The organism is Salipiger sp. PrR002, assembly GCF_010500775.1.
Classification (GTDB): domain Bacteria; phylum Pseudomonadota; class Alphaproteobacteria; order Rhodobacterales; family Rhodobacteraceae; genus Salipiger.
The window spans coordinates 1-56,135 of the sequence record NZ_JAAGOU010000003.1 but is presented as its reverse complement, the minus strand read 5'-3'; the positions used below and the strand labels follow the sequence as shown (position 1 = coordinate 56,135).

The window sequence follows — 56,135 nt, the reverse complement described above, 5'->3', positions numbered from 1 at the left end:
CTGGCTCTGGTCGAAGCCGATGACAGCCGCACGCCGTGGACCGGCGGCGGGATCGGCGAAGATATGGCGATCCGCGGCTTCCATTCGGTGCAGATGCGCCTGCGCGACGCGGGCCCCACGGCGGAACTGCTGCGCTTCATGGGCTATCAGGAAGAATGCCGGCAAGAGAAGGTCATGCGGTTCTCGCTGCCCGAGCACAATGGCGCCGGCACGATCGACATCGAGACCGTGGATGTGCCCCGGGCCGGTCAGGGCGCGGGCAGCGTGCACCACATCGCCTTTGCCGTCGAGGACCGGGCGGCACAGCTTGAGGTGCGCAACGCGCTGACCGAGAACGGCTTTCAGATCACTCCGCAGATCGACCGCGATTATTTCTACGCGATCTACTTCCGCAGCCCCGGCGGCGTGCTGTTTGAGGTGGCCACCAACGAGCCCGGCTTTGACCGCGACGAAGATCGCGCCCATCTCGGCGAGGCGCTCAAGCTGCCGACCCAGCACGCGCATTTGCGCGAGCAGCTGGAGCAGCGGCTCGAACCGATCGACTGACACGCGGCGCGCAAAATCCCGCGTGAAATCCCGCGCGGAACCCCGAAACGGATGCGCCCCCGGAGCCTCGCTCTCCGGGGGCGCTGTTTTCGCGCAGGGCACAACGACACGCACGGCCTTGAACACGCGCGGACGGAGGCCCGCGTCTCTTCGTGCAAGGGTGTGAAAAGGGTGCGTGAAAAACCGTGCTTTGAAATTGCCGCGTCGCCTCGCGCCGTCCGGCGCCTGCCCTGCCGCCCGGGCCCGGAGATTCGGGCCCGGAACCTCTGCGGTCCGGCGGCGCGGCTGCCGTGCGGACCTGATCGCTCTCAAGGTGGGTGGGTGCTTCGCTCTAGGGCGATACCTGCCCGGGCGCCGTTCAGGTCGCCTCCACCGAGAGCCGGTTAATCTCTTCCTTGATACGGAGTTTTTGCTTCTTCAGGGCTGCGACATGCAGGTCGTCCGTGCCCGGACTCCGCTGCATCTCTTCCACGGTGGTGGCGAGGTTTTGGTGCTTCTTCTTCAGTTCCTGCAGGTGAGAAGTTAAGCTCATTATGTCCTCCTTTTGCTTTGGGCAGAGACAGTGCAGCATAACTTTTACATTCTGTCACGCCGCACCCGCAGCATTGCTTTACGCAGGATCAGAACCCTGCTCGGAAGCCCGCTCATCCGGAAAAGCTGATCGGTTTTCCATCGCGCAAGACTGCTTTGATGACATTTGTATAATCGTCGCCATCTTCAAGGTGACACGCGCCAGCGTGAAGCACGAGCGAGGGGCAAAGGCGGAAAGCCGCGCGCCCGCCTTTGCGCCCACGCGCGAGAATCAGCCGGGGCGCTCGCCCCTCGCGCGGGGCCAGAGGCAGCACCTCGACCGAGCCCAGATTCGCCGCCAGCGCCGCCAGAAGCTCTGGCAGGCGCTCGACCCGCTGCACGAAGGTGGCGGTGCCGCGCGGTTTCAGCCGCCGCGCTGCCAGCGTCACCCAATCCGCCAGCGGCAAGGCCCCCGCCAAGGCAAGCTCGCGCCCGGCGTCCGGCGCCGCACTGCGCTTGCCCTCTTCGAAATAGGGCGGGTTGGCGAGAACGTGATCGAAGCTGCGCGCCTTCAGCGCCGCCGGAGGCGCGGCCAGATCGGTCTCGTAGATCTCCCCGTTTAGCCCGTTCTCGGCAATGTTACGGCGCGCGAGCGCGGCATAGGCTGGCTGGATCTCGGCCCCGGCCAGCGAAAGCCCGCCCACCCGCGCCCCAAGACAGACCAATGCCGGGGCGCCGCCGCAGCCAAGCTCGAGCACCTCCTGCCCCGGCTGCGCCTCGACCGCCGCCGCCAGCAGCACGGGATCAACCCCCGCGCGATAGCCAAGCCCATGTTTTGGCTGCCATATCTGCGCCATCCCGCCGAGGAATGCGTCGCGACGCACCTCTTCCTCGGCGAAGGGCTCGCGCCTCATGCACCGGCCTCGAAGGAGAGCCCGAATTCGCGCAGCACACGCCGCGCGGCCTCCAGATCGCCGGTCCGCACCATCAGGCGGCGCGGTAGAATGCCCAGGGATCCCTCGAGGACGCTCATATTTACGTCCAACTCAAAGCTGTCTATACCCTGCCCATCAAGGAGGGTCTTCGCCAGCGGGATCAGCGTTATGTCGGTGGTACGCAGAAGTTCTTCCATAAAGGGGATGTAAGGACAGGGCCCCGGCCTTGTCGAGCCTGTGACGGGGGTCTGATGGGCTTGGATACGGCAAAAGCGAAACCGCATGATCGGCTGGCCTCGATGCTGGCGGACGAGATGGGCGCGGTGAACGTGCTGATCCGCGAGCGGATGGCATCGAAACACGCGCCGCGCATTCCCGAGGTGACCGCACATCTGGTCGAAGCGGGCGGCAAGCGCCTGCGCCCGATGCTGACGCTCGCCGCGGCGAATATCTGCAATTACGACGGCCCCTATCACGTGCATCTGGCCGCGACGGTGGAGTTCATCCATACCGCGACGCTGCTGCATGACGACGTAGTGGACGAAAGCGCGCAGCGCCGGGGCCGCCCGACGGCAAACCTGCTGTGGGACAACAAATCCTCGGTGCTGGTCGGCGACTATCTGTTCGCCCGCAGCTTCCAGCTGATGACCGAGCCGGGCAACCTGCGGGTGCTCGAGATCCTGTCGAACGCGGCGGCCACCATCGCCGAGGGCGAGGTGCTGCAACTCACCGCAGCGCAGGACCTGCGCACCAGCGAGGACATCTACCTGCAGGTGGTGCGCGGCAAGACCGCCGCGCTCTTCTCGGCGGCGACCGAGGTGGGCGGCGTCATCGCCGGGGCCGATGAGGCTGAGGTGAAGGCGCTCTTCGATTACGGGGACGCGCTCGGCATCGCCTTCCAGATCGCCGACGACCTGCTCGACTACATGGGCGACAGCTCGGCCACCGGCAAAAACGTCGGCGACGACTTCCGCGAGCGCAAGCTGACGCTGCCGGTGATCAAGGCCGTCGCGGCAGCCGACGAAGAGGAGCGCGCCTTCTGGCAGCGCACCATCGAGAAGGGCAAGCAGGAAGAGGGCGACCTCGAGCACGCGCTGGAGCTGCTGAACAAGCATGGCGCGCTGGAGGCCACCCGCGAGGATGCGCTCGGCTGGTCGGAAAAGGCCAAAGCGTCGATGGCGCAGCTGCCGCAGTCCGAACTGCGCGACGTGATGATCGAACTGGCGGATTTCGTGGTGGCGCGGCTCTATTGAGCCCGCGCCTCCCAGCCTTCGATCCTCAGCCCCGGCGCGGCATCGCCCGCGCCTGCTGATCTCCCAAAAGACCTTCGGCGATCCACCAATCCGGACGCGCCGCGCGCAGCGCCTCTGCGGCGGCACCCGCCTCGGCCATGCTGGCGAAGAGGCCAAAGCACGTCGCGCCCGAGCCCGACATGCGCGCCAGCCGGCAGCCCGGCAGAGCCTCCAGTTCCGACAGCACCGTGCCGATCACCGGCTCCAGAGCGCGGGCCGCGGGCTCCATATCGTTGCGCATATCCCTGAGCCAGTCGATCAGCCCCTCTGCCCCGGCAAACTCCGGCAGGCGTTCGGGCATCGGCGGATTGTCGCGAGAGGTCAGGCTGCGGAAGATCTGCGGTGTCGAGACAGGCACGCGCGGGTTCACCAGAACGGCGGGCAGTGGCGGCAGCGTGACTGGCTCCAGCCCCTCGCCGATGCCGCGGACGCGGACGGGGCGGGAGGCGAGGCACATGGGCACATCCGCCCCCAGCGCCAGCAGCGCCCCCTCGGCCCGGGTCATTGTGGTCTCATCCAGCGGGCCCAATTCAGCCAGAACGGCGCGGGCGGCAGCGGCGGCATCCGCCGAGCCGCCACCGATGCCCGAGGCCACCGGCAGCACCTTCTCCAGCACGATCTCTGCCCCCTGCCCTTCGCCGACCATGGCGGTGGCACGCAGCGCAAGGTTGTCGCCGTTGGCTGGGATGCCCGCGGCCTCCGGCCCCTCGACGCGCAGGCTCAGATCCTCGGCAGGCGCAACGCGCAGCGCATCGCCCACGGGCGCGAAAACGACCAGCGAGTCGAGCAGGTGATACCCGTCGTCGCGCTGGCCGGTGATGTGCAGGGTCAGATTGATCTTCGCCGGAGCGAAGACGTCAGTCCACGTCATGCGCCACCTTCAGCGGCGGCTTGCCCTCATCCGCAAGAACCGCGTCGAGACCGACATCCAGCTTGCGGCGGATGCGTTCGGGATCGACATCGTCCGAGGCGTCTTCCCAGCCCACGAAGGACAGCGCGCGCTGCCACTGGAACCGCGCCTCGACCTTGCGACCGACGGCCCAGTAGACATCGCCCAAGTGATCATTGACCACCGGGTCCACCGCCATCAGTTCGGCGGCGCGCTCCATATGGCCGACCGCCTCGTCGTAGCGTCCCAGCCGGTAAAGCGCCCAGCCGAGGCTGTCGACGATGTAGCCGCTCTGCGGTTCGGCATCGACCGCGCGCTCGATCATCTCCAGCGCCTCGTCGAGGTTCACGTGATGCTCGACCATGGAATAGCCAAGGTAGTTCAGCACCTGCGGCTGGTTCGGCACGAACTCGAGCGCGGCGCGGAAGTCTTTCTCCGCCGCAGTCCAGTCGCCGTCGCGCTCTTTGCAGATGCCGCGCGCGTAATAGAGGAACCACTGCGCCGGGTCGGGCTCGTCGAACGTGTCGAGGGCGCGGTCATAGGCGGCAATCGCCTCATCGTAGCGCTCCAGCTGGCGCATCAAGTCGCCGAGCGCCGATTGCACCGCAGGCATATTGCCATGGGTGTCGGCCAGTTGTTCCAGCACTTCGACCGCCGCATCAAGCTTGCCCTCGGCGCGCAGCGCGTCGGAGCGGCCAAGCTCGGCGACATGGAAAGAAGCGTCATCCCGCGGCACGCGGCGGTAGGTTGCGGCAGCCAGTTCGTACTGGCCCATCTGCTCCAGCAAATCGCCCGCCATCAGCAGTGCGCCCACGTGGTCGGGGCGCAGGAATTCAGCGACGCGCACATGCAGCAGCGTGTAATCCTCGGCGCTTTCGTTCGCGAGGGCGCTGGCGATGGTGAAGAAGACCTCGGCGATCCCGTCGCGCGCCGAGGTGATCACGTCAAACGGCAGCGTCTCACCCGCTTCGAGCTTGGCGCGCAGGTCGGCCATGCCGGGATCAAGCTGCTTGCCCAGCGCGTCGTCGATCAGCGAAACCGCATCTTCCTGCCGGTCGATCTGCGACAGGATCTCGAGCCGCGCCATCAGCCCGCGCCGGGTCATCTGCATGCCGCCCGAACCGGGTTCGGCAAAGATCGCCTCCGCGCCTTCGAAATCCCCGACCGACGCCAACGCCATCGCCTTGTGATAGGCGGCAAAGCCCGCAAGGCCCCGCTCTTTCGCGACCTCATCAAAGCCAGACAGCGCGGCGGTCACATCGCCGCGGCCCAGTTCGGCCCAAGCCTTGATCAGCCCGTCGACCAGCGGCCCCGCCGAACGGCCTTCTTCCACGCGCGACAGCAGTTCGGCGTAGTTTTCCTCATGCGCCAGCACCGCGACTTCGGCCAGATGGCCGACCTGACTGTCATGGCCCTGCGCGGTCAGGCGCTCGGCCAGCGCCTCGGCACTGTTGAAGTCGCCCAGCCCGATATTGGCCAGAGCCGCGCGTTCGAGCAGATCGGCATTTTCGGGGTCATGCTTGACCGCCTCGCCGTAGTAGCGCGCCGCCGCCTTGAAATCTCCGGCAAAGCTGGCCTGCCGCGCTGCAAGGTAATCGCCCGACAGGCTTTCGGCCGAAGCCGCGCCCGCCGCCATCAGCGCCAGTGCCATGACCGTGCCGCGAAGTGTCCCGATTGCCTTGCCCGACATGCCGCCTCCTGTTGATTGGTTGCCGCAAAGATTAGCCCGCAGGGCAAAGCGGCGCAATCCGTGCACCGTTCACGCAAAGGGGAGCGCGGCAGCTTGCTGATGACCCTGCGGCAATCTGCGCCACTCTGCGGCGCGGCATTTAGTTTGCGATGCAAATCATTTTTATCTACATCAATTCTCATGACACAATATTCCGCCCCCCGCGACCGTTTCGGATTCGCCTTTGTCTCGCTGGCACGGCACTGGCATCGCGTCGTCGACATGCGGCTTGCCGAAGCCGGGTTGACCGACGCCACATGGCGCCCGCTGATTCATCTTGCCGAAGGCGGCGACGGCATCAGCCAGCGCGAGCTTGCGGCGCGGATCAGCCTCGATACCTCCACCCTCGTGCGTCTGCTCGACCTGCTGGTCGAGCGTGGCTTTATCGAACGCCGCGTCGACCCGAACGACCGCCGCGCGCGGCGCATTCACCTCACCGAAGATGGCCGCAGCGAGCTGAGCAGGATCCGCGCCATGCTGCTGCAGGCCGAGCACGACCTGCTGTCCGGCATCGGCGAAGACGAACTCGCCAGCATGCTGGGCAGCTTTGCCCGCATCACCGCCCGCGCCGAGACGATGCTGACCGACAAGACCGACCGCGAGGAAACCGCATGACCGCCGCCCTGCAGACCCTTGGCTTCAACAAGGACCGGCTCACTTTCGCCCTGCGTACCGCCTTTGCCGCCTGCCTCGCGCTGATCATCGCGTGGCTGCTGGGGCTGGAACATCCGCAATGGGCCGGGATGACAGTCTGGGCCGCCTCTCAGCCCGTCCGCGGGCAGTTGCTCGAGAAGGGCCTGTTTCGCTTTGCGGGCACCGTGGTGGGCACGATTGCCGGTATCGGGCTGATCTTTGCCATGCTGGTGCATCCGGCATTGCTGGTGATCGGCCTCGCGCTCTGGGTCGGTCTTTGCACCGGGCTTGCCAATCTTGCGCGCGGCTTCGTGGCCTATGGCACCGTGCTGGCCGGATACACGGCGGCGATGGTCTCGCTGCTCGACGTGGGGCACCCCGAGAACGTGCTGGCGCTCGGAGCCGACCGCATGGCGACGGTGCTTGTGGGCGTGGTGGCCGCATTGCTGGTGGGCTGGCTGTTCGCCCCCGCCGCCGACGGCAAAGCCCTGCGCGGACGCATCCGGGCGCTGCTGGCCGATCTCTGCGAGCAGATCGCCGCGCCGGAACAGGATGCCGAAGCGGCTCGCGGGCTGATCTCGGCCATGGCAGGCGCAGAAGAGGCGCTCGACCCGCACGCCGCAGGGTCCTTGCGCTCGCACCGCGAGACGCGGGCCACGCGCAACCTGCTGTTCGTCGCGCTGTCGGTTCTGCTCTGGCGCCGTGGCCGAGGTGCAGATGCGGTGCCCGAAGCCGCCCGCCTTGCACTGACCGAGGCTGCTGCTGCCTTGCGCGCAGACGATGGCGCGACCGCACTTAAGGCGCTTGAGCGCGCTGCTGCCCTGCCCGGTCTGGGCGAGACCCTGCGCCCCCTTGCCACCGCGCTGACCCAATGGCGCGCGCCCGAGAACCGCAGCGAGCCTGCGCCGGAAACCGTCCTTCCCGTGGTGCTGCACCGCGACTGGATCGGGGCCCGCGAGGCGGCGATCCGCGCCACCGGCGCGCTGCTGCTCTTTGGCGCGCTGTGGCAGATCACCGGCTTTGCCGCCGGGGCCTTTCTGCTGCTGGGCATGTCGATCATGATCTCGATCTTCACCACCTTCGAGAACCCCATCGCCATGCTGCCCTTCGTGTTTCTGGGGCAGTTCATGGGCGCCGCCATGGCGATCGCGATCCGCTGGTTGATTTGGCCGCATGCGAGCACCGAATGGCAGATGGTGGCGATGATGCTGCCCTTCATTCTTCTCGGCGCTTTCCTGAGCGGGCATGACCGCGGCATGAAGGTCAGTTTCGACTACAATATGGTGATGCTGCTTTTGCTGCATCCTGCCCTGCCGCTGACCGGCAGCTTCGGCACCTCGGTGATGATGGGACTGGCGGTGGTCGCCGCGCCGCTCGCCGCGCTCGCCGCCTATCGCACGATCTATCCGCCAACGCTGCGCCGCAAGCAGGCGACGCTGGCGCGGATGATGCTGCATGATGTGGCCGCGCTGGCCGCAGACCCGACAGCGCCCCAGCACCGGGACGTGTGGCGCGCGCGGCTCTATCACCGGATGCTGCGCCTCTTCCGGCTTACGGAACGCTCGGCGCGGGCGCAGCGCGATGCGCTGGACACCGGGCTGGCGCTGCTCGATCTCGGCCATGCGGCAATGCGCGCGCAGGAAATCCTTGCCGCGCCCGACACACCGGCAACCGAGCGCCGCGCGCTCTGCGCCGCGCTGGCCCGGCTGAAACGTCTCGAGCAGACCCCGGCGCGCGCCAAAGGAGCGCTCAGCCGCCTTGCGCGCCGTGCAGCGGGACAGGACGCCGAGATCTTCCGCCACGCCGCGCGCAGCGCCGGGCTTCTGGGCAGCTAAGCCTCTGCTTTAGAGGCGCCGCAGCCAGCGGTGCGCGAGGGCCATTTTCTCGCGCACCGGCTGGGTCAGCACGAAGGGGTAGAGGTCGGGCAGATCGAGCGCCCGGTTCACATGGTTCACCGCGATCGACAGGTTCACCGCTTGGGTGATCAGCGCATCGGTGTCCGCCTCGAGATAGGGATCATAGCCTTCGCCCGGCATTCCGGGCAGCCGCAGCCCGCTGGCCACGCCACTGTCGAGCATCGAGACCAGATGCTGCAGATGCGCCAGCGTCTCGGCCCAGTCCTCATGCGGGTGCGCCGTGGCGTAATGGGTGATGTGAGTCTCGCCGGGGTCGGCGGGCGCATCGTAATGGCGCTGCAGCGCGGCGCCGTAATCCTCGCGCTCGTCGCCAAAGAGCGGGCGGAAACTGTCGAGGAATCCCGGCTCACCGGCCAGCCGCAGGAACAGAAAATGCGCCATCTCGTGCCGCATATGGCCCAGCATGGTGCGGTAAAGCTCGTCAAACTGCTCCTGCCGCTCGGCCAGAACCGGATCGCTCGCCTCGGTGACGTTGATCGTGATCAACCCGTCGGCATGGCCCATGATCACATCTTCCTCGCCATGAAGTGTCTCTTCCGAGAGCATGCGGAACACCGGGCGCGCGCCCGCGTCATTCGAGGTGAACCAGCCCCAGCGGCCAAGCTCGGCGAGCATCCGGCGCTTGGCATATTCGCTGCTTTCCCACAGCGGCAGGTTCTGTTCGGCGCGCAGGTCGGGCACGGTTTCGGTCATCGCGCAGGAGCGGCAGAGCCCCCCCTCCTCGGCCACCCAGTTGCAGGCGATGTCATCGCGATTGGTGCAATGCGGCGCCCCCGCGACCATGGTCTGGGCGTCGGGATCGAAACTGACCTCCTGCCCGCAGCCGCAGGCGAGATTATGGAAATAGACCGGGCTGGAGCAGGCGGGGCAGCGGAAGACTTGCATGAAAGGTCCTCATGGGCGGAATACGCAGCGGAAACGGCGCGGAGCCCCGGCGGGTTCCGCCGCGCCATCGCGCTTGCCAGTGAAGCGGCAAAGAGCAGCGCATGGGAAGGGCTTTGCGTAACGGCGTGATGACGCCGGGGTTTGGATGGTGGCGCGGGCCATGCGCCGGGCAGGGATCAAACCGCCGCGCCCCCTTCGCAAAGGAATCACCCTTGCGAAATCCGCTGCAGACACGTATATGGCGCTTCAACAGCGGCGCGTCGGTCCTGGCACCGAAGCTCCACCGGGAAACACCGACGGGCCGCGCGCCCGTATTTTTGTTTCCGAAGGAGTCGGAAGAATGACCGACCTCATCGCCAAATCATCGCTCGATAAGCGCCTCGCCGAGATCGTCGGCCCCGTCATCGAAGACATGGGGTTCGAGCTTGTGCGAATCCGCCTTATGGGCGGCAAGACCTCGACGCTGCAGATCATGGCCGAACGGCCCGAGGGCGGCATCGAGGTAGATGAATGTGCCGACATCTCCACTGCGGTCTCGGCCGTGCTGGACGTCGAGGATCCGATCATCGATGCCTACACGCTCGAGGTCTCCTCGCCCGGCATCGACCGCCCGCTCACCCGCCTCAAGGACTTCGAGACCTTCGAGGGCTATGAGGTGAAACTCGAAACCTCGGAACTGATCGACGGCCGCAAGCGCTGGCGCGGGGTTCTGACCGGGGTGGAGGGCAGCGAAGTGCTGCTCAACATCGAGGAGGGCGGCGAAGAGCAGACCATCGGCCTGCAATTCGACTGGCTGTCGGACGCCAAGCTGGTGCTCACCGACGAGCTGATCCGAGACATGCTCCGCGCCCGCAAGGCGCAGGAAGTGGACGAAACCAAATTCGACGACATCGAGGCCGACGACGCGGCCGCTCAGGAGGACTAAGACCATGGCAATCACCTCTGCCAACCAGCTCGAGCTTCTGCAGACCGCCGAGGCCGTCGCCCGCGAGAAGATGATCGACCCCTCGCTGGTGATCGAAGCGATGGAAGAGAGCCTCGCCCGCGCCGCCAAGAGCCGCTACGGCTCGGAGATGGACATCCGCGTGAAGATCGACCGCAAGACCGGTCGCGCCAGCTTCACCCGCGTGCGCACCGTGGTCGAGGATGACCTCCTCGAAAACTATCAAGCCGAGATGACCGTCCAGCAGGCCAAGCAGTATATGGCCGACCCCAAGGTGGGCGATCAGTACGTCGAAGAAGTGCCGCCGGTCGACCTTGGCCGGATCGCTGCGCAGAGCGCCAAGCAGGTGATCCTGCAGAAGGTGCGCGAAGCCGAGCGTGACCGCCAGTACGAAGAGTTCAAGGACCGTCAGGGCACGATCATCAACGGTCAGGTCAAGCGCGAGGAATACGGCAACGTCATCGTCGACATCGGCCGTGGCGAAGCGATCCTGCGCCGCAACGAGAAGATCGGCCGCGAAAGCTATCGCCCTGGCGACCGCATCCGCTGCTACGTCAAGGACGTGCGCCGCGAGGCCCGCGGCCCGCAGATCTTCCTGTCGCGCACCGCGCCGGAATTCATGGCCGAGCTGTTCAAGATGGAAGTGCCGGAAATCTACGACGGCATCATCGAGATCAAGGCCGTGGCCCGTGACCCCGGCTCGCGCGCCAAGATCGGCGTGATCTCCTACGATGGCTCGATCGACCCCGTCGGTGCCTGCGTCGGTATGCGCGGCAGCCGTGTGCAGGCCGTCGTGAACGAACTGCAGGGCGAAAAGATCGACATCATCCCGTGGAACGAGGACATGCCGACCTTCCTCGTCAACGCGCTGCAGCCGGCCGAAGTGTCGAAAGTGGTTCTGGATGAAGATGCCGAGCGCATCGAGGTTGTCGTGCCCGACGAGCAGCTGTCGCTGGCCATCGGCCGCCGCGGTCAGAACGTGCGTCTGGCCTCGCAGCTCACCGGTCTCGACATCGACATCATGACCGAGGAAGAAGAAAGCAAGCGCCGTCAGGCCGAGTTCGAAGAGCGCACCAAGCTGTTCATGGACACGCTGGACGTCGACGAATTCTTTGCTCAGTTGCTGGTGGCCGAAGGCTTCACCAACCTCGAAGAAGTGGCCTACGTCGAGCTTGACGAACTGCTGGTCATCGACGGCGTCGACGAAGGCACCGCCGAAGAGCTGCAGACCCGTGCCCGCGAATTCCTCGAGGAACAGGCCCGCAAGGCGCTCGAGAAAGCGCGTGAGCTGGGTGTCGAGGACAGCCTTATTGAATTCGAGGGCCTCACTCCCCAAATGGTAGAGGCACTGGCGGAAGACGGCATCAAGTCGCTCGAAGATTTCGCCACCTGCGCCGACTGGGAACTTGCCGGTGGCTGGACCACGGTCGACGGCGAGCGCCAGAAGGACGATGGCCTGCTCGAGAAATTCAATGTCGATCTTGATGAGGCGCAGAACCTGATCATGACCGCCCGCGTCATGCTGGGCTGGGTCGACCCCGAGGAACTGGTGGCCGAAAGCGCCGAGGGCGATGAGCTCGAAGGTGACGACGACGCTGCCGAAGAGTCGGAGGCCTGAGCCACAGATGACTCGCGGAGGCCGGGATAAGGACAGGGCGGACGGGCCCGAGCGGCGCTGCATTGCCACGGGCGATGTAGAGCCGAAGACCGGGCTGATCCGCTTCGTGGTCGGACCCGAGAACCAGGTGGTTCCCGATATCGCCGGCAAGCTGCCGGGTCGGGGCATCTGGGTCTCGTCCGATCGCAAGGCACTGGAAAAAGCGGCGGGCAAAGGTCTCTTTGCCCGCGCCGCCAAGGCACCGGTGACGGTGCCCGACGATCTGGCCAACCTCGTCGAGGGGATGCTGGCGCGTCGTGTCATCGATCTCATCAGCCTCGCCCGCAAGGGCGGCGGTGCGGTCGCTGGCTATGAAAAGGTGAAGGATTGGCTGGGTAAGGAAGAAGCCCGCGTGCTGATCCAAGCCGAGGACGGAAGCGCCCGCGGCAAGACCAAACTCAGTACTCCCTACGGGGGGAACTACATCGGCTGGCTCACCGCGGATGAGCTGGGGCTGGCCTTCGGACGTGAAAAGGTGATACATGCCGCGCTTGGCGCTGGTGGACTCACCAAACGTGTTGTAGAGGAGGCCCAACGATTGAAGGGCCTGCGCGTCGCATCGGCGGACGCGAGACCGGCAGCAGGGGCTGCCGCGGGCGGCAAGGGCCGCCGGAAAGGATAAGAGAATCTTAATGAGCGATAACGACGGCAAGAAGACTTTGGGTTTGCGCGGCGGCTCCCGTTCGGGGAACGTGAAGCAGAGCTTCAGCCACGGGCGCACGAAAAACGTCGTGGTAGAGACCAAGCGTAAACGCGTCGTGGTCCCGAAAGCGGGCGCCGCTGGCGGTGCAAAGGGTTCGGGCGGCGGATCGCATGGCGGATCGGGCAAGCGCCCGGCGGGCATCACCGAAGCGGAGATGGAACGCCGGCTGCGCGCGCTGCAGGCCGCCAAGGCGCGTGAAGCCGAGGAGGCTGCACAGCGCGAGGCCGAGGAAAAAGCTCGCGCCGAAGAGCGTGAGCGCCTGCGCGCCGAGAAAGAACAGAAAGAGCGCGAGCAGCGCGAAGCCGAAGAGCGTGCCAAGGCGAAAGCCGAGGAAGAAGCGCGTAAGGCCCGCGAGGCGGCCGAGGCTGCGGAAGCAGCCAAGAAAGCCGAAGCTGCGCCGAAAAAGGCCGCTGCCAAGGACGAGAGCGCCGCTCCCGCCCGCGCAGCTGGTGCACCGGCGGCAAAGCCGGCGGCACAGCCGCAGCGCAAGGCCGACCGCGAGCGCGAAGAGCGTGGCCGTTCGGCCCGTGGCCGCGACGATGGCGCGCGCCGCTCCGGCAAGCTGACGCTGAACCAGGCTCTGGGCGGCGAAGGCGGACGGCAGAAGTCCATGGCCGCAATGAAGCGCAAGCAAGAGCGTGCGCGTCAGAAGGCAATGGGCGGCAGCCAGCAGCGTGAGAAGGTCGTGCGCGACGTTCAGCTGCCCGAGGCGATCACCGTCGCGGAGCTGGCCAACCGTATGGCAGAGCGCGTCGCGGACGTGGTCAAGTCGCTGATGAACAACGGTATCATGGCGACCCAGAACCAGTCCATCGACGCCGACACCGCGGAACTGATCATCGAGGAATTCGGCCACCGCGTGACCCGCGTGTCCGATGCAGACGTCGAAGACGTGATTAAGATCGAAGAAGACAAGCCGGAAGACCTGCAGGGTCGTCCGCCGGTCATCACGATCATGGGCCACGTCGACCACGGCAAAACCTCGCTGCTCGACGCGATCCGCAACGCCAACGTGACCTCCGGCGAAGCTGGCGGCATCACGCAGCACATCGGCGCCTATCAGGTGACCACCGACAGCGGTGCGGTTCTGTCGTTCCTCGACACCCCGGGCCACGCTGCCTTCACCTCCATGCGCTCGCGCGGTGCTCAGGTGACGGACATCGTGGTTCTGGTGGTTGCGGCGGACGACGCGGTGATGCCGCAGACCGTCGAGGCGATCAGCCACGCAAAAGCGGCTGGCGTCCCGATGATCGTGGCGATCAACAAGATCGACAAGCCCGAAGCGAACCCGACCAAGGTGCGCACCGACCTTCTGCAGCACGAAGTTGTCGTGGAAGAGATGTCGGGCGACGTGCAGGACGTGGAAGTCTCCGCCAAGAGCGGCAAGGGCCTCGACGCACTGCTCGAAGCCATCGCTCTGCAGGCCGAGATTCTCGAACTGAAGGCCAACCCGAACCGGGCGGCCGAAGGTGCGGTGATCGAAGCCAAGCTCGACGTGGGCCGTGGCCCGGTCGCGACCGTTCTGGTGCAGAACGGCACGCTCAAGCAGGGTGACGTCTTCGTCGTGGGCGAGCAGTACGGTAAGGTCCGTGCGCTGATCAACGACAAGGGCGAGCGCGTCAAGGAAGCCGGTCCGTCGGTTCCCGTCGAGGTGCTGGGTCTCAATGGCACGCCCGAGGCAGGCGACGTTCTCAACGTCACCGAGACCGAGGCGCAGGCCCGCGAGATCGCCGAGTACCGTGCTCAGGTCACGAAGGACAAGCGCGCCGCAGCCGGTGCCGCCACGACCCTCGAGCAGCTCATGCAGAAGGCCAAGGACGACGAGAACGTCTCGGAACTCCCGGTCATCGTCAAAGCGGACGTGCAAGGCTCTGCCGAAGCGATCGTTCAGGCGCTCGAAAAGGTCGGCAACGACGAGGTGCGCGTGCGCGTCATCCACTCGGGTGTGGGCGCGATCACCGAAACCGACATCGGCCTCGCCGAAGCGTCGGGCTGCCCGGTCATCGGCTTCAACGTTCGTGCCAACGCTCCGGCCCGCAACGGCGCCAACCAGAAGGGCGTGGAGATCCGTTACTACTCGGTGATCTACGATCTGGTCGACGACGTGAAAGCTGCGGCTTCGGGCCTGCTGTCGAACGAAATCCGCGAGCACTTCATCGGCTACGCCGAGATCAAAGAAGTGTTCAAGGTTTCGAACGTCGGCAAGGTTGCGGGCTGTCTGGTCACCGAAGGCGTGGCACGCCGCTCCGCGGGCGTTCGCCTGCTGCGCGACAACGTGGTGATCCACGAAGGCACGCTGAAGACCCTCAAGCGCTTCAAGGACGAGGTCCCCGAGGTGCAGTCCGGTCAGGAATGCGGCATGGCCTTCGAGAACTACGACGATATCCGCCCGCAGGATGTCATCGAGATCTTCGAGCGCGAGGAGGTCGAGCGCAAGCTCTGACCCCTCCCCTGCCCCAATTCCGGGGCGCTACAGATCAAAAAGCCGGCGATGCTCCATCGCCGGCTTTTTTCATGTCTGGTGGCCTGTCGCCGGGAAAAGCGGGGCCTGGGTGAGGGAAACGCTGGCGGCAAAAGATCACCGCACCCGCGCGGGATAAGCCGCAGGCAGAAAGGCGGACCCGTCAGCCACAAAAAATGCGAGCCGCCCTTTTGGGGCGACTCGCATATCGTTGACTTCTAGGGGGCGTGTAAATCAGACCGGGCGCCCGGTGAAGAGCTGCTGCCCGACACGCACCATGATGCGCCCATCGGGAAGAGTCTTCTCAAGAAAGCCCTGGACCGAAATGCAGCTACCCATGATGATGGTGCGCAACATGTTGTGTCCTCAACTAAAACCTTGCGAAGACGTTTTTAGCGCATGACCGACAACAAAACTACACTTAAATTGCACAATTCTGTTTCATTAGTAGGCAATTCCGCACTTTTTTGCGCTGAATTTATGGTCAATCAGGCCGGAACCCGAAAAACCCCTTGCTTATAGCAGATCGCGCAGAATCGGGATCAGCGGGATATCCGCGGGCGGCATCGGATAGGTCGACAGGTCTTTTGCCCGCGCCCATTTCAGCACCTGCCCTTCGCGCGCCTGCGGCACGCCCTGCCATTTGCGGCAGGCGAAAAGCGGCATCAGCAGATGGAAATCATCATAGGCGTGCGAGGCGAAAGTCAGCGGCGCAAGGCAGCTGTCCCATGTCTCGATACCCAGCTCTTCGTGCAGCTCGCGGATGAGCGCCGCTTCAGGCGTCTCCCCTGCCTCGACCTTGCCGCCGGGAAACTCCCACAGCCCGGCCATGGACTTGCCCTCGGGGCGCTGTGCCAGCAGCACGCGGCCCTCTACGTCGATCAGGGCAACGGCGGAGACGAGAACGATCTTCTTCATGGGCGGGCGCTTTCGGCAGGAACGGAAAAGCGAGGGGCCAGCCCCTCGCACTCCCCGGGATATTTGCCTCTAGACGAAGAGGCAACCGCTCACGAGCGGTAGTCGGCGTTGATGCTGATGTAGCCGTGGGTCAGGTCACAGGTCCACACGGTGGACGTGCCTTGCCCGAGGCCGAGATCGACCGAGATGGTGATCTCGGGCTCTTTCATCAGCCGCGCGCCGTCTTCCTCGCGGTAATCGGGCGAGACCCAGCCTTTCTCGGCCACCAGCACGTCGCCGAAGCGGATGGTCAGAAGGTCGCGGTCGGCGGCGGCGCCGGATTTGCCAATCGCCATGACGATGCGGCCCCAGTTGGGATCCTCGCCCGCGATGGCGGTCTTGACCAGCGGCGAGTTGGCGATGGCCATGGCGTGGGTGCGCGCATCCGCGTCGCTTGCCGCGCCGGTGACCTGCACCGTGACGAATTTCGTCGCGCCCTCGCCGTCCTTCACCACCTGATGCGCCAGATCGAGGAAGACCTCCTCGAGCGCCTCGGCAAAGGCGGTGTCGGCCTCGGTGACCTCGACGCCCGAAGCGCCAGTGGCGCCCATGAGCAGCGTGTCGGAGGTCGAGGTGTCGCTGTCGACGGTGATGCAGTTGAAGCTGCGGTCGTTGATCTGGCTGACCAGCGTCTGCAGCAGCGGCTGCGGCACTTTCGCGTCGGTGAAGACATAGACCAGCATCGTCGCCATGTCGGGCGCGATCATGCCCGAGCCCTTGGCGATGCCGGCGATCTTCACCTCGCCGCCCGGCAGGCTGACCGTGACGGCTTTGCCCTTCGGGAAGGTGTCGGTGGTCATGATCGCCTTGGCGGCGCCAGAGATGCCGTCCGCGTCGAGCGCAGCCACAAGTTCATCGACCTTGGCGGTGATGCGCTCATGCGGCAGCGGCTCGCCGATGACGCCGGTGGACGACGAGAACACGCGGGTCTCCGGCAGGCCGGTCGCGGCCGCCACAGCCGAAGTCACCGCGCGGGTGCTCTCGATGCCGTTCTTGCCGGTGAAGGCGTTGGAATTGCCCGAGTTCACGATGATCGCCGCGCCCTCATCCGAGGCCGCGCCGATCTTCGCCTGACAGTCCAGCACGGGGGCGGACCTTGTGGCCGAGCGGGTGAAGACCCCCGCCATGGTGCTGCCCGCATCAAGCTGGGCGAGCATGACGTCGGTGCGCCCCGCGTAGCGCACCCCGGCGGCGACGGAGGCGAAACGCACCCCGTCGATCACCGGCAGTTCAGGAAAGGCCGCAGGGGCCAGCGGGGAAACGGCGAGGGTCTTGGCCACTTACTTCTCCAGCAACTCGAAGTTGGACAGAACCGAGGGGTCGATCTCGCCAGCCTCGGTGCGGGTGATCTCGGCGCCAGCCATGGCGTCGTCCATATAGGCTTTCACCGCCTCCTGCTGCACCTGCTGAGCGATCTGGTCGCGCACCTCGTCGAGCGTCGGCGCTTCCTTGGCGCGGGTCTCGTTGAGCTTGATCACGTGCCAGCCGAACTGGGTCTGCACCGGCGCCTCGGTGATCGCGCCGGGCTCCATCTTCTCGACGGCGGCCTGGAACGGCTCGACCATCATGCCGGCGCTGAACCAGCCCAGTTCGCCGCCGTTCGGGCCCGACGGGCCGGTCGACTTCTCTTTCGCCACCTCGGCGAAATCGGCGCCGCCCTGCAGCTCTTCGATGATCGCTTTCGCTTCGTCCTCGGACTCCACGAGGATGTGCGACGCGTTGAATTCCTGCCCCTGATCGGCATCGGCGTATTGCGCATCATAAGCGGCTTGGATCGCCTCGTCGGTCACCGCGGCCTCGGCCACGGCAGAGACGGTCTCGGCAGCCATCAGCGTGCGGTGCTCGGTGGCCATCGACAGCTTCACGCGGTTGGTCTCGACCGCCTTCTCGTCCTGCGCCAGCACTTCTTGCTGCACGAGCTGGTCGAGAATGCCGCTCCAGAGCACGTCATCGCCAAGCTGCTGGTACTGGTCGGGCAGGCTGGCGCGGATGATCAGCATCTCGCCCAGCGTGATGTCCTGGCCATTCACCGTGGCGACGACGGTCTCGGCACTCGGCGCCTCGGTCTGCTCCTGCGCGTGAAGCGGCAGCGCGAACGTGAGGGCGAGCGCAGCCGCGCCCAGTTTGGTGAGGGTTTTGGGCATCTAGGCGTCCTTCCTGTTGGCCGCCCGCCACCGGGCGGCGTTGACACTTACCAACCTGCCGCTTACATCGCCTGAAGGCTCTGCAAGGCCGGTCGTTCCCCTGTGTCATATGGGTTGAGTGCGAGGCGGGCAAGCGGATGCCTCACGCAGAACACGACTTTGTCAGACAGGACAGGCAGGCCACATGCTCGGAATGGGAAAACTCGCGCGGAAGGTGTTCGGCACCCCGAACGACCGCAAGATCAAGGCCACCCGACCGCTGATCGCAGAAATAAACGCGCTGGAACCCGAGTTCGAGGCTCTGGACGACGCCGGTCTGATCGCCAAGACCGAAGAGTTCCGCAAGCGGGTCGCCGAGGGCGAAAGCCTCGACAAACTGCTGCCCGAAGCCTTCGCCAACTGCCGCGAGGCGGCCAAGCGGGCGCTTGGCCTGCGCGCCTTCGATGTGCAGCTGATGGGCGGTGTCTTCCTGCATCAAGGTAACATCTCCGAGATGAAGACCGGCGAGGGCAAGACGCTCGTCGCCACCTTCCCTTCCTATCTCAACGCCCTCTCGGGCAAGAGCGTGCACGTGGTGACGGTGAACGACTACCTCGCCCGCCGCGACGCCGAGTGGATGTCGAAAGTCTTTGCCGCGCTCGGCATGACCACCGGCGTGGTCTACCCGCAGCAGCCCGAGGCCGAGAAGAAGCAGGCCTATGCCTGCGACATCACCTACGCCACCAACAACGAGCTGGGCTTCGACTACCTGCGCGACAACATGAAGTCCGAGCTGGACCAGATGATGCAGCGCGGCCATGGCTTTGCCGTGGTCGACGAGGTGGACTCGATCCTCATCGACGAGGCCCGTACGCCGCTGATCATCTCCGGCCCGTCGCAGGACCGTTCGGATCTTTATGTGGCCATCGACCGGCTGATCCCCGAACTGCCCGCCGACGCCTACACGCTCGACGAAAAGACACGCAACGTCACCTTCACCGATGAAGGCAACGAGGCGCTCGAAGACATGCTGCACCGCCGCGGCATCCTGCCCGAGGGCCAGACGCTCTATGACCCGGAAAGCACCACGGTCGTGCACCACGTCAATCAGGGCCTGCGCGCGCATAAGCTCTACACCCGCGACAAGGACTATATCGTCCGCGACGGGCAGGTGGTGCTGATCGACGAATTCACTGGCCGCATGATGGCGGGCCGCCGTCTGTCGGACGGTCTGCATCAGGCGATCGAGGCGAAAGAGGGCTGCCAGATCCAGCCCGAGAACGTCACCCTCGCCAGCGTGACCTTCCAGAACTACTTCCGCCTCTACAACCGGCTGTCGGGCATGACCGGCACCGCGCTGACCGAGGCCGAGGAATTTGCCGAGATCTACAAGCTCGGCGTGGTCGAAGTGCCGACCAACCGCCCGATCGCGCGGATCGATGACGACGACAAAGTCTATCGCACCGCTGGCGAGAAATACGCCGCGATCACCGAAGAGATCAAAGTGGCGCATGAGAAGGGTCAGCCGGTCCTCGTCGGCACCACCTCGATCGAGAAATCCGAGATGCTCTCGCAACTGCTGACGCAGGCCGGGCTGAAGCACAATGTGCTCAACGCCCGCCAGCACGAGCAGGAAGCGCAGATCGTCGCCGACGCGGGCAAGCTGGGCGCGATCACCATCGCGACCAACATGGCGGGCCGCGGCACCGACATCAAACTTGGCGGCAACTTCGAGTTTCAGGTGATGGAGGCCATCGCGGCCGATCCCGAAGCCGACCCCGAGGACATCCGCCAGCGGCTCGAGACCGAGCACGCCAAGGCCGAGGCCGAGGTGAAGGAAGCTGGCGGTCTCTTCGTTCTGGCCACCGAGCGCCACGAAAGCCGCCGCATCGACAACCAGTTGCGCGGTCGTTCCGGCCGTCAGGGTGACCCGGGCCGCAGCTCGTTCTACCTGTCGCTCGAAGACGACCTGATGCGCATCTTCGGCTCCGAACGGCTCGACAAGGTGCTCTCGAAGCTGGGCATGAAAGAAGGCGAGGCGATCATCCACCCGTGGGTGAACAAGTCGCTGGAACGCGCGCAGGCGAAGGTCGAGGGCCGCAACTTCGACATCCGCAAGCAGCTGCTGAAATTCGACGACGTGATGAACGACCAGCGCAAGGTGATCTTCGCGCAGCGTCTCGAGATCATGGAAGCGCAGGACCTCTCCGAGATCGCCGAGGACATGCGCCACGAGGTGATCGACGAGCTGGTCGAGACCTATGCCCCCGCCAAGGCCTATGCCGACCAGTGGGACATGCAGGGGCTCTATGCCGCCTGTATCGAGAAGCTGGGCATCGACCTGCCGGTCATCGCTTGGGGCGAGGAAGAGGGCGTCGACGCCGAGACCATCCGCGAGCGTATCGAAGAGGCCACCGACAAGCAGATGGCCGAAAAGGCCGAAGCCTTCGGCCCCGACACCATGCGCCAGATCGAAAAGCAGGTGCTGCTTCAGACCATCGACACCAAATGGCGCGAGCACCTTCTGACGCTGGAGCACCTGCGCTCGGTCGTGGGCTTCCGCGGCTACGCACAGCGCGACCCGCTCAACGAGTATAAGACCGAGGCCTTCCAGCTGTTCGAGTCGATGCTCGAGTCGCTGCGCGAGCGCGTGACCGAACAGCTTGGCCGCGTCCGCCCGATGACCGAGGACGAGCAAAAGCAGATGCTGCAGCAGATGGCCGCGCAGCAGGCCCAGCAGCAGCAGATCGCCGAGCAGGCCAAAGCCGTCGGCCCGAGCGAGAATGCCGCCACGCCCGAAGCGCATGAGCCGCTGGTCGACGGTTTCGACGAGACTGACCCGGCGACTTGGGGCAACCCCAGCCGCAACGACCCCTGCCCCTGTGGCTCGGGCAAGAAGTTCAAGCACTGCCACGGCAGCCTCTGAACCGGTCAAATCGGCTGACGTAACAACGGGGCGGGTCCGCGCGATATGTCGCGGGCCCGCCCCGATGACTCCGCGGCTTCGCCCAATCAGCGCCTCTTTTCAAAGACAGTCTGTTTCCCAGATCAGTTCGAGCGGCCGAGTCTCTGGCCGCGGTTCAGAGTGACCGGGGATTTCGTGATGGGACGGATGAAGACCTACAGACTTGCGGCAGTGACCATTGGTGCGGCGCTGAGCATCGGCTTTGCCATGCAGCAGCATGATGCGCGCAGCCCAAAGCCCGCCACCCTGCAGATCGCGCAGATCGAAGACACCTCCTCGGCTGCGCTGCCCCGGCTTCCCGCCGACCGCGCCGCCGAAACCGCCCTGCCCACCGCGCAGCTGCATCTTGCCGCCGCGGTGACAGAGCCCGCCCTCAGCGCGCCGAGCCTGCCCGAAGAGACCTCTCTCGAGGCAGCCGATTGCAGCGTGACGATGAGCGCGCGCACCGGCGCTGGTGCCATCGTCGCGTTGGATATCGATGCGCCCTGCTATGCCTCCGAGCGTGTCACCATCCATCACAACGGGCTGATGTTCACCGAGGTGACCCAGCCCGACGGCACGCTGCGGGTGAAGGTTCCGGCTCTGGCGGAACATGCGCTTTTCATTGCCTCTTTCGCCAATGGCGATGGCCAGACGGCGATCGCTGAGGTTCCCGCCCTGCCCTTCTATGATCGCGTCGTTCTGCAGTGGCGCGGCGACAGCGGCCTGATGCTGCATGCCAATGAGTTCGGCGCCCGCGATGCCGATCAGGGCCACATCTGGGCCGCCGCCGCGGGCGATCTGACCCGCACCGCGCAGGGCGAAGGCGGCTTCATGACCCGCCTTGGCGATGCCGAAAGCCCTGACCCGCTGATCGCCGAGGTCTACACATTCCCCGCCGCCGCCGCGAAGAAGGCTGGCGCCGTGGCGCTGACCATCGAAGCCGAGATCACCGGGGCCAACTGCGGCCAGCAGATCGAAGCGCAGACGCTGGAGCGCCGCCTTGGCGACAAGCTGCGGGCGCGCGATCTTACGCTCGCGATCCCCGATTGCAGCACCACAGGCGACTTTCTGGTGTTGAAAAACCTGCTCGAAGACCTGAAGATCGCCGCCAAGTAGAACGAGCGGTCAAGAGGCCCAGATGAGACAGGTCCGTGCGGCGATCATCGCCGCACTTTTCATTCCGGGCGCCCTGCTCGCCTCGGGTCTGGGCACCGCGGCTGCTGCGCAGGACGTCACCCTGCGCTCGCGCGATGGTGGCATCGAGCTGAACGGCACCATGCTGGGCTTTGATGGCGAGTTTTACCGCATCGACAGCCGCTATGGCGAGCTCACCGTCGACAGCTCCGGCGTGCTCTGCGAAGGCGTCGGCTGCCCCTCCCTCACCGATTTCGTCGCCGAGATGCGCATCTCGGGCGCGGCGACCATGGGCGATCTGCTGATGCCTGCGCTGATCGAGAGCTTTGTGCAGCGCAACGATTACACCGTCACGCGCAGCACATTGGCCGAGGGCGGCACCCGCTTTACCCTCAGCGATCCCGAGCGGGTGATCGGACGCTTCGACGTCGCCCCATCGAGCACCGACGAGGGCTTTGCCGACCTGCTGGCCGATGAGGCGGACATCGCCATCGCCCTGCGCGCCATTCGCCCGGCAGAGCAGGAGCTGGCGCGGGCCGCAGGTCTTGGCGACCTCAGCGAGCCCAACCGCAGCCGCGTGCTGGCGCTGGATGCGCTGATCCCGGTGGTCGCGCCGGACAACCCCGTGGGCGCGGTCACCCTGCCCGATCTGGCGCATGTCCTGTCGGGCGAGATCGACAATTGGCAGGCGCTTGGCGGACCGGATGCGCCGATCGTGCTGCATCTGCCGCCCGAAGGCTCGGGACTCGTGCAGGCGCTCGAGGACCGGCTTTTGCAGCCGCCCTCCCTCAGCCTGCGCAGCGTCGAAACCAAGCGTCACGCCACCGCCCCCGAACTTGCCGAGGCGGTCACGGGCGATCCGCTGGGGCTTGGGTTCATCAGCGCTGCCGAGGTTGGAAACGCCCGGCCCTTGGTGCTCACCGGCAGCTGCGGTTTTCATCTGCGCGGCACACGGCAGGCGATCAAGACCGAAGACTATCCGCTGACCATGCCGGTCTTCGTCTACCTGCCCGCGCGGCGGTTGCCGAAGCTGGCCCGCGAGTTTCTGGAGTTCACCCGCTCGGCCCCGGCGCAAATCGTCATCCGCCGCGCCGGTTTTGTCGATCAGGCCCCCGAGGAACTGCCGCTCGACGCGCAGGGCGACCGGCTCGCCAATGCGGTGCAGGTGGCCGAGGGCGAAGAGGGGCTGGGCGAGCTGAAACGGCTAGTCACCACGCTGGCCCCGATGCGGCGGCTGACCACTTCCTTCCGCTTCGAGCCCAATTCCGCGCGCCTCGACGCGCAGTCGCGCTCCAACGTGCAGCAACTGGCCCGCGCGCTGGAACTGGGCGACTACGACGGGCGCACGCTGGTGTTCGTCGGCTTCTCGGATGGTCAGGGGCCCGCCGCCGGAAACCTCGAGATCGCCGCGGAACGCGCGGCATCGGTGCGCGATGCGGTGCGTTCGGCGGCAGAGGCCACCGACCTAGCGGGCATCACGCTGGAGACCGATGCCTTCGGCGAGGCCATGCCCATGGCCTGCGACGAGACAGTCTGGGGCCGTCAGGTGAACCGCCGCGTCGAGGTTTGGCTGCGCTGAGCTAGAGCAGCCCCTCGGCCCGGAAACTCAGCTCGCGCGAGCGCCCGATCACCAGATGATCGTGCAGCGTGATGCCCATAACGCTGGCCGCCGCCTCGATCTGCGCGGTCATGTCGATGTCGGCGCTGCTGGGTGTGGGATCGCCAGAGGGATGGTTGTGCACGAGGATCAGCGCGCTGGCGTTGAGTTCGAGCGCGCGTTTCACCACTTCGCGCGGGTAGACGGGCACGTGGTCCACCGTGCCCCGCGCCTGCGCCTCATCGGCGATCAGCACGTTCTTGCGGTCCAGAAACAGGATGCGGAACTGCTCCGTCTCGGCATGCGCCATGGCGGTCTGACAATAGTCCAGCAGCGCCTCCCAAGAGCTGACCACGGGCCGTTGCAGCACCCGGCTGCGGGCAAGCCTGTGCGCCGCCGCCTCGACGATCTTCAGTTCCGTCACCACCGCATCGCCCACGCCCTGCACGTCGCGCAATCGCGCGGGCGGGGCCGAGACCACCCCGTTAAAATCGCCGAAGCCGTCGAGGAGGCGCCGCGCCAGCGGTTTCACGTCTTGCCGGGGGATCGCGCGAAAGAGCACCAGTTCGAGCAATTCGTAATCCGGCAGCGCCTCTGCCCCGCCCTGCAGGAAGCGCTCGCGCAGGCGCTTACGGTGATCGCGGATGTAGGACGGCAGCGCGCGCGTGCCCGGCACCGGCTGCACCGGCGCCTCGTCATGGGCGAAGAGCGTGGGCTGGCTGTCCGAGAAATGGCGCGGGCGGGTCATCGCTTCAGCATGGCGGCAGCGTGGTTAGAAAAGCGTTAAGCCCCGCCCGTGCCCGCAATCGAAAACGAAAACGGCGCGGGAGACCCCGCGCCGCTTCCAAAAGCCTCAAGAGCCGTGGCTCAGCCCTTCATCGAGTCCCAGAACCCTTTGACCGAAGAGAAGAAGCTCTTCGACTCGGGGTTGTTGTCCTCGGACTGCCCCTCGAACTCGCGCAGCAGTTCCTTCTGCCGCGAGGTGAGGTTGACCGGGGTTTCCACCGCCAGCTCGATGAACATGTCACCGGTGCCGCCGCCACGCAGCGAGGGCATGCCCTTGCCACGCAGACGCATCTGACGACCGGACTGGCTGCCCGCGGGGATTTTCACCCGGCTGCGGCCACCGTCGATCGTCGGCACTTCGATGTCGCCGCCAAGCGCGGCGGTGGTCATCGAGACCGGCACACGGCAATGCAGTTCGGTGCTCTCACGCTCGAAGATCTCGTGTTTCTTCACCTCGATGAAGATGTAGAGATCGCCCGGAGGCCCGCCGCGCATGCCTGCCTCGCCCTCACCGGCGAGACGGATACGGGTGCCGGTCTCGACCCCTGCGGGGATGTTTACCGACAGCGAGCGCTCTTTCTGCACCCGGCCCTGACCGCCACAGGCGTTACAGGGGTTCTTGATGATCTGGCCCAGTCCCGAACAGGTGGGACAGGTGCGCTCGACGGTAAAGAAGCCCTGCGTGGCGCGAACCTTGCCCATGCCCGAACAGGTCGGACAGGTCACCGGCTCCGCGCCGCCTTCGGCGCCCGAGCCGTGGCACTCGCCACATTGCACCGAGGTCGGCACATTGATGGTCTTCTGCAGGCCGCCGTAGGCCTCTTCGAGCGTCACACGCAGGTTGTAGCGCAGGTCGGCCCCGCGCGCTGCGCGCGTCCGTCCGCCACCGCGGCCACCGCCCATGAAGTCGCCGAAGAGATCGTCGAACACGTCGGAGAAGGCCGAGGCGAAGTCGCCCTGCTGGCCGAAGCCGCCGCCGCCCGGACGACCACCGCCACCCATGCCACCCTCAAAGGCGGCGTGGCCGAACCGGTCGTAGGCTGCCTTCTTGTCGGCGTCCTTGAGGACCTCGTAGGCCTCGTTCACTTCCTTGAACTGAGCTTCAGCGTCAGGTTTGTCCGCGTTCCGGTCTGGGTGAAGTTCCTTCGCCTTCTTGCGATAGCCCTTCTTGATCTCGTCCGCGGAGGCCCCTTTGGCGACGCCGAGCAGCTCGTAATAGTCACGCTTGGACATCCATGCCCTCCTTGGCCCGGAACAGAAAAGGGCCGGTCCGGCATCCGGACCGGCCCCCGTCTGGTTCCGCTATGGCTTAGCTGCGCTTGCGGTCATCGAGGTCTTCGAAATCCGCGTCCACGATGTTGTCGTCATCCGCCGGGCCCGACTTGTCGGCGTCACCGGCATCGGCTTCGGGGGTGCTATCACCCTCTTCGGCCTGCGCCTTGTAGATCGCCTCGCCCAGACGCATGGCCGCTTCGGTCACGTTCTGGATGCCAGCCTTCAGCTTCTCGCCGGTGATGTCGTCCTTCTCGAGATCGTCCTTGAGCGCGGACACCGCCAGCTCGATGGCCTCGATGGTGGACGGATCGACCTTGTCGCCGTGGTCCTCGATCGATTTCTCGGTCGAGTGGATCAGGCTTTCCGCTTGGTTGCGGGCCTCGACCAGCTCTTTGCGGGCCTTGTCCGCCTCGGCGTTCTCCTCGGCGTCCTGCACCATCTTCTCGATGTCGGCGTCCGAAAGCCCGCCCGACGCCTGAATGGTGATCTTCTGCTCTTTGTTCGTGCCTTTGTCTTTGGCCGAAACAGAGACGATGCCGTTGGCGTCGATGTCGAAGGTCACCTCGATCTGCGGCAGACCGCGCGGCGCCGGCGGGATGTCCTCGAGGTTGAACTGGCCGAGCAGCTTGTTGTCGGCAGCCATCTCGCGCTCACCCTGGAAGACGCGGATCGTCACGGCCGACTGGTTGTCTTCGGCGGTGGAGAAGATCTGCGACTTCTTGGTCGGGATCGTGGTGTTGCGGTCGATCAGGCGGGTGAACACGCCACCCAGCGTCTCGATGCCCAGCGACAGCGGGGTCACGTCGAGAAGAACCACGTCCTTCACGTCACCCTGCAGAACACCGGCCTGAATGGCGGCGCCCATGGCAACCACTTCGTCCGGGTTCACACCCTTGTGCGGCTCTTTGCCGAAGAACTTCGTCACTTCTTCGAAGACTTTCGGCATACGGGTCTGACCACCGACCAGAACGACTTCGTCGATCTCGTCTTTGGTGAGGCCGGCATCCTTCAGCGCGGCTTGGCACGGCTTGATCGACGCTTTGATCAGGTCCGACACGAGGCTTTCCAGCTTCGCACGGGTCAGTTTCATGACCATGTGCAGCGGCTGGCCGTTCGAGCCCATCGAGATGAACGGCTGGTTGATCTCGGTCTGGCTCGAGCTGGACAGTTCGATCTTGGCCTTTTCCGCAGCTTCCTTGAGACGCTGCAGGGCCATCTTGTCCTTGGTCAGGTCGACCTGGTGCTCTTTTTTGAACTCATCCGCGAGGTAGTTCACGATCCGCATGTCGAAGTCTTCACCGCCGAGGAACGTGTCGCCGTTGGTGGATTTCACTTCGAACAGGCCATCGTCGATTTCGAGGATGGTCACGTCGAACGTACCGCCGCCAAGGTCGTAGACAGCGATCGTCTTCGACTCTTTCTTGTCGAGGCCATAGGCCAGCGCAGCCGCGGTCGGCTCGTTGATGATACGCAGCACTTCGAGGCCAGCGATCTTACCGGCGTCTTTCGTCGCCTGACGCTGCTGGTCGTTGAAGTATGCGGGAACGGTGATGACCGCTTGGGTCACCTCTTCGCCAAGATAGCTCTCGGCGGTTTCCTTCATCTTACCGAGGATGAAGGCAGAGATTTGCGACGGCGAGTATTTCTCGCCCTTGGCTTCAACCCAGGCATCGCCATTGCCGCCGTCCACGATTTTGTAGGGGACGATGTTCTGGTCTTTGGTCACTTCCGCATCGGTGGTGCGGCGACCGATCAGACGCTTGACGGCGAAGATGGTGGCTTCGGGGTTGGTCACGGCCTGCCGCTTTGCGGGCTGTCCAACAAGACGTTCGTCGTCGGTGAAGGCGACGATCGACGGGGTCGTACGTGCGCCTTCGGCGTTTTCGATCACGCGTGCCTGGCTGCCGTCCATGATGGCGACGCAGGAGTTCGTGGTGCCGAGGTCGATACCGATCACTTTGCCCATGATTCGATCCCTTTCCAATTCAAGGCGATGACGCGAGGCGTTCGGACCCGTTACGGCATCCAGCCCCGCTTGTTTCAGAAGCCGTCCGGCGGGGGCCTCGCGGCGTTCGAAGGGTATATAAGGAGGGGGTTTGAACGCTGCAAGCGGCTGTGGCGAGGCTTTGCCTGCATTTGGGGGGAAATTCTTTGCACGCCGTGGCGGAATGCCACAAAACGGGGCCATGACGTCCCCTCTCGACATCCGCGGCTTCAAACTCTTTCAGGGGTTTCTCGACCGGCCTGCGCAAGAAGCGCTGGTCGAAACCCTGCGCGCGTTGCTGCGGCAGGCGCCGCTCTACCAGCCGGTGACGCCGCGCGGGCAGAAAATGTCGGTGCGGATGAGCGCGGCGGGGCGTTTCGGTTGGGTCACCGACCGGCGCGGCTATCGCTACGAGCCGCACCACCCCGAGGGCATGGACTGGCCACCGATTCCCGAAGAGGTGCTGGCGATCTGGCGCGAGGTCTCGGGCGCCGCGCGCGATCCCGAGTGCTGCCTGATCAACTGGTACGGCGAAGGTGCCCGTATGGGGCTGCATCAGGACAAGGACGAGGCGGATTTTTCCTGCCCCGTGGTCTCGGTCTCGCTCGGCGACGAGGGGCTCTTTCGCATGGGCAACGAGACGCGCGGCGGCAAGACCGAGTCGGTCTGGCTGAAATCCGGCGACGTGGTGGTCATGGGCGGCGAAGCCCGGCTGCGCCATCACGGCGTCGACCGTATCCGCTTTGGCTCGTCGAGCCTGCTGCCACAGGGCGGGCGGATCAATCTGACGCTGCGCGTTGTGACCTAGCGCAAAAGCTCGCAACAGCCGCCATAGGTGCCGCTGATCCGGCCCGTCATCACCAGCACCGCCGATAGCCCGTAAAGCCGGTCGGACATGCCGTCGCTACATTCGGCCTCGGGGCTGGCCACCAGCACCGCCTGCAGATCGTCTGCCCCCGCCACCACCGAGAACGGGCGGGTCATGCCGCTGGCGGTCTCAATCGGGCCGGCAAGCAATGTGGCGCTGCTGTCGGGGGTCTGCCATGTGGCGCTGCCCTCTTGCCGCGCCTCATAGGACCAGAACGGCTCGGTCCCGAAACAGCGCAGCCCGGCGACCTGCGGAAGCGTGCCCTCTGCCGCGGCCGCGAGGAACGACATGGACACCCAGCCCACCCCCTCGCCGGTCACGACGCGGCCCCAAGTGCCCGGGTCGTTCAGCGCACTGACCTGCACATCCGTTGCCGTGGGCGCGAGCGTATCAAGTATCTCGGCGTCGGCTGCGGGCGCCGCGCGCACATTCAGCAGATCATCCGCCGCCACGCCCGAAACATCGTAAAAGCCCGGCAGGTCTTGGGCCGAAACGCCGCTGGCCGCCAGCAGAGCTGCCGCGATGATGAGATGTCGCATGGGTGCCTCCTCCCGAAACGCGCCTTTGGGGTTAGAGTGCGAAGCTTTGCCGATGCAGTCCAGTTTTTCTGTTTGGCCAGTTTTTCCGGCGGGCCAGTTATCTGTCGGATCAGGCTGTCTGTCTGGGTCAGACCCCGCCCTAGCGCCTTGCCGCCCAAGACGCCGAGGCGTGCTTACGAGTGTAGAACTCGCCCATGAGACCGATCATGATCAGCACGATCGACACCCAAAGCGCGTATTCCCAGCTGGAGTTGCGCGGGAAGTAGTTGGAGAAGGCGTAGCCGCGCGACTGGTCGATGGTGTGGAACAGCGGGTTCCAGTCGAAGATCGCCAGCATCCCCGGCGTCAGCGAGTTGGCCACGAACATCTTGCCCGAGGCGATCATATTGGCACGCTGATAGACCGTGGTGATGATCGACACCGGCGTCGGGAACCACGGCTTGGCGGCCAGCAGCACCATGCCAATCGCCGCCCCCGAGAACCACGACAGCAGCAGCATCGCCATGGCGCCGATGGGATCGTGGATCTCGGACATGACGAAAGGATTGAAGGCCACGTCATAGACGAACAGGATCGCAAAGAGCGACAGGATCTGAATGTAGAGCGTCGAGAGCATGGCCGCAGCGATGGAGATCGCGGTGTTCATCGGCGCGTGCTGCATCATCGGGCTTGCCGGACCTTCGGACCCGGCGACCGCGCCCAGCGTCTTGGTGTGGGTCATATAGAGGAACACGCCCGTCATGATGTAGATCATGAAGTCGCCGCGGATCGCCGTGCCGCGCATCCCCAGAATGTGGAACATGAAGTAGAAGGCCAGAACGAAGATGATCGTCTGCAGCATGTTCATGAAGATCGCCATGAAGGCGTTGCCATGGCTCTTGCGCACCGCCCGGACCGAATTGTGGTAGATCAGCTCACTGATGTAGACGGCCGATCCCAGCCGAGAGCGCGGCTTTGAGGTCTGAAACATGGCAACACTGCTCCGGTACTGGCGGAAAAGGACGGGTCTTCTTGCCCATCTAGACGCAGCGCAGCATAAGAGTCGCAGGCCTTCAAATCAATAAATCCGCGCAGCGGAAGGGAGTACCGCCTTGAATTACGAGAATCTTGTTGCCGTGATCCGACGCCTTGCCCTCGAGGCTGGGGACAAGATCATGGAAATTTATAATTCCGATGATTTCGAAGTTAAGTCCAAGTCCGACGCCAGCCCCGTCACCGAAGCCGACGAAGCCGCAGATGAGCTGATCTCTGCGGGCCTGCGTGAGGCTTTCCCCGACCTGCCGCTGGTGACCGAAGAGCAGGCCGACAGCCATGAGGTCGACGCGATGACCTTCCTCATCGTCGATCCGCTCGACGGCACCAAGGAATTCGTCAACCGCCGCGGCGATTTCACCGTGAACATCGCGCTGGTGGAAAACGGCGTGCCGACCATGGGCGTGGTCTACGCCCCGGCCCGCGACCGCATGTTCTACACCGACAGCGTCGGCAAATCGGTCGAGGAAATGGGCCCCTTCGACAAGGAGACCCCAGGCGAGACCAAGCCGATCAAGGTCAGCAACCCGGACAATTCGGCGCTGCTCGTGGTCGCCTCGAAGTCGCACCGCGATCAGGCAACGGATGATTACATCAGCAAATACAGCACCGCCGACATGAAGAGCGCGGGCTCGTCGCTGAAGTTCTGCCTCGTGGCCACCGGCGAGGCCGATATCTATCCGCGCCTTGGCCGGACGATGGAATGGGACACCGCCGCGGGTCAGGCCGTGCTGCAGGGCGCGGGCGGCCGGGTGGTGCGCTTTGATGATCACACGCCGCTGTCCTACGGCAAGCCGGGTTTCGCCAACCCGTTCTTCATCGCCTACTCGCCCGATGTCGCGCTGAAAGAGGCGTGAGCCGGGCATGACCGCCCTGCCGGTCAGCGTGGTGATCGTGAGCCGTGGACGCCCCGCGGCGCTCGATCTTTGCCTGACCGGCGTTGCGCAGCTCGACCACCCGGCCTTCGAGGTCGTGGTGGTCGCCTGCCCCGAGGGGGCCGCCGCCGTCGCGGCCCGCCCGGACCGCCCGCATATCAAGCTCATCCCCTTCGACGAGCCGAATATCTCCGCAGCCCGCAACCTCGGCATCGCGCAGGCTGCGGGAGAGATTGTCGCTTTCATCGACGATGATGCGGTGCCGGAGCCGCTCTGGCTGCATCACCTCTGCGCCCCTTTCGCCGACCCCAGCGTCGCCGCCGCCGGAGGCTATGTGCGCGGGCGCAACGGTATTTCCTTCCAATGGCGCGGGCGCTCGATTGGCACCGATCTGCGCGAGGAAGACTTGCTACTCGACACGCCGGGTCCGCATCTGCCGGAACTGCCCGCAGGCCGGACGGTCAAGCTGCAGGGCACCAATATGGCCCATCGCCGCGATCTGCTGGCGCGCATGGGCGGCTTCGACCCGGCCTTCCGCTTCTATCTGGACGAGACCGACCTCGATCTGCGCCATGCCGCCGCCGGGCATCGGGTGGCCGTCGCTCCGCTGGCCGAGGTGCACCACGGCTACGCCGCCAGCGCCCGGCGCGGCGCCGACCGCACGCCGCGCGACCTGAGCGAGATCGGCGCCTCGATCCATGCCTTCCTGCTCCGACATCTCCCGGTTGAACAGCACCCCGCGGCCTGGGCCGCCCAGCGCAGCGCGCAGCGGGACCGTCTTCTGCGGCTGATGCAGCGCGGCCCGCTGAATGCCGACGACGTGCACCGCTTGCTCAAAGGCCTAGGCCGTGGCTGGCAAGACGGCGCAGCGCGGCCCGCTGCGCCGCTGCCCGCCATCGGGCACAGCCCTTCTCCCTTTCTGCCCTATCCCGGTCGCCCCGGTGCGCAGCGTGTCACATTGAGCGGGCCAATATGGCGCTGCGAGGCCCTGCGGCAGCAAGCGGAGCGCCGCGCAAAAGCAGGCGAGATCGTGACGCTCTACCGGTTTTCTCACACCGCCCTATACCACCGCGTCCGTTTCAATCCGGGCGGATACTGGGAACAGACCGGAGGGCTCTACGGCCGTAGTCTGCGCAGTGCCAATCTTTTGCAATTCTGCCGTTTTTCCGCCCGCGTCCGCGCCGAAAATTCCCGCGTTGCGGGTCCGAGGGGCGCGGTCGGCGAATTCGCGCTCCACAGTCGATAGATTTACTTTTACGCTGTCGCAGCAATATGATTGTTATCAATTGATTCATGCTGACCTCACTGTGCTCAGCACACGTCCAAGGAGCAAAATTTATGTCGCGCAAAGTTACAAAAGCGATCTTTCCCGTGGCGGGTTTGGGGACCCGCTTCCTGCCCGCAACCAAGTCGGTTCCCAAGGAAATCATGACGCTGGTTGACCGCCCTCTCGTTCAATACGCGATCGACGAGGCCCGCGCCGCAGGCATCAAGGAATTCATCTTCGTCACCTCGCGCGGCAAGGGCGCGCTTGAGGATTATTTCGACCACGCGCCGCAACTCGAGCGCGAGCTTGAAGCCAAGGGCAAGGACAAGCTGCTCGAAACGCTTCGCTCCACCAACATGGACTCCGGCGAGATTGCCTACATCCGTCAACACAAGGCGCTCGGCCTTGGCCACGCGATCTGGTGCGCGCGCCGCCTGATCGGCGATGAGCCCTTTGCCGTCATGTTGCCCGACGACGTGATCGCTGCCGACAAGCCCTGCCTGCAGCAGATGGTCGAAGCCTATCAGGAAGTGGGCGGCAATATGGTCGCGGCGATGGAAGTGCCCGCCGACAAGGCCTCGTCCTACGGCATCCTCGACGTGCGGGAAGACATGGGCTCGCTGGTCTCGGTCAAAGGCATGGTCGAAAAGCCCGCCGCCGGAACCGCGCCGTCGAACCTCGCGGTGATCGGCCGCTATATCCTGTCGCCGCAGGTCCTGCAGAACCTCGAGGACAAGCAGGTCGGCGCAGGCGGTGAGATCCAGCTGACCGACGCGATCGCCAAGCAGATCGGCAGCGAAGATGACGGCGTCTACGGCTTCCGCTTCAACGGCCAGCGTTTCGACTGCGGCTCCAAGGCGGGCTTCCTGCAGGCGACCGTGTCCTTCGGTCTGGAGCGCGACGAGCTGCGCGACGATCTCGAGGCGTATCTGCACGAGGTCATTTCCTCGCGCAAAGCCGCGCAGTAACGTCTGTAGTCACATCTGATGGCAAATGTTCTCGTGACAGGAGGCGCGGGCTATATCGGCTCGCACGCCTGTAAAGCTTTGAGACAGGCAGGGTATACGCCTGTCACTTATGATAATCTCGTCACCGGCTGGGAGCAGGCGGTGAAATTCGGCCCGTTCGAGAAGGGCAGCCTCTCGGACCGCGCGCGGCTCGACGAGGTCTTCGCCAAGTACCAGCCCATCGCGGTCATGCATTTCGCCGCGCTCAGCCAGGTCGGCGAAGCCATGTCCCAGCCCGGTCTTTACTGGCGCAACAATGTCGAAGGGTCGCTGACGCTGATCGAGGCCGCCTGCGCTGCGGGCTGCAAGAACTTCGTCTTCTCCTCGACCTGCGCCACCTATGGCGAGCATGACAATGTGGTGCTCGATGAAGAGACGCCGCAAATCCCGCTCAACGCCTATGGCGCATCCAAGCGGGCGGTGGAGAACATCCTGCGCGACTTCGCGGCGTCGGACGGGCTGACCCACGTGATCTTCCGCTACTTCAACGTGGCGGGCGCCGATCCCGAGGGCGAGGTGGGCGAGCATCACCGCCCCGAGACGCACCTCATCCCGGTCATGCTCGAGGCGATCGACGGCAAGCGCCCGGCGCTGACCATCCATGGCACCGATTACGACACACCGGACGGCACCTGCATCCGCGACTATGTGCATGTGATGGATCTGGTGGAGGCGCATGTGCTGGGGCTGAAATGGCTCGAGGCGGGCAAGCCCTCTTCGGTGTTCAACCTTGGCACCGGCAAGGGTTTCTCGGTGCGCGAAGTGATCGACGCATCGCGCGCCGTCACCAACCGCGAGGTGCCGCATTCGGAAGGGCCGCGCCGCGCCGGGGATGCCACAAAGCTTGTGTCGGGCTCGACCCGTGCATTGGCCGAGCTTGGCTGGGAACCGGCACGCTCCACCATGCCAAAGATGATCGAAGATGCGTGGAACTGGCACCTCAACGGGCACTACGATCACTGAGGTGACGCCCCCTCCGGCTCGCCTGCTGGATCTGACGCGGCTCGCCAGTCGCGCAGGGCGGGTTATGACCGGCGTGGACCGCGTGGAATATGCCTATCTGGACCGGCTCCTGCAGGAGCCGGTTCCGCTTTTTGCGCTGGTGAAAACCTCTCTGGGTTATTTGCTGCTGGACCGTGCTGGGTGCGCCGAGATGAAGCGGCGGCTCGACGCGCAGGACTGGCCCGATCCCAATTTTCTGGCCCGCATAGCCCGCCGAAATGACCCAGCCCGCGCCGGTGCCGAAATGGCGCTGCGCCGCGCCGCATGCGCCCGCGCCCTGCCCGCGCGTCTCGGACCGATGCTGCGGCGTCACCTGCCTGCGGGAGCCGTCTATCTCAACACAGGTCACAGCAATTTCTCGGACCGGGTGATCGCGGCGCTTCGGCAGTTGCCTCAGGCAAGGATCGCAGTGCTGCTACACGACACGATCCCGCTCGACTGGCCGCAGTTCCAGCGCGAAGGCAGTGTCGAGACCTTTGCCGCCTTCCTGCGCCGTGTAGGCCAGAGCGCCGATCTGGTGATCTGCAATTCCGAGGTGACCCGCCGCGATATGCTGCGGCACTTTTCGGGGCAGCGCACCCCCAAGAACATCGTCGCGCATCTGGGTGTGCCCCGCCCCATACCCGGCACAGCGCCGCAAGGGCCATGGACCGGCGCGCCCTATTTCGTCGTGCTGGGCACCATCGAGCCGCGCAAGAACCATGCGCTGCTGCTGGACATCTGGCGTGACCTTGCACCGCCCGCGCATCTGCTGATCTGCGGCCAGCGCGGCTGGAAGAATGAGGAGGTCTTTGCCGCGCTCGACGCGGGCCTCCCGCGCGTTCACGAACTGCCCGGCCTGAGCGACGCAGAGATCGCCGCCCTGCTGCGGCAGAGCGCGGGGCTGCTCTTTCCCAGCCATGCCGAAGGCTATGGCCTTCCCCCGGTCGAAGCAGCCGCGCTTGGCATGCCCGTGCTCAGCGCGCCACTGCCCGTGGTGCAGGAGGTTCTGGGCGACAATCCGGTTTACGCAGACGAATCGGACCGATATCTTTGGGCCTCAAGAATAAGGCAAATGGCCAAAGGGTATCGGGCGCAACCGGACGAGGCGGTTCAGGAGCGGGGAGCTTTCACCCCGCCAAGCTGGGACGCGCATTTCAAAGCCGTGTTAACCCTGATTTGATAGCTGGCGCCAAGCCGGCCGCGGGGCCTCGCCCCGAATGAGGGATAACGCGTGGGTGCATGGCAATCATACAGGCTTCGGCTGCAGCGCAAACGCTGGCTGATCCGGGCCCTGCGCAAACGGCGTGAACTGACCGCCGTCACCGACCGCACCGGTAGCCTCCGCCCGTCCGATCTCATTGTCTTCTGCACCGCCCGCAACGAGGGCGTGCGCCTGCCGTGGTTCCTGAAATACTACCGCGAGATGGGCGTGAACCATTTCATCATGGTCGACAACGACAGCACTGACGGCTCGCTCGACTACCTCAAGGCGCAAGAGGATGTCTCGGTCTGGCATACAAGCGCCAGCTACAAGCGATCGCGCTTCGGCATGGACTGGATCAACTGGCTGCTGCGCCGCTATGGCCACGGCCATTGGGTGCTGGTGGTCGATCCTGACGAGCTGTTTCTCTACCCATTCTGCGACACCCGCCCGCTGCGTGCACTGACCGACTGGCTCGACGCCTCCTCGATCAAAAGCTTCTCGGCCATGTTGCTGGACATGTACCCCAAGGGGCGGCTCGACGCGCAGCCATATGAGGCCGGGCAGGACCCGCTCGAGATCGCCTCGTGGTTCGATGCCGGAAACTACTCGGTGAAAAAGAACAAGCGCTTCGGCAACCTGTGGATACAGGGTGGCCCGCGCGCGCGCATGTTCTTCGGCGACCGGCCCGAACGCGCGCCCGCGCTCAACAAGGTGCCGCTGGTCAAATGGGATCGCCGCTACGCCTACGTCAGCTCGACGCATATGCTGCTGCCGCGGGGCCTGAACCTCGTCTATGACGAATGGGGCGGAGAGAAAGCCTCGGGCCTGCTGCTGCACACCAAGTTTCTGGACACGTTCAACGCCAAGGCCGAAGAGGAACTCAGCCGCAAACAGCACTACGCCGGCTCGACCGAATATATCGCCTACGCCGAGGGGGTCCGCGACAATCCCGACCTCTGGTGCAAATGGTCCGAGAAATACATCAACTGGCGCCAGCTCGAGATCCTTGGGCTGATGTCCAAGGGCAACTGGGCATGACGGGGCGGCGGCTATGAGCGTCGGGATCATCATGCTGGTGCACACCGCCTTTGACCGCGCCGAGCAAGTGGCGCGGCATTGGGCACGGGCGGGCTGCCCGGTGGTGATCCATGTGGACAGCAAGGTGCCGGAAAAGACCTATGGCGCCTTCACCAAGGCTCTGTCCGACCTGCCCGACGTGATCTTCTCGCCCCGCCATCGCTGCGAATGGGGCACATGGGGGCTTGTCGCTGCCAGTCAGGACGCCGCCGAGATGATGCTAGATCGCTTCGCGGCGGTGCGGCACGTCTATCTCACCTCCGGGTCTTGCCTGCCGCTGCGCCCGGTCGAGGAACTGATCGACTATCTCGACGCGCGGCCCCAGACCGATTTCATCGAAAGTGCCACCACTGCCGATGTGCCGTGGACGGTGGGCGGGCTCGACCACGAGCGGTTCACGCTCTTCTTCCCTTTCTCTTGGCGCCGCAACCGCTACCTCTTTGACCGCTTCGTCGAAGCACAGCGCGCGCTGCACGTCTCGCGCCGGATCCCCAAAGGGGTCGTGCCGCATATGGGCAGCCAGTGGTGGTGCCTCACCCGGCAGACCCTGAGCGCAATCCTGCAGTGCCCGCAGCGCCGCCGCCACGAGCGCTATTTCAAGCGCGTCTGGATCCCCGATGAGAGCTATTTCCAGTCGCTCGCACGGCTCCATTCGCAGAATATCGAAAGCCGTTCCCTGACGCTCTCGAAGTTCGATTTCCAAGGCAAGCCGCACATCTTCTATGACGATCACCTGCAGCTGCTGCGGCGCTCGGATTGTTTCGTCGCGCGCAAGATCTGGCCCCACGCCGGGCGGCTTTATCAGACCTTCCTGAACCACCCCGAAAGCGCCGCGAACCGGCAGGAGCCGAACCCCGGCAAGATCGACCGCATCTTCGCCAAGGCGGTCGACCGCCGGACCCGAGGGCGTTCGGGGCTCTACATGCAGTCGCGTTATCCCAACTTCGGCTGGGAAAACGGCATGACCGCGGCACGCTATTCCGTGTTTCAGGGGTTTGCCGAGCTTTTCGAGGATTTCGAGCCGTGGCTCGGTCGTGCCACCGGGGCGCAGGTGCATGGTCATCTCTTTGCCCCCGAGCGCGCCGAATTCGCTGGTGGGCAGACGCTGCTCAATGGCGCGCTGCCGGACACCGCCGCCTACCGCGACTGGAACCCCAAGGCCTTTCTCACCAACCTGATCTGGAGCACGCGAGGCGAGCGCCAGTGCTTTCAGTTCGGCCCCCATGACGCGCCCGACATCATGTGGGACATGGCCCGCGACCCCAACGCCCAGATCAGCGTCATCTCGGGCGCTTGGGCGGTGCCGCTGTTCCGGTCCGGAGGGGATTTTTCCAAACTGCGTGCCGAGGCGGCGGCGCTGCAGAAGGCCGAACATGCGTTGCTGGATGAATTGCGCTCGCCGGACGCCAAGGCGCGCATCCGCATCTGGACCATGGCTGAATTCATCGAGGCCCCGATGGAGCCGCTGCAGCTGATCATCGACGAAATCGGCCACAAATCCCCCCGCCGCTTGGCAGAGGCGCCGGTGATGCTCGACCTGAACGGCTTTGGCCGGTTCCTGCAGCAACTCAAGAACCAAGGGATGCACCCCTACCTCATGGGCGACTTCCCGGTCGAACCGGCGCCGCGTCCCAGCGCATCTCCGGCGCGCAAACCCTACCTCGTGAAGAACTGAGTTTTCATGTCCAACCGTTTTGACAGTTTCGTCGTCTTTGCCGAGATGCGCACCGGCTCGAATTTCCTCGAGACCAACCTCAACGCGATGGACGGGCTGACCTGCCACGGCGAGGCGTTCAACCCGCATTTCATCGGTTACCCCAATTCGAGTGAAATTCTCGGCGTCACCCAGGCAGAGCGCGACGCCGACCCGCTGCGGCTTCTGCAGGTGATCCGGCAGCAGACGCCGGGGGGCATGGGCGGCTTTCGGTTTTTCCACGACCACGACCCGCGCGTGCTGCCGACGCTGCTCGAGGATGAGCGCGTGGCGAAGATCGTGCTGACCCGCAACCCGGTCGAAAGCTACGTCAGTTGGAAGATCGCGCAGGCCACCGGCCAGTGGAAGCTGACCAACGTCAAAAAGCGCAAGGACGCGCAGGCAGAGTTCGACGGCCCCGAGTTCGAGGCGCATTTGGCGCGGCTGCAGGATTTTCAGGTGCATCTGATGACCGCGCTGCAGACCTCTGGGCAGACCGCCTTCTATGTGGCCTATGAGGATCTGCAGAACGTGGCGGTGATGAACGGTTTGGCGAAATGGCTGGGCATTCCGGCCCGGCTTGACGCGCTCGACGCCTCGCTCAAGCGCCAGAACCCGCAGCCTGTGGCCGAGAAGGTCGCCAATCCCGACGAGATGGAGCGCGCGCTGGCCCGCCTCGACCGCTTCAACCTCTCCCGCACGCCGAGTTTCGAGCCGCGCCGCGGGCCGGTGGTGCCCTCTTACGTGGCAGGCGCGGAAACGCCGCTGATCTACATGCCGATCCACTCTGGCCCCACGGACAGCGTGCGCCAATGGCTCTGCGCCCTCGACGGCGCGGACGAAGAGGCACTGATCACCGGCTTCAGCCAGAAGACCCTGCGCCAGTGGAAACGCGCGCGGCCCGGGCATCGCGGCTTTACCGTCGTGCGTCACCCTCTGGCCCGCGCCTATGACGCCTTCTGCAGCAAGATCCTCGACACCGGCCCCGGCGGCTATGCGCGCATCCGCAAGACGCTGCGCCGCGCCCACGGGCTGCCGCTGCCCGAGGGCGCCCCCGGCCCCGACTACACCGCCGAGCAGCACCGCGCCGCCTTCGACGCCTTCCTGCATTTCGTGAAGGCCAATCTCGCCGGGCAGACCGCCCTGCGCATCGACGGGCATTGGGCCTCGCAAAGCCAGTGCCTGCAGGGCATGGCCGAGTTCACCCTGCCCGATATGATCGTGCGCGAAGACGAGATGGCGGTCTATCTGCCTGCCTTGGCCATGCAGGTGGGTCATCCCGCGCCGCCGGAACCCGAGCCCGAAAGCCGCTCCGCCGCTGCGCCCTATGCGCTTGCCGATATCTACGATGCCGATCTCGAAGCGCTGGCGCGGGATGTCTACCAGCGCGACTACCTGATGTTCGGTTTCGGCGACTGGGCCTGAGGCCCGCCTTTCAACAGCGCGCAACGAAAAAGGAGCGGACCTTGTGGCCCGCTCCTTCAGAACGTCATGTCGCGCGGGCTCAGGCCGCCTGCGACGAGCGATCCTCGGTCAGCACCGCATAGAGCGTCGCCGGATCCGGGTTCGCCCGCAGCTTGGTGCAGAGCGCCGCATCGCGCAGCGAGCGCGAGACCAGCGCCAGCGCCTTCAGGTGCTCGACCCCGGCGTCTTCGGGCGCGAAGAGCGCAAAGACCACATCCACCGGCTGACGGTCGACCGCTTCGAATTCAACCGGCTTCTCCAGCAGGATGAACACGCCGTGCACCTGATCGATGCCCGGAATCCGCGCATGCGGCAGCGCGACGCCATGGCCCACCCCGGTGGGTCCAAGGCTTTCACGCTCCATCAGCGCCTCGACGGCCGAGGCCGCGTGGATGCCGTAGGCGGTTTCGGCCAGCTCGGCGATGTCATGCATCAGCCGCTTCTTGCTGCTTGCCGCCGCGACGACCTTCACGGCCTGCGGTTTCAGGAGTTCAAGAAAGGTCATTGACCGCCCTTTACTGTCTGCTCGAAGGCGCCGATCACCCGGCAGGTTGCGACCCTTACGGATCGATCCAGCCGATATTGCCGTCTTCACGCCGATACACGACGTTCACGCCATCCTTTTTTTCGTTGCGGAAGACCAGCACGGGAGCCCCGGCCAGTTCCATCTGCATCACGGCTTCGCCTACGGTCAGCGACGGGATCGAAGTCTCCATCTCTGCCACGATAATGGGCTGCAGCGTGTCGGGCTCGGCATCTTCATGCGAGTCCTCTTCGCGCGCGAGGATATACGAGGCAGCGTTCTGGAGTTCAACGGGCTCCGCGCGATCCTTGTGATGGTCTTTCAGGCGTCGCTTGTATCGACGCAGCTGCTTGTCGATCTTCTCGCAGCAGCCGTCGAAGGCCGAGTAGATCTCGGTCGCCTTGTCCTTCGCCGAGGTGGTCAGCCCCGTCGACAGGTGGACAGTGACCTCGCAGACGTATTCATGCGCACTCTTGGAAAAGGTGATATTCGCATCGGTAGGACGACCGGAGTACTTCCCAAATACCCCATCAAGCTCTTGTTTTGTATGAGTTTGAAGTGCGTCGCCGATGTCGATCTGCTTACCCGTGATCTGATAGCGCATCTTTGTTCCTTCTCTCTTTGGATCCGTATCGCATCCAGCCCGGAGGCTGCCTCAGATGTGGTGCGGATCAGGGGTGACGCAAGGCCGCTGCAGAATGGATCCGGCTTCCCCTCTCCTCTGGGGACGCAAATGCCGGAGCTGCAGAATAACGGTGCGTCATAACCTCATTTGAGGTCAGCACCCCCCGTTTTGTCAATGATCTGTCGCAAACTCGAGAGGGAAGGATAGGCGAAATTCCTCAAGGAATCGCTTTAGCTGATGCGGAAGTTCTCGCCGAGGTAAACGCGGCGCACGTTTTCGTTCTGCACCACTTCCGCCGGCGTGCCCGACATCAGCACCTGCCCGTCGTGCAGGATATAGGCCCGGTCGACGATCTCGAGCGTCTCGCGAACGTTATGGTCGGTGATCAGAACGCCGATGCCGCGCTTCTTCAGATCGGCGACAAGATGCCGGATGTCGCCAACGCTGATCGGGTCGACGCCGGCAAAGGGCTCGTCGAGCAGCAGATACTTGGGGTTGGCCGCAAGGCAGCGGGCGATCTCGACCCGGCGCCGCTCACCGCCCGAGAGCGCCAGCGCGGGCGCGCGGCGCAGGTGCTCGATGGAGAAGCCGCCCAGAAGTTCCTCCAGCCGCTCGCGGCGGCGGTGGCGGTCGGTCTCGGAGATATCGAGCACGGCGGCGATATTGTCTTCGACCGAGAGGCCGCGAAAGATGGATTTCTCTTGCGGCAGATAGCCGATGCCCATGCGCGCGCGGCGGTACATGGGCAGATAGGTCACCTCGCGCCCGTCGATGGTCACCTGCCCGCCTTCGGGGTTCACCAGACCGGCGATAGAATAGAAGGTGGTGGTCTTGCCGCAGCCGTTCGGCCCGAGCAGCGCGACGACCTCGCCACGATCAAGCTTCAGCGTGACGTCGCGGATCACCGTGCGCTTGCGGTAGCTCTTGCGCAGATGCTCGACCCGCAGGCCCTGACCGCCTTCGGTCACAGTAAGTTCGGGGCGGGCCATCAGTTCTGACCTTGCCCGCTGCTGTCTTGATTGATCACCGTCTGCACCCGCCCGGCCATCTGCGCCGTGCCAGCCTCGAGGTTGACCACCATCCGCTCGGAGGTGAGCGCGTTGCCGCCTTGGGTCAGCAGCACATTTCCGGTCATCACCACGGTGCCTGCGTCGATGTCGTAATCCGCGCGCTCTGCCTCGGCGGCTTCCTCGCCGCTGACCAGCGTCACGCCGCCGGTGGCCTCCATGCGCTGGATACGGCCCGCGCCGCTTTCGCCTTCGGCGTAGACCACCAGAACCCGCGGCGCGGCGAGGCGCATCTCGCCCTGCCCGATCACCACATTGCCGGTATAGAGCGCCGTGCCGTCCTTCTGGTTCACCTCCAGCTGATCGGCGGTCACTTCGACCGGAGCGCTGGTGTCCTGCTGCATCCTGCCGAAAGCCACGCTGGTGCCCTGGGCAGACGCGGGGCTGACCAGCGCGAGCAGCGCAATCATCAAGGCGGCAATGCGAAACATCATCAACTCACTCTTTTTTCGGATCATATATCAGCTTCACGCCATCCGTGAAAAGCAGTTGCACGTCATCCTCACCGCCAGAGGAGGTGATTTTCAGCCGACCCGCAGTGAAACGCCCTGCAGGGCCCTCGCCGCTCACCGGGGCCAGTGTCTCTGCCTCGATGCGGTCAAGAGCCGCGCGCATCTGGTCGGTGGTGATCACATAGCCGGTCGAACTGGTGATGCGCACGCCCTTCTGCAACAGCGCCGCCTGCATCTCGTCGCTCAGCGTTGCAAGGTTCGCGTCCAGCGTGAGCCTGCTGCCATCGGCCATATCCATCGTGGCATAGAAGCCATCCGCCTCAAGCTCGCCGTTCTCGCCGCCGGTGGGCCGCGCGCTTTCGGCGGTCATGGTCACCGAGTCTCCGCGCGGCGTGGTGCCGGAATATTGCGGCGCGGCCACCTGCTCACGCTCGGGAAGGCTGCCCTCGGCGTAGGGGATGCTCTGCGAGGTCTGCGAGCCGCGCGACAGCAAGAACAGCGTCGAGAGAGAGGCCAGCGCCACAAGCGGCAGCAGGATCTTCAGCCAAGCGATGAAGCTGGAATATGAATCTCGGCGCTGTGCCATCGGTCAGCTATGCGCAAAAATGTCGGTGTCCGCCCAGCCGAGCAGATCGAGCTTGGCGCGTGCGGGCAGGAAATCAAAGCACGATTGCGCAAGCTCACTGCGGCCCTCGCGCGCCAGCATGACGTCGAACGCCTCGCGCAGCCGGTGCAGATGCAGCACGTCGGAAGCAGCGTAGTCGATCTGTGCCTGTTTCAGTTCAGGCGCGCCCCAGTCGCTGGATTGCTGCTGCTTCGAGATGTCGACGCCCAGCAGTTCCTGCGCGATGTTCCGCAGGCCGTGGCGGTCGGTATAGGTGCGCACGAGGCGGCTCGCGATCTTGGTGCAATAGACCGGCGCCGCCAGCGCCCCAAAGGCATTATACATGGCGGCAATGTCGAAGCGCCCGAAGTGGAACAGCTTGAGCACCTGCGGATCTTCGAGCAGGCGGCAGAGGTTGGGGGCCTCGGTCTGACCCCGCGCGACCTGAATCAGATGCGCGTCGCCATCGCCCGCCGAAAGCTGCACGACACACAGCCGGTCGCGATGCGGGTTGAGGCCCATGGTCTCGCAATCGATGGCCACGACAGAGCCAAGGTCCAGCCCGTCCGGCAGATCGCCCTGATAGAGATGGTTCGCCATGCTGGCCCCTTCGGTTCACGCAACGTCGGTTCACGCAGGTTCAATTCGCGTAGGCGCGCGTGATCACGCGCGTATGCCCGCACATAGGCCTCCGCCGCGCGCCATGCAACTGCGGCGGTGACGGCAAGATCGCCACATTCGCCCGTCTGGTCGCCCTCAAATGTGACGAGATTTGCCCCCAATGAGGCATCAAACGGGCGACACACGGCACTGATTCGGGCGCGCTGATCGCAAATTACATCAACTTGTAACATTTCGTGAGTCGCGATGATCGCCTCTGGCGTGTGCCGCCCGACCGGCACCCCGCTCATAGAAAACGCTCAGCACGGGGATCGGAAGCCCGCCATCCAGCGGCGCGATTGTTTCCATATTTCGGCAGCGAGTTTCATCGCGCTTTTCGGGCACCCGGTAAAATCACCGGTGTACGGAAACGATCAAGCCGTGTGTCCAATTTTAGACACATACCGAAGACGACCAAAGCAAAGGCAAGCGCGCACCGTTTCCAGAATTCCGACCTGAACAACCACCAAGGCGAGCCGGAATATCCCGCAAAAAGCCACTCCATAGGGCCCATAAGCCCCTCAGCGGCAGGGGTTTCCCGCGCAGATCTCGGTTCCCAAAGTCACCTCAAGATTGCGTTCCAAAGCTTGAGTTGACGATGATCTCGGCGAGTTACATAAGAGGTCTTGTCGGGCGGATGCCTTATTTCCGCCGCATAACGGCACTTGGGGGTTGGTGCTTCCACTTTGGGAGTGTGTGTGAGTCTGCTGAAAGTCGCTTGGGACTGAACATCTGAAAAATTGATATGCCTGCCGGTCAGGTCCGACCCGCGATGCCCCTTGGCACCGTATTCGGAACTTGCATCCAAAGGCCGTCCCGCGCGCCCTAGTGCCGCCTTGCATAGCTTCCGTCGATGAACCTCGGGGAGGTCGAATTGACGATGCATGCCAACCAATCGCGAAACGCGGTTGTCGATTTCGAAAACCTGATCGACGAGGCGCTGAACAGCGCCCCGCATCGTGCCGCCTATCGCGGCGTGTTCAAGCGCGTGCTCGACATCGCGCTGGTGCTGATCATGGCGCTGCCGGTGCTGCCCTTCGTGCTGGTCTTTGCCGCTCTGGTGGCGCGTGATGGCCATGCGCCGTTTTATCTGCAACGCCGTGTCGGGCGGAACGGGCGCGTGTTCCGTATGTGGAAGCTGCGCACCATGGTGCCGAATGCCGATTGCCTGCTGGCGGCGCATCTGCGGGCGAACCCGCTGGCGCGCGTCGAGTGGGACCGCAATCAAAAGCTGCGCAACGACCCCCGCATCACCCCGATCGGGCGTCTGCTGCGCAAGACCTCGATCGACGAGCTGCCGCAGCTGTGGAACGTGCTGCGCGGCGAGATGTCGCTCGTCGGCCCGCGCCCGATGATGGTCGAGCAGACCCCGATCTATCCCGGCACCGCCTACTACGCGCTGCGCCCCGGCATCACCGGTTTCTGGCAGACCTCGGTGCGCAACGAGGCCAGCTTCTCGGAGCGGGCGGAGTTCGACACCGCCTATCTGGCGGAACTGTCCTTCGTGACCGACATCAAGGTGCTGGCGCGCACCGTCAAAGTGGTCTGGACCGGCACCGGCTGCTGACACGCCTCTCCCCCCGAGACGGCATAAAGCCCCCGCAAACGCGGGGGCTTTCTTTTTGCCTCCCTGCGACGCCCGCCCCAAAGCAAAGGGCGCCCGGGTTTCCCCGGACGCCCCCTTTCGGTCGTCTCTGCGGCGGCTGGTGATCAGGCGCTCGGCAGGATGACGATCTCGACGCGGCGGTTCTGCTGCTTGCCTTCCGGCGTCAGGTTCGACGCGATCGGCTGGTCTTCGCCGCGACCGATCGACTGCACGCGGTAGGAGGGCACGCCCTGCTGCATCAGCAGCGAGGCCACAGCCGCCGCGCGACGCTGCGAGAGCGACTGGTTGTAGGCAGCCGCGCCGTCGCTGTCGGTGTGGCCGATCACCTGAACGGTGGTGTTCGGATATTCCATCAGGCTGCGGCCGACGGTGGCGATATCGCCCTGCAGGTCGGGACGCAGCGACGCGCTATCGGTGGCAAACAGGATGTCCTGCGGCATGGTCACGATCAGGCGGTCACCGGTGTTGGTGATGCCGACGTTGTTGCCCAGCTGCTGGCGCAGCGCCGCTTCCTGCTTGTCGAGGTTGTTGCCGATCAGGCCGCCCGCGATGGCGCCTGCAGCAGCCCCCGCAAGCGCATTCTTGGCGGCGTCGGAGTTGTTGCCGCCGATGGCGCGGCCCGCGACAGCGCCACCAAGAGCGCCGATCAGCACGCCGTTCTTGGCTTGGCGGTTCGGATCGTTCACGTCGGTACAGGCGCTCAGCGCCATGGCGCCGGCGAGAGTGAGAAGAACGGTTGTCTTAGCCCGGAACATGTAATGCCTCGTTTCGTTGGCCCAAACTTGGGTGTGCCCCTGTTATAGTGCGCATAACCGCCCCGCCAATGGCGCGCTGCACACTTTGTCGGCAGATCCCCGCCCACGTTTGTCATAGTATTTCCGGCATCGTGCTTGCGGGCTTTCAGGCTCGCGCGCCAAGCTCCTGCGCCCCGGCCTTTGGCGCTCCGGCCTCCTGCGCCTCCAGCCGCGCCGCTTCCCAAGCGAGGATGGCACGCTTGACCGGCAGCCCCCAGTGATAGCCGCCGAGCCCGCCCGACTTGCGCAGCGCCCGGTGACAGGGGATCAGCAGCGAGACCGGATTGCGCCCCACGGCGGTGCCCACCGCGCGCACCGCACGCGGGCTGCCGATGGCCTCGGCGATCTCGGAATAGCTGGTGACATGCCCCGAGGGGATGCGCATCAACGCCTCCCAGACCTTGATCTGGAACGGCGCGCCAATGAGATAGATCGGCACCTCCCCCTGCTGCTGCACCCCGAAAGCCGCCAGCACCCAAGGGCGCAGGAACATCGGATCTTCGATGAACTCGGCATTGGGCCAGCGCGAGAGCAGGTCCTGAAAAGTCTCCTCCTCGCCCGCTTCGGCGGCAAAGCCCATGCCGCAGATGCCCTTCTCGGTGCCCATGACAAGCGCCGGGCCGAAGGGGCTTTCGAACCAGCCCCAGAAGATCACCAACCCCTGCCCGCCCTTGGCGAAGTCGCCGGGGCTCATCGCCTCCCAGCGCAGGAAGAGGTCATGCAGCCGCCCGCCGCCCGAAAGCCCCGCCGCATGCGCCGTCTCCAGCGTCGAGAAGCGGTCCGAGAGCAGCGCCTTGGCGTGGCCGAGCGCGAGATACTGCTGGAAGCGCTTCGGCGAGACCCCGGCCCAGCGGGAGAACAGCCGCTGGAAATGCGCCGGGCTCATGTCCATCTGCGCCGCCAGCGTCTCGAGCGTCATCTGCGGGCCGCCCGCGTCAATCAGCTCGATCGCGCGGCGCATGACGTTGAAGTGGTATCCCTGCTGTGCAAGCTCGCCCATCACGGCCTCCTGATGCTCCTGACCTTTGGAATAGCGGGAAACCGGCCTCGCGCGCGACCCGAATGTTGCGCAAGCGGCGCGGGCGGGATTTGCGTATTTATCAAAGAGAAGAAGGTGGACTTGCGGGAATGGGCCCGGCGTTGCATAGCAGAGATCATGGCCAAGCAGCTCGATTATCACACGATCCGCGAGATCTTCACCCGCTTCCACGCCTCCGAACCGGAGCCGAAAGGGGAGCTCGACCACGTCAACGCCTACACGCTGGTGGTGGCGGTGGCGCTTTCGGCGCAGGCGACCGACGCGGGGGTGAACCGCGCGACGCATGAGCTGTTCAAGATCGCCGACACGCCCGAGAAGATGCTCGCGCTCGGTGAAGAGGGCGTCATTCAGCACATCAAGACCATCGGCCTTTACCGCAACAAGGCCAAGAACGTCATCAAACTGTCGAAAATCCTCGTCGAGGACTACGGCGGCGAGGTGCCCTGTTCGCGCGCCGCGCTGGAAAGCCTGCCCGGCGTCGGGCGCAAGACCGCCAATGTGGTGCTGAACATGTGGTGGCATTATCCGGCGCAGGCGGTGGACACGCATATCTTCCGTTTCGGCAACCGCTCGGGCGTCTGCCCCGGCAAGGACGTCGTCGCCGTCGAGCGCGCCATCGAAGACAATATCCCGGTGGATTTCCAGCAGCATGCGCATCACTGGATGATCCTGCACGGGCGCTACACCTGCGTCGCGCGCAAGCCCAAATGCGGGGCCTGCCTGATCCGCGACCTCTGCCAATTCGAGGAAAAAACCCTATGAAGAAGTATCAGGTTGTCGGCATCGGCAACGCCATCGTCGACGTGCTGACCCGTGCCGATGACTCGTTCCTCGAGCATATGGGCATCACCAAGGGCATCATGCAGCTGGTCGAGCGCGAGCGCGCCGAGCTGCTTTATGGCGCCATGGAGGGCCGGGTGCAGGCGCCGGGCGGCTCGGTGGCCAATACGCTTGCGGGACTCGGCAACCTTGGGCTGCGCACCGCCTTCATCGGCCGGGTGCATGACGACGCGCTGGGGCGTTTCTATGCCGAGGCGATGGAGAAGGACGGCACCGCCTTCGTCAACCCGCCGGTGCCCGGCGGTGAACTGCCGACCTCGCGCTCGATGATCTTCGTGTCCCCGGACGGCGAGCGCTCGATGAACACCTACCTCGGCATCTCGGCCGAGCTGGGCCCGGACGATGTGGACGAAGCGGTGGCCGCCGAGGCCGAGATCGTCTTTCTCGAGGGCTATCTCTTCGACAAGGACAAGGGCAAGGAGGCCTTCATCCGCCTCGCCCGCGCCTGCCGCGCCGCGGGCGGCAAGGCCGGGATCGCCATTTCCGATCCCTTCTGCGTCGAGCGTCACCGCGAGGACTTCCTGCAGCTGATCGAGCACGAGATGGACTATGTGATCGGCAATGAGGCCGAGATCCGCTCGCTCTATCAGGACGACTCGCTGGAGGCCGATCTGGCCCGCGTCGCGGCGATCTGCCCGCTGGTGATCTGCACCCGCTCGGGCGATGGGGTGACGATCATGCGCGATGGTGAGCGCACCGATGTGCCGGTGACCAAGATCGTCCCCGTCGATGCCACTGGCGCGGGCGACCAGTTCGCTGCGGGGTTCCTTTATGGGCTCGCCACCGGCGCCGACATGGCGACCGCGGGCCGCATGGGCACCGTGGCGGCGACCGAGGTGATCAGCCACATGGGCCCGCGCCCCGAGGCCAGCCTTCCCGAGCTCTTCCGCGAGGCCGGGCTGCTCTGAGGCGGGCCTTCCCCCGAAAACGAAAAACGGCGTCCCCGCGGGGACGCCGTTTTTCGTTGCGGCAGTGTTCGGCGCGCTTAATGCGCCTCGGCCCAGTTCGCCCCCTGCCCGGCGTCGACCACCAGCGGCACGTCGAGCTTCACCACCGGCTCGGCGGCGCCCTCCATGACCTCGCGCGCGGTGGCGATGAGCGTGTCGACGCCGCCTTCCTCGACCTCGAAGATCAGTTCGTCGTGCACCTGCAGCAGCATCTTGGCGGGCTGGCCTTCAATCGCGGCGGGCATGCGGATCATCGCGCGGCGGATGATGTCCGCCGCCGTGCCCTGGATCGGCGCGTTGATCGCGGCGCGCCGCGCAAAGCCCGAGCGCGGGCCCTTGGCGTTGATCTCGGGCGTGTGGATCACCCGTCCGAACAGCGTCTCGACCCGGTCGTGTTCCTTGGCGAAGGCAATGGTCTCGTCCATGTAGGTCTTGATGCCCGGGAAGCGCTCGAAGTAGCGGTCGATGAAGGCCTGCGCCTCGCCACGCGGGATGCGCAGGTTGCGCGCGAGACCGAAGCCCGAGATGCCGTAGATCACCCCGAAGTTGATCGCCTTGGCGCGGCGGCGGATCTCCGGCGTCATCTCTTCCATCGGCACGCCGAACATCTCGGAGGCGGTCATCGCGTGAATGTCCTGCCCCTCGCGGAAGGCCTGCTTGAGCGCGGCGATATCGGCCATATGCGCAAGGATGCGCAGCTCGATCTGGCTGTAGTCGAGCGCCACGATCACCTTGCCCTCGGGCGCAACAAAGGCCTCGCGGATGCGCCGCCCTTCTTCCGAGCGCACCGGGATGTTCTGCAGGTTCGGCTCGGTCGAGGCGAGACGCCCGGTGTTGGCCCCGGCGATGGAATAGGAGGTGTGCACCCGGCCCGTCTCGGCGTTGATATGCTCCTGCAGCGCGTCGGTGTAGGTCGACTTCAGCTTCTGCATCTGGCGGTAGTCCAGCACGCGGGCGGCGAAGTCATGCTCGGTGGCCAGATCCTCCAGCACCTCGGCGGGGGTCGACCATGCGCCGGTCTTGGTCTTCTTGCCGCCCTCGAGCCCCATCTCGGCAAAGAGGATCTCGCCCACCTGCGCCGGGGAGTTTACGTTGAAAGGGTGCCCCGCAAGTTCGTGCAGCTCGGCCTCGAGCCCGGCCATCTTCTGCGCGAAGGCGGTGGACATGCGTGAGAGCGTGCCGCGGTCCACCTGCACACCGGCCAGTTCCATCTGCGCCAGCACCGGCACCAGCGGGCGCTCAGTGCCTTCGTAGACACGGGTGACGCGGGAGAGGTGCAGCCGCGGCTTCAGCAGCTTCCACAGGCGCAGGGTGATGTCGGCGTCTTCGGCGGCGTATTTCACCGCATCCTCGATCGGCACCCGGTCGAAGGTGATCATCTTCTTGCCCGAGCCCAAGAGCTCCTTGATCGGGATCGGCGTGTGGCCGAGGTAACGCTCCGACAGCGTGTCCATGCCGTGTCCGTGCAGACCTGCGTGCAGCGCGTAAGAGATCAGCATGGTGTCGTCGATCGGCGCGACGCCGATACCGTAGCGCGACAGCACCTTGGCATCGTATTTCATGTTCTGGCCGATCTTCATCACCGCCGGGTCTTCGAGCAGCGGCTTCAGCAGGTCCAGCGCCTCGTTCATCGGCATCTGCCCCTCGGCCAGATCGTCCGAGCCGAAAAGGTCGCTCTCGCCGCCTGCCGCGCGATGCGCCAGCGGGATGTAGCAGGCCTGCCCCGGCTCGACGGCCAGCGAGACGCCGACCAGATCGCAGGTCATCTCGTTGAGGCCGGTGGTCTCGGTGTCCACCGCGACCCAGCCGCACTGCCGGGCCTGCGCGATCCACGGCGCAAGATCCGCGGCGCTTTTCACCCATGTGTAGGCGGCAGGATCGATGGGCGGCATCTCGGGCGCGTCACCGGCGGCGGGCGTGTCGGCGGCGGGCGCCTTGGCCTCGGTGATCACCGGCGCCTCGGCCCCGAGGGTGTTTGCGATGCGCTTGGTCAGCGTGCTGAATTCCATCTCGGCGAGGAAGGTCAGCAACTTCTCGGGATCGGGATCCTGCACCTCGAGATCGTCGAGGGTGAAATCCAGCGGCGTCTCGCAATCGAGTTGCACCAGCTTTTTGGACAGTTCGATCTGCGCGCGGTTCTCGACCAGCGTCTGGCGGCGCTTGGGCTGCTTGATCTCCTCGGCGCGGTCCAGAAGCTCTTCGAGCGAGCCATATTCGTTGATCAGCAGCGCCGCGGTCTTGATGCCGATGCCCGGCGCGCCCGGCACGTTGTCGACCGAATCCCCGGCCAGCGCCTGCACGTCCACCACGCGCTCGGGGCCGACGCCGAATTTCTCGACCACCCCGTCACGGTCGATGCGGCGGTTCTTCATCGCGTCCAGCATCTCGACGCCGTCGCCGACCAGCTGCATCAGGTCCTTGTCCGAGGAGATGATGGTCACGCGCCCGCCCGCATCGCGCGCCTGACACGAGAGCGTGGCGATGATGTCGTCGGCCTCATAGCCCTCAAGCTCCTTGCAGGCGATGTTGAAGGCGATGGTGGCGTCGCGGGTGAGCGGGATCTGCGGCCGCAGATCCTCGGGCATCGCCTCGCGGTTGGCCTTGTACTGATCATAAAGATCGTTGCGGAAGGTGTGGCTGCCCTTGTCGAAAATCACCGCCACATGGGTCGGCGCATCGGGGCCGGAGCTGTCCTCGACGTATTTCTGCAGCATGTTGCAAAAGCCGCTGACCGCGCCGATGGGCAGCCCGTCGGACTTGCGGGTGAGCGGCGGCAGCGCGTGGTAGGCCCGGAAGATGAAGGCCGAACCGTCGATCAGATGCAGATGGCAGCCCTTGCCGAACTGGGTCATGGTGGCGTCTCCTTGGCCTCGCGCGTTTGCATCGGTTTGCCACGGGCGGGCGCAGGGTGCCAGAGGCGATCACGGCTATGCGAAGGTTGCAAGGGGCGCTGCCCCCGCCCGCTGCCGCGGCCTCCCCCGGGATATTTCGATCTAGCCGAAGCAGGTGTAGGTTCCCGCAGCTTCGTCTTGACCCAAATATCCCCGCCGGAGGCAGGCCGAGCGGCACCGCCAGGCGCGCCCCTGGGCAAGCTGGGCAGGCGCTCAACCGCTGCCGATGAGCACCCCTGCCGCCAGCACCAGCCCGCCGCCGAGCACCACCTGCATCGCCGCGCGCAGGAACGGGGTTTCCATATAGCGCTTCTGGATCCAGGCGATGGCCCAAAGCTCGCAGAAGACGATGATCCAAGCGATGATCGTCGCCGTCCAGAAGTGCGGGATCAGATAGGGCAGCGCATGGCCGAGACCTCCCAGAGTTGTCATCACCCCCGAGGCGATGCCGCGCTTCAGCGGCGAGCCGCGGCCCGACAGCTCACCATCGTCCGACGCGGCCTCGGTGAACCCCATGGAGATGCCCGCGCCGACCGAGGCGGCGAGTCCCACGAGGAAGGTGGTCCATGTGTCCTGCGTGGCGAAGGCGGTGGCAAAGATCGGAGCCAGCGTCGAGACAGAGCCATCCATCAGCCCCGCAAGCCCCGGCTGCACCCATGTCAGCACGAACTGGCGGTGCGCCATGCGGTCTTCGCTTTCGCGCGCTTCGCCATCGAGATGTGTCTCGGCCAGTTCCCCCGCGCGCGCCTCGTGACCTGCCTCCGCTGCCGCCAAATCCCCCAAAAGCTTGCGCGTGGCGGCGTCGCTGCTGCGCTTGGCGGCCTCCACATAGAAGCGCTCGGCGTCGCGTTCCATCGCCTCGGCCTCATCGCGGATGCGCTCGAGCGGCAGGTTCTGCACCAGCCAGACCGGGCGGCGTGCGTAGAAACCCGCCACATGCTCGCGCCGGATCAGCGGAATCACCTCACCAAAGCGCATGCGGTGCAGGTTGATCAGCGCCCGACGGTGGCCGTCTTCCTCTTCGGCCATACCGTCGAAGATCGCCGCGGTGTCGGGATAGTCGGCGCGCAGCATCTCGGCGTAGGAGCGGTAAATGCGGGCGTCATCCTCCTCCGAGGAAATCGCCAGCGCGAGCACTTCCTGCTCGCTCAGGTCGCGGAAGTGACGCCGCTGGGTGAAAAAACGCATGGGAGGACTCCGGGAGCACCAGTTTAGAATAATTCTAATCTAGGGAATTCCACCGCGGAAGCAAGGCGGCAGAATGTCCCTTCTTCCGGCATCTTGCTTGCCTGAACTGAACTGCGCGGTTTATGCTTGTCCGGACAAAGGAGCAGCCCGATGAGGACCGAGACAGCTGGCGTGCGCCGCGGGCGGAAGTTCGAACAAGTGCTGGATGGGGCACGGGCGATCTTTCTCCGAGATGGGTTCGAAGGCGCCAATGTCGATGAGATCGCCAAGGCCGCCGGGGTCTCCAAAGCGACGCTCTACAGCTACTTCCCCGACAAGCGCCTGCTCTTCATGGAGATGGCTAGCCGCCAATGCGCGCTGCAGTCCGAAAGCGCCATGACCACCATCGATCCCGGCCAGCCGCCTGCGGTGGTGCTGCCGCTGGTGGCGCGCAGTTTCCTTGATTTCGTGCTCTCGGACACCGGGCAGCGGATCTTTCGCATCTGCATCGCCGAGGCCGACCGCTTTCCCGATCTCGGCCGCCAGTTCTATCAAACCGGGCCGATGTTCATGCACCGCAAGCTCACCGGCTACCTCGAGGCGGCGCGGGCCCGCGGCGAGTTGAAGGTCGAGGATATCGAACTGGCCGCCGATCAATTCACCGAACTGTGCAAGGCCGGTATCTGGATCCGCGCGGTGTTCGGCGTGGCCGCGCGCCCCGGCCCGGCAGAGATCACCCGGGTGGCCGATGGCGCGGTGGCCACCTTCCTTGCCCGCTATGGTGCCTGACCGGAGCGCCTGACCCGGGTTTCTGACTGGGGCACCTAGCTGGCCCGGTTAATCGAGCCGCCGCACCAGCATCTGGTTGCCCGGCCCGCGCTTGGTCTCGAAGACTTTCAGCTCATCCACCAGTTCTGACAGCTTGCGCTTGCCGTAGCTGCGGGTGTCGAAATCGGGGTTGGCGGCGGTGATGAACTGCCCCAGTTGGCCGAGCGTATACCAATCGTCTTCCTGCTCGATCGCATCCATGGCGGTGAAGATAAGGTTGCGCGCATCTTCGAGGCTGCCGCTCTTCTGCGGCTTGATGCCCGCCGCCTTCTCGGGCGCGCTGTCGAGGTTCTCGAGGAAGATGAACCGCTTGCAGGCCTTGCGGAAGGCATCGGGCGTCTTTTGCATCCCCATGCCATAGACATCCAGCCCCTGCTCGCGGATGCGGCTGGCAAGCCGGGTGAAATCGCTGTCGGAACTGACCAGCACGAAGCCGTCGAACCGGCCCGAATGCATGAGGTCCATGGCGTCGATGACCAGCGCGATGTCGCTGGCGTTCTTGCCCACGGTATTGGCGGGCTGGTGGTGCGGCACCAGACCAAACTCGGCGGTCACCTTGGACCAGCCCGACATCTGCTGGCTGGAAAAATCGCCGTAGCAGCGGCGCACGCTGGCCTCGCCGAGGCTGGCCAGTTCGTCAAAAATCGCCTTGGCGTATTTCGGCGACGTATTGTCGGCGTCGATCAGAACCGCCAGCAGGCGGGTGTCGTCTCGCATCTTTATCTCCTTCGCGGGCTCAGTTTCCCGCAAGCGTCTTGTACATGACCAGCGCATCCACGTCGCCCTCTGCGGGGTGGTGGAAGGCACCGGGAAGGCGGCCGACAATGTCAAAGCCCGCCCTCTGCCAGGTCTCGACCGCGCGGCGGTTGGTCGAGATCACGAAATTGAACTGCATGGCGCGGAAGCCAAGCTGCGGCGCGATCTTGAGCGAATGCGCCAGCATCCTGCGGGCGATCCCCTTGCCGCGCGCTTCGGCCGCGGTGACATAGCCGCAGTTGCACACATGAGAGCCGCCGCCCTTCTGGTTGCGCACGATGTAATAGGTTCCCAGCAGCCGCGCCCCGTCGCTCACCACGAAGACCCGCCGCTCGGGGCCGGTCCAATAGGCGATCGCCGCCTCGCGCGAAATGTCTGCGTCGATGGCATAGGTGTCGCCGGCGCGGAACACCGGCTCCAGCATCTGCCACAGGCCCTCGGCATCCTCGGGCGCATAGGCGCGCAGCTCCACCGTCTCGCTCATCAGCTCTGCCCCTCGGTCTCGATGTGGATGATCTCGCCGCAATGCTTGCAATGGATCGCATCGGCGTCATGCAGGCGCAGCCCGCAGGTGGCGCAGGTCTTCTTCACCTTGATCGGGCGGAACAGCACCTGCGCCAGCCGCAGGAACAGGGTGACGCCGCAGATCATCACCACGACGGAAATCACCCGGCCCCACGAGCCGTCGAGCGTGATGTCGCCATAGCCGGTGGTGGTGAGCGTGGTCACGGTGAAATAGAGCGCATCGGCGTAATTGTTGATGTCGTCATTGGTGCGGTACTGCAGCGCGTAAACCAGCCCGGTCATCACAAAGAGGAAGACCATCAGGTTGACCACCGCGATCAGCACGTCCTCGTTCTGGCGAAAGACCCTGAAGTCCTCACGCAGACGCTTGCTGAGTTGATAAGTGTGCAAGAGCCGCAGTGTGCGCAGCACCCGCAGGAAGCCCAGCCCTTCCCCAGCCAGCGGCGCGAGGAAAGAGATCAGCGAGACAAGGTCGGCCAGCGTCGCCGGGCTGAACAGGAAAGGCGTCTTGCGCGGCGCGATCCACAGCCGCGCGAGGAAGTCCGCGAGGATCACCACACCGAAGAGCACGTCGAAGGTTTCCACCAACCGCCCGTGATCGGTGAAGGAGGTGCCGATGACAAACACGACGGTGAAGATGTCGAAAGCCAGCAGCGCATAGCGAAAGCGGTGCGCCAGATCGCTATCGCCCTCATAGAGCTCCCTCAACTTGTCGCGCAGGCTCATCTCGGCCATCCCCTGTTCGGCAATATAGCAGCTATAGGGTGGCGCGGGACTCCCGGCAAGCCAAGCGCCTGCCGGGAAAATTTTCACAAAGGGCGATCTGGCCCGGCGGGGTCACGCCGATCTCAGAACTCGACCACCGCGCGGATCGACTTGCCCTCATGCATGAGATCGAA

General features: G+C 65.0%; 52 protein-coding genes (1 of these 52 running past the window's edge). 24 read left to right on the top strand and 28 right to left on the bottom strand.

Features of this window, described 5'->3' with window-relative positions; translation table 11 throughout:
• Positions 1–546 carry the 3' portion of a VOC family protein gene (locus G0A00_RS04220; RefSeq protein WP_164182099.1) on the top strand. 378 nt of this gene lie to the left of the window's left edge, so the window shows 546 of its 924 coding nt (coding positions 379–924); its start codon lies beyond the left edge, outside the window; its stop codon occupies positions 544–546.
• 358 nt (positions 547–904) lie between these two features.
• Here G0A00_RS04220 and G0A00_RS04215 read toward each other — a convergent pair whose 3' ends face one another.
• From G0A00_RS04215 to G0A00_RS04205, 3 genes are all read right to left on the bottom strand, one after another.
• Positions 905–1,078: a YdcH family protein gene (locus G0A00_RS04215; protein WP_066104276.1), complete on the bottom strand. Its 174-nt coding sequence runs from the start codon at positions 1,076–1,078 to the stop codon at positions 905–907.
• Positions 1,079–1,190: 112 nt separating this feature from the next.
• Entirely contained in the window at positions 1,191–1,970 is a 780-nt protein-coding gene (locus G0A00_RS04210) for a tRNA1(Val) (adenine(37)-N6)-methyltransferase (protein WP_164182097.1), read from the bottom strand.
• Entirely contained in the window at positions 1,967–2,188 is a 222-nt protein-coding gene (locus G0A00_RS04205; RefSeq protein WP_164182095.1) for a DUF2007 domain-containing protein, read from the bottom strand. The genes G0A00_RS04210 and G0A00_RS04205 overlap by 4 nt, the downstream gene beginning before the upstream one ends.
• Positions 2,189–2,242: 54 nt before the next feature.
• Here G0A00_RS04205 and G0A00_RS04200 point away from each other — a divergent pair, with 54 nt between their 5' ends.
• Entirely contained in the window at positions 2,243–3,244 is a 1,002-nt protein-coding gene (locus tag G0A00_RS04200) for a polyprenyl synthetase family protein (protein WP_066104267.1), read from the top strand.
• Between the two features lie 25 nt (positions 3,245–3,269).
• On the opposite strand, the gene G0A00_RS04195 is transcribed toward G0A00_RS04200, so the two are convergent.
• Together G0A00_RS04195 and G0A00_RS04190 are read right to left on the bottom strand one after the other, a co-directional pair.
• On the bottom strand, positions 3,270–4,154 hold the full coding sequence (locus tag G0A00_RS04195; protein ID WP_164182092.1) for a 4-(cytidine 5'-diphospho)-2-C-methyl-D-erythritol kinase: 885 nt from the start codon (positions 4,152–4,154) through the stop codon (positions 3,270–3,272).
• Positions 4,141–5,862 (bottom strand): tetratricopeptide repeat protein, encoded by a 1,722-nt coding sequence (locus G0A00_RS04190; RefSeq protein WP_164182090.1) that lies wholly within the window; start codon positions 5,860–5,862, stop codon positions 4,141–4,143. The genes G0A00_RS04195 and G0A00_RS04190 overlap by 14 nt, the downstream gene beginning before the upstream one ends.
• Before the next feature lie 180 nt (positions 5,863–6,042).
• On the opposite strand from G0A00_RS04190, the gene G0A00_RS04185 reads away from it, so the two are divergent.
• The gene (locus G0A00_RS04185) at positions 6,043–6,516 is read left to right on the top strand and encodes a MarR family winged helix-turn-helix transcriptional regulator (protein WP_164182088.1); all 474 of its coding nucleotides are present in this window, start codon (positions 6,043–6,045) and stop codon (positions 6,514–6,516) included.
• The gene (locus tag G0A00_RS04180; protein WP_164182086.1) at positions 6,513–8,369 is read left to right on the top strand and encodes an FUSC family protein; all 1,857 of its coding nucleotides are present in this window, start codon (positions 6,513–6,515) and stop codon (positions 8,367–8,369) included. Before G0A00_RS04185 ends, G0A00_RS04180 begins: the two co-directional genes overlap by 4 nt.
• Before the next feature lie 9 nt (positions 8,370–8,378).
• Here the strand turns inward: G0A00_RS04180 and G0A00_RS04175 are convergent, their stop codons facing one another.
• Positions 8,379–9,335, bottom strand: coding sequence for a putative zinc-binding metallopeptidase (locus G0A00_RS04175; protein WP_164182084.1), 957 nt, complete (start codon positions 9,333–9,335; stop codon positions 8,379–8,381).
• Between the two features lie 340 nt (positions 9,336–9,675).
• Between G0A00_RS04175 and rimP the strand changes: the two genes are divergently transcribed.
• Genes rimP through infB form a run of 4 tightly spaced genes read left to right on the top strand, consistent with a single transcriptional unit; the run spans position 9,676 to position 15,081 of the window.
• On the top strand, positions 9,676–10,260 hold the full coding sequence (gene rimP / locus G0A00_RS04170) for a ribosome maturation factor RimP (protein ID WP_164182082.1): 585 nt from the start codon (positions 9,676–9,678) through the stop codon (positions 10,258–10,260).
• Between the two features lie 4 nt (positions 10,261–10,264).
• Positions 10,265–11,896 (top strand): transcription termination factor NusA, encoded by a 1,632-nt coding sequence (gene nusA, locus G0A00_RS04165; protein WP_164182080.1) that lies wholly within the window; start codon positions 10,265–10,267, stop codon positions 11,894–11,896.
• 7 nt (positions 11,897–11,903) lie between these two features.
• A complete protein-coding gene (locus G0A00_RS04160) occupies positions 11,904–12,557 on the top strand; it encodes an RNA-binding protein (RefSeq protein WP_164182078.1) in 654 nt (217 codons plus the stop codon).
• Between the two features lie 10 nt (positions 12,558–12,567).
• Positions 12,568–15,081 carry a translation initiation factor IF-2 gene (gene infB, locus G0A00_RS04155; protein WP_164182076.1) on the top strand — a complete coding sequence of 838 codons (2,514 nt, stop codon included), beginning with the start codon at positions 12,568–12,570 and terminating at the stop codon, positions 15,079–15,081.
• 252 nt (positions 15,082–15,333) lie between these two features.
• On the opposite strand, the gene G0A00_RS26700 is transcribed toward infB, so the two are convergent.
• The 4 genes from G0A00_RS26700 to G0A00_RS04140 all read right to left on the bottom strand — a co-directional run bounded on the left by G0A00_RS26700 (position 15,334) and on the right by G0A00_RS04140 (position 18,200).
• The gene (locus tag G0A00_RS26700; RefSeq protein ID WP_255455331.1) at positions 15,334–15,456 is read right to left on the bottom strand and encodes a hypothetical protein; all 123 of its coding nucleotides are present in this window, start codon (positions 15,454–15,456) and stop codon (positions 15,334–15,336) included.
• Between the two features lie 159 nt (positions 15,457–15,615).
• Entirely contained in the window at positions 15,616–16,017 is a 402-nt protein-coding gene (gene mutT / locus G0A00_RS04150) for an 8-oxo-dGTP diphosphatase MutT (protein ID WP_066104238.1), read from the bottom strand.
• 89 nt (positions 16,018–16,106) lie between these two features.
• Positions 16,107–17,336 (bottom strand): bifunctional glutamate N-acetyltransferase/amino-acid acetyltransferase ArgJ, encoded by a 1,230-nt coding sequence (gene argJ, locus G0A00_RS04145; protein ID WP_164182074.1) that lies wholly within the window; start codon positions 17,334–17,336, stop codon positions 16,107–16,109.
• Complete coding sequence (locus G0A00_RS04140; RefSeq protein WP_164182072.1) at positions 17,337–18,200, bottom strand: peptidylprolyl isomerase; 864 nt, start codon at positions 18,198–18,200, stop codon at positions 17,337–17,339.
• Positions 18,201–18,384: 184 nt separating this feature from the next.
• Between G0A00_RS04140 and secA the strand changes: the two genes are divergently transcribed.
• From secA to G0A00_RS04125, 3 genes are all read left to right on the top strand, one after another.
• A complete protein-coding gene (gene secA, locus G0A00_RS04135) occupies positions 18,385–21,105 on the top strand; it encodes a preprotein translocase subunit SecA (protein WP_066104230.1) in 2,721 nt (906 codons plus the stop codon).
• A 186-nt stretch (positions 21,106–21,291) separates the two neighbouring features.
• Positions 21,292–22,242, top strand: coding sequence for a translocase (locus G0A00_RS04130; protein ID WP_235953086.1), 951 nt, complete (start codon positions 21,292–21,294; stop codon positions 22,240–22,242).
• Between the two features lie 22 nt (positions 22,243–22,264).
• Positions 22,265–23,839: a phosphate ABC transporter substrate-binding/OmpA family protein gene (locus G0A00_RS04125; RefSeq protein WP_164182068.1), complete on the top strand. Its 1,575-nt coding sequence runs from the start codon at positions 22,265–22,267 to the stop codon at positions 23,837–23,839.
• A gap of 1 nt (position 23,840) precedes the next feature.
• Here the strand turns inward: G0A00_RS04125 and radC are convergent, their stop codons facing one another.
• The 3 genes from radC to dnaK all read right to left on the bottom strand — a co-directional run bounded on the left by radC (position 23,841) and on the right by dnaK (position 27,884).
• Positions 23,841–24,605: a DNA repair protein RadC gene (gene radC, locus G0A00_RS04120; RefSeq protein ID WP_164182067.1), complete on the bottom strand. Its 765-nt coding sequence runs from the start codon at positions 24,603–24,605 to the stop codon at positions 23,841–23,843.
• Between the two features lie 119 nt (positions 24,606–24,724).
• Positions 24,725–25,876, bottom strand: coding sequence for a molecular chaperone DnaJ (dnaJ, locus tag G0A00_RS04115; RefSeq protein ID WP_164182064.1), 1,152 nt, complete (start codon positions 25,874–25,876; stop codon positions 24,725–24,727).
• Positions 25,877–25,952: 76 nt separating this feature from the next.
• Positions 25,953–27,884, bottom strand: a complete 1,932-nt coding sequence (dnaK, locus tag G0A00_RS04110; protein WP_164182063.1) for a molecular chaperone DnaK — start codon at positions 27,882–27,884, stop codon at positions 25,953–25,955.
• Between the two features lie 220 nt (positions 27,885–28,104).
• Here dnaK and G0A00_RS04105 point away from each other — a divergent pair, with 220 nt between their 5' ends.
• Positions 28,105–28,710, top strand: a complete 606-nt coding sequence (locus G0A00_RS04105) for an alpha-ketoglutarate-dependent dioxygenase AlkB (RefSeq protein ID WP_164182061.1) — start codon at positions 28,105–28,107, stop codon at positions 28,708–28,710.
• Here the strand turns inward: G0A00_RS04105 and G0A00_RS04100 are convergent.
• Complete coding sequence (locus G0A00_RS04100) at positions 28,707–29,309, bottom strand: COG3650 family protein (RefSeq protein ID WP_164182060.1); 603 nt, start codon at positions 29,307–29,309, stop codon at positions 28,707–28,709. The genes G0A00_RS04105 and G0A00_RS04100 overlap by 4 nt on opposite strands.
• A gap of 139 nt (positions 29,310–29,448) precedes the next feature.
• The gene (locus tag G0A00_RS04095; protein ID WP_164182059.1) at positions 29,449–30,279 is read right to left on the bottom strand and encodes an ABC transporter permease; all 831 of its coding nucleotides are present in this window, start codon (positions 30,277–30,279) and stop codon (positions 29,449–29,451) included.
• Positions 30,280–30,400: 121 nt separating this feature from the next.
• Between G0A00_RS04095 and cysQ the strand changes: the two genes are divergently transcribed.
• The 8 genes from cysQ to G0A00_RS04055 all read left to right on the top strand — a co-directional run bounded on the left by cysQ (position 30,401) and on the right by G0A00_RS04055 (position 39,873).
• Entirely contained in the window at positions 30,401–31,198 is a 798-nt protein-coding gene (gene cysQ / locus G0A00_RS04090; protein WP_164182058.1) for a 3'(2'),5'-bisphosphate nucleotidase CysQ, read from the top strand.
• A 7-nt stretch (positions 31,199–31,205) separates the two neighbouring features.
• Positions 31,206–32,462, top strand: coding sequence for a glycosyltransferase family 2 protein (locus tag G0A00_RS04085; RefSeq protein WP_164182057.1), 1,257 nt, complete (start codon positions 31,206–31,208; stop codon positions 32,460–32,462).
• A 92-nt stretch (positions 32,463–32,554) separates the two neighbouring features.
• Positions 32,555–33,451: a UTP--glucose-1-phosphate uridylyltransferase GalU gene (galU, locus tag G0A00_RS04080; RefSeq protein ID WP_164182056.1), complete on the top strand. Its 897-nt coding sequence runs from the start codon at positions 32,555–32,557 to the stop codon at positions 33,449–33,451.
• 18 nt (positions 33,452–33,469) lie between these two features.
• Positions 33,470–34,453, top strand: coding sequence for a UDP-glucose 4-epimerase GalE (galE, locus tag G0A00_RS04075; protein WP_164182055.1), 984 nt, complete (start codon positions 33,470–33,472; stop codon positions 34,451–34,453).
• Positions 34,454–34,517: 64 nt separating this feature from the next.
• The gene (locus tag G0A00_RS04070) at positions 34,518–35,654 is read left to right on the top strand and encodes a glycosyltransferase family 1 protein (protein ID WP_235953084.1); all 1,137 of its coding nucleotides are present in this window, start codon (positions 34,518–34,520) and stop codon (positions 35,652–35,654) included.
• 51 nt (positions 35,655–35,705) lie between these two features.
• Positions 35,706–36,716, top strand: coding sequence for a glycosyltransferase family 2 protein (locus G0A00_RS04065; RefSeq protein WP_164182053.1), 1,011 nt, complete (start codon positions 35,706–35,708; stop codon positions 36,714–36,716).
• 13 nt (positions 36,717–36,729) lie between these two features.
• Positions 36,730–38,430: a beta-1,6-N-acetylglucosaminyltransferase gene (locus G0A00_RS04060; protein ID WP_164182051.1), complete on the top strand. Its 1,701-nt coding sequence runs from the start codon at positions 36,730–36,732 to the stop codon at positions 38,428–38,430.
• A 6-nt stretch (positions 38,431–38,436) separates the two neighbouring features.
• Positions 38,437–39,873, top strand: a complete 1,437-nt coding sequence (locus G0A00_RS04055; protein ID WP_164182049.1) for a sulfotransferase family 2 domain-containing protein — start codon at positions 38,437–38,439, stop codon at positions 39,871–39,873.
• Between the two features lie 79 nt (positions 39,874–39,952).
• On the opposite strand, the gene G0A00_RS04050 is transcribed toward G0A00_RS04055, so the two are convergent.
• The 6 genes from G0A00_RS04050 to G0A00_RS04025 form a co-directional block, all read right to left on the bottom strand.
• On the bottom strand, positions 39,953–40,417 hold the full coding sequence (locus tag G0A00_RS04050) for a PTS sugar transporter subunit IIA (protein WP_066104180.1): 465 nt from the start codon (positions 40,415–40,417) through the stop codon (positions 39,953–39,955).
• Positions 40,418–40,472: 55 nt separating this feature from the next.
• Positions 40,473–41,039 carry a ribosome-associated translation inhibitor RaiA gene (gene raiA / locus G0A00_RS04045; protein ID WP_066104177.1) on the bottom strand — a complete coding sequence of 189 codons (567 nt, stop codon included), beginning with the start codon at positions 41,037–41,039 and terminating at the stop codon, positions 40,473–40,475.
• Between the two features lie 251 nt (positions 41,040–41,290).
• Positions 41,291–42,049 carry an LPS export ABC transporter ATP-binding protein gene (lptB, locus tag G0A00_RS04040; protein ID WP_066104174.1) on the bottom strand — a complete coding sequence of 253 codons (759 nt, stop codon included), beginning with the start codon at positions 42,047–42,049 and terminating at the stop codon, positions 41,291–41,293.
• On the bottom strand, positions 42,049–42,558 hold the full coding sequence (gene lptA / locus G0A00_RS04035; protein ID WP_164182208.1) for a lipopolysaccharide transport periplasmic protein LptA: 510 nt from the start codon (positions 42,556–42,558) through the stop codon (positions 42,049–42,051). Before lptA ends, lptB begins: the two co-directional genes overlap by 1 nt.
• A gap of 7 nt (positions 42,559–42,565) precedes the next feature.
• On the bottom strand, positions 42,566–43,165 hold the full coding sequence (gene lptC / locus G0A00_RS04030) for an LPS export ABC transporter periplasmic protein LptC (RefSeq protein ID WP_164182046.1): 600 nt from the start codon (positions 43,163–43,165) through the stop codon (positions 42,566–42,568).
• 3 nt (positions 43,166–43,168) lie between these two features.
• Positions 43,169–43,783: a ribonuclease D gene (locus G0A00_RS04025; RefSeq protein WP_164182044.1), complete on the bottom strand. Its 615-nt coding sequence runs from the start codon at positions 43,781–43,783 to the stop codon at positions 43,169–43,171.
• Positions 43,784–44,723: 940 nt separating this feature from the next.
• Between G0A00_RS04025 and G0A00_RS04020 the strand changes: the two genes are divergently transcribed.
• Positions 44,724–45,410, top strand: a complete 687-nt coding sequence (locus tag G0A00_RS04020; RefSeq protein WP_224903650.1) for a sugar transferase — start codon at positions 44,724–44,726, stop codon at positions 45,408–45,410.
• Positions 45,411–45,553: 143 nt separating this feature from the next.
• Here the strand turns inward: G0A00_RS04020 and G0A00_RS04015 are convergent, their stop codons facing one another.
• Positions 45,554–46,204, bottom strand: coding sequence for an OmpA family protein (locus G0A00_RS04015; RefSeq protein ID WP_164182040.1), 651 nt, complete (start codon positions 46,202–46,204; stop codon positions 45,554–45,556).
• Positions 46,205–46,349: 145 nt separating this feature from the next.
• A complete protein-coding gene (locus G0A00_RS04010; protein ID WP_164182038.1) occupies positions 46,350–47,243 on the bottom strand; it encodes a bifunctional helix-turn-helix domain-containing protein/methylated-DNA--[protein]-cysteine S-methyltransferase in 894 nt (297 codons plus the stop codon).
• Between the two features lie 156 nt (positions 47,244–47,399).
• Here G0A00_RS04010 and nth point away from each other — a divergent pair, with 156 nt between their 5' ends.
• Positions 47,400–48,044: an endonuclease III gene (gene nth / locus G0A00_RS04005; protein WP_164182037.1), complete on the top strand. Its 645-nt coding sequence runs from the start codon at positions 47,400–47,402 to the stop codon at positions 48,042–48,044.
• Positions 48,041–49,030 carry an adenosine kinase gene (locus G0A00_RS04000; RefSeq protein ID WP_066104158.1) on the top strand — a complete coding sequence of 330 codons (990 nt, stop codon included), beginning with the start codon at positions 48,041–48,043 and terminating at the stop codon, positions 49,028–49,030. Before nth ends, G0A00_RS04000 begins: the two co-directional genes overlap by 4 nt.
• 77 nt (positions 49,031–49,107) lie before the next feature.
• Here G0A00_RS04000 and polA read toward each other — a convergent pair whose 3' ends face one another.
• Positions 49,108–51,921, bottom strand: coding sequence for a DNA polymerase I (gene polA / locus G0A00_RS03995; RefSeq protein ID WP_164182035.1), 2,814 nt, complete (start codon positions 51,919–51,921; stop codon positions 49,108–49,110).
• Positions 51,922–52,173: 252 nt separating this feature from the next.
• Positions 52,174–53,148 carry an iron exporter MbfA gene (gene mbfA / locus G0A00_RS03990; protein ID WP_164182033.1) on the bottom strand — a complete coding sequence of 325 codons (975 nt, stop codon included), beginning with the start codon at positions 53,146–53,148 and terminating at the stop codon, positions 52,174–52,176.
• A gap of 150 nt (positions 53,149–53,298) precedes the next feature.
• Here mbfA and G0A00_RS03985 point away from each other — a divergent pair, with 150 nt between their 5' ends.
• Positions 53,299–53,916, top strand: a complete 618-nt coding sequence (locus G0A00_RS03985) for a TetR/AcrR family transcriptional regulator (RefSeq protein WP_164182031.1) — start codon at positions 53,299–53,301, stop codon at positions 53,914–53,916.
• 48 nt (positions 53,917–53,964) lie between these two features.
• Here the strand turns inward: G0A00_RS03985 and G0A00_RS03980 are convergent, their stop codons facing one another.
• The 3 genes from G0A00_RS03980 to G0A00_RS03970 are packed head-to-tail and all read right to left on the bottom strand — an operon-like array spanning position 53,965 to position 55,971.
• Entirely contained in the window at positions 53,965–54,672 is a 708-nt protein-coding gene (locus G0A00_RS03980; RefSeq protein WP_164182029.1) for an NYN domain-containing protein, read from the bottom strand.
• Between the two features lie 19 nt (positions 54,673–54,691).
• Complete coding sequence (locus G0A00_RS03975) at positions 54,692–55,195, bottom strand: GNAT family N-acetyltransferase (protein ID WP_164182028.1); 504 nt, start codon at positions 55,193–55,195, stop codon at positions 54,692–54,694.
• Complete coding sequence (locus G0A00_RS03970; RefSeq protein WP_164182026.1) at positions 55,195–55,971, bottom strand: potassium channel family protein; 777 nt, start codon at positions 55,969–55,971, stop codon at positions 55,195–55,197. Before G0A00_RS03970 ends, G0A00_RS03975 begins: the two co-directional genes overlap by 1 nt.
• Positions 55,972–56,135: the final 164 nt, after the last annotated feature.

Excerpts from the sequence above, each read along its gene's own strand:
- G0A00_RS04215 (WP_066104276.1), bottom strand. The coding sequence starts at position 1,078 with ATGAGCTTAACTTCTCACCTGCAGGAACTGAAGAAGAAGCACCAAAAC.
- G0A00_RS04210 (WP_164182097.1), bottom strand. The coding sequence starts at position 1,970 with ATGAGGCGCGAGCCCTTCGCCGAGGAAGAGGTGCGTCGCGACGCATTC.
- G0A00_RS04205 (WP_164182095.1), bottom strand. The coding sequence starts at position 2,188 with ATGGAAGAACTTCTGCGTACCACCGACATAACGCTGATCCCGCTGGCG.
- G0A00_RS04200 (WP_066104267.1), top strand. The coding sequence starts at position 2,243 with ATGGGCTTGGATACGGCAAAAGCGAAACCGCATGATCGGCTGGCCTCG.
- G0A00_RS04195 (WP_164182092.1), bottom strand. The coding sequence starts at position 4,154 with ATGACGTGGACTGACGTCTTCGCTCCGGCGAAGATCAATCTGACCCTG.
- G0A00_RS04190 (WP_164182090.1), bottom strand. The coding sequence starts at position 5,862 with ATGTCGGGCAAGGCAATCGGGACACTTCGCGGCACGGTCATGGCACTG.
- G0A00_RS04185 (WP_164182088.1), top strand. The coding sequence starts at position 6,043 with ATGACACAATATTCCGCCCCCCGCGACCGTTTCGGATTCGCCTTTGTC.
- G0A00_RS04180 (WP_164182086.1), top strand. The coding sequence starts at position 6,513 with ATGACCGCCGCCCTGCAGACCCTTGGCTTCAACAAGGACCGGCTCACT.
- G0A00_RS04175 (WP_164182084.1), bottom strand. The coding sequence starts at position 9,335 with ATGCAAGTCTTCCGCTGCCCCGCCTGCTCCAGCCCGGTCTATTTCCAT.
- rimP (WP_164182082.1), top strand. The coding sequence starts at position 9,676 with ATGACCGACCTCATCGCCAAATCATCGCTCGATAAGCGCCTCGCCGAG.
- nusA (WP_164182080.1), top strand. The coding sequence starts at position 10,265 with ATGGCAATCACCTCTGCCAACCAGCTCGAGCTTCTGCAGACCGCCGAG.
- G0A00_RS04160 (WP_164182078.1), top strand. The coding sequence starts at position 11,904 with ATGACTCGCGGAGGCCGGGATAAGGACAGGGCGGACGGGCCCGAGCGG.
- infB (WP_164182076.1), top strand. The coding sequence starts at position 12,568 with ATGAGCGATAACGACGGCAAGAAGACTTTGGGTTTGCGCGGCGGCTCC.
- G0A00_RS26700 (WP_255455331.1), bottom strand. The coding sequence starts at position 15,456 with ATGTTGCGCACCATCATCATGGGTAGCTGCATTTCGGTCCAGGGCTTT.
- mutT (WP_066104238.1), bottom strand. The coding sequence starts at position 16,017 with ATGAAGAAGATCGTTCTCGTCTCCGCCGTTGCCCTGATCGACGTAGAG.
- G0A00_RS04140 (WP_164182072.1), bottom strand. The coding sequence starts at position 18,200 with ATGCCCAAAACCCTCACCAAACTGGGCGCGGCTGCGCTCGCCCTCACG.
- secA (WP_066104230.1), top strand. The coding sequence starts at position 18,385 with ATGCTCGGAATGGGAAAACTCGCGCGGAAGGTGTTCGGCACCCCGAAC.
- G0A00_RS04130 (WP_235953086.1), top strand. The coding sequence starts at position 21,292 with ATGAAGACCTACAGACTTGCGGCAGTGACCATTGGTGCGGCGCTGAGC.
- G0A00_RS04125 (WP_164182068.1), top strand. The coding sequence starts at position 22,265 with ATGAGACAGGTCCGTGCGGCGATCATCGCCGCACTTTTCATTCCGGGC.
- radC (WP_164182067.1), bottom strand. The coding sequence starts at position 24,605 with ATGACCCGCCCGCGCCATTTCTCGGACAGCCAGCCCACGCTCTTCGCC.
- dnaJ (WP_164182064.1), bottom strand. The coding sequence starts at position 25,876 with ATGTCCAAGCGTGACTATTACGAGCTGCTCGGCGTCGCCAAAGGGGCC.
- dnaK (WP_164182063.1), bottom strand. The coding sequence starts at position 27,884 with ATGGGCAAAGTGATCGGTATCGACCTCGGCACCACGAACTCCTGCGTC.
- G0A00_RS04105 (WP_164182061.1), top strand. The coding sequence starts at position 28,105 with ATGACGTCCCCTCTCGACATCCGCGGCTTCAAACTCTTTCAGGGGTTT.
- G0A00_RS04100 (WP_164182060.1), bottom strand. The coding sequence starts at position 29,309 with ATGCGACATCTCATCATCGCGGCAGCTCTGCTGGCGGCCAGCGGCGTT.
- G0A00_RS04095 (WP_164182059.1), bottom strand. The coding sequence starts at position 30,279 with ATGTTTCAGACCTCAAAGCCGCGCTCTCGGCTGGGATCGGCCGTCTAC.
- G0A00_RS04085 (WP_164182057.1), top strand. The coding sequence starts at position 31,206 with ATGACCGCCCTGCCGGTCAGCGTGGTGATCGTGAGCCGTGGACGCCCC.
- galU (WP_164182056.1), top strand. The coding sequence starts at position 32,555 with ATGTCGCGCAAAGTTACAAAAGCGATCTTTCCCGTGGCGGGTTTGGGG.
- galE (WP_164182055.1), top strand. The coding sequence starts at position 33,470 with ATGGCAAATGTTCTCGTGACAGGAGGCGCGGGCTATATCGGCTCGCAC.
- G0A00_RS04070 (WP_235953084.1), top strand. The coding sequence starts at position 34,518 with ATGACCGGCGTGGACCGCGTGGAATATGCCTATCTGGACCGGCTCCTG.
- G0A00_RS04060 (WP_164182051.1), top strand. The coding sequence starts at position 36,730 with ATGAGCGTCGGGATCATCATGCTGGTGCACACCGCCTTTGACCGCGCC.
- G0A00_RS04055 (WP_164182049.1), top strand. The coding sequence starts at position 38,437 with ATGTCCAACCGTTTTGACAGTTTCGTCGTCTTTGCCGAGATGCGCACC.
- G0A00_RS04050 (WP_066104180.1), bottom strand. The coding sequence starts at position 40,417 with ATGACCTTTCTTGAACTCCTGAAACCGCAGGCCGTGAAGGTCGTCGCG.
- raiA (WP_066104177.1), bottom strand. The coding sequence starts at position 41,039 with ATGCGCTATCAGATCACGGGTAAGCAGATCGACATCGGCGACGCACTT.
- lptB (WP_066104174.1), bottom strand. The coding sequence starts at position 42,049 with ATGGCCCGCCCCGAACTTACTGTGACCGAAGGCGGTCAGGGCCTGCGG.
- lptA (WP_164182208.1), bottom strand. The coding sequence starts at position 42,558 with ATGTTTCGCATTGCCGCCTTGATGATTGCGCTGCTCGCGCTGGTCAGC.
- lptC (WP_164182046.1), bottom strand. The coding sequence starts at position 43,165 with ATGGCACAGCGCCGAGATTCATATTCCAGCTTCATCGCTTGGCTGAAG.
- G0A00_RS04025 (WP_164182044.1), bottom strand. The coding sequence starts at position 43,783 with ATGGCGAACCATCTCTATCAGGGCGATCTGCCGGACGGGCTGGACCTT.
- G0A00_RS04020 (WP_224903650.1), top strand. The coding sequence starts at position 44,724 with ATGCATGCCAACCAATCGCGAAACGCGGTTGTCGATTTCGAAAACCTG.
- G0A00_RS04015 (WP_164182040.1), bottom strand. The coding sequence starts at position 46,204 with ATGTTCCGGGCTAAGACAACCGTTCTTCTCACTCTCGCCGGCGCCATG.
- G0A00_RS04010 (WP_164182038.1), bottom strand. The coding sequence starts at position 47,243 with ATGGGCGAGCTTGCACAGCAGGGATACCACTTCAACGTCATGCGCCGC.
- nth (WP_164182037.1), top strand. The coding sequence starts at position 47,400 with ATGGCCAAGCAGCTCGATTATCACACGATCCGCGAGATCTTCACCCGC.
- G0A00_RS04000 (WP_066104158.1), top strand. The coding sequence starts at position 48,041 with ATGAAGAAGTATCAGGTTGTCGGCATCGGCAACGCCATCGTCGACGTG.
- polA (WP_164182035.1), bottom strand. The coding sequence starts at position 51,921 with ATGACCCAGTTCGGCAAGGGCTGCCATCTGCATCTGATCGACGGTTCG.
- mbfA (WP_164182033.1), bottom strand. The coding sequence starts at position 53,148 with ATGCGTTTTTTCACCCAGCGGCGTCACTTCCGCGACCTGAGCGAGCAG.
- G0A00_RS03985 (WP_164182031.1), top strand. The coding sequence starts at position 53,299 with ATGAGGACCGAGACAGCTGGCGTGCGCCGCGGGCGGAAGTTCGAACAA.
- G0A00_RS03980 (WP_164182029.1), bottom strand. The coding sequence starts at position 54,672 with ATGCGAGACGACACCCGCCTGCTGGCGGTTCTGATCGACGCCGACAAT.
- G0A00_RS03975 (WP_164182028.1), bottom strand. The coding sequence starts at position 55,195 with ATGAGCGAGACGGTGGAGCTGCGCGCCTATGCGCCCGAGGATGCCGAG.
- G0A00_RS03970 (WP_164182026.1), bottom strand. The coding sequence starts at position 55,971 with ATGGCCGAGATGAGCCTGCGCGACAAGTTGAGGGAGCTCTATGAGGGC.